Origin of the sequence: Pseudovibrio sp. Ad13 (assembly GCF_001623225.1) — a bacterium.
Lineage (GTDB): Bacteria > Pseudomonadota > Alphaproteobacteria > Rhizobiales > Stappiaceae > Pseudovibrio.
Map to the genome: position 1 here is coordinate 229,323 of NZ_LMCC01000017.1, position 57,671 is coordinate 286,993.

Here is a 57,671-nt window from a genome sequence, read left to right on the forward strand (position 1 = left end):
GAAATCAAACCATACCCCATCCCGCCAAGCGACAGCGAGCGCACCCGATCCGGCGCTTGCAGCGCACAAAACGCAGAAATGCGGGTGCCCATGGAATAGCCAAGCAAGTCCGCTTTATCGATATAAAGATGATCCAGCAGTTTCAGCGCATCTTCGGCCATAACCGGAGCGCCATAATCCTCTGCATTGTAGTACTTGTAGCTTTCACCATGACCACGATTATCAATCGCAATCACACGGCGGCCATCCTTCACCAACAAATCAACCCAGCCGGGATATACCCAGTTGACGAACTTGTTGGATGCGAATCCGTGGATCAGCAGGATCGGATCACCCTCTCCTTCATCAAGATAAGCGATAGGGTGATCATTGTTATTGAATATTGGCATATTACCTAACGTTTACGTAAAGGAAAACTATGGGATCATGGGAGGGTAAATGTAAGGGTGGAGAAAGAAAAGGCCAAAGAACTATCAATTTGGACTAGTCCATCAACTATTCACAGAGGCTGAGAGAACACCAGTTCCGCGGTAAAACCTCGGTCCTAGGTGAAAAAACGCAGTACAGTTGTGGACCGCATCGATCTCGAGGCAATCAATCAGCGAGAAAAACTGTCTTTTTAACCAGAACCAATTTAATGTCGGCGGCAAATTTTTGTTCCATGGAGCTTGGCGAAAAAATGGCCGGTAAAGTCGTACCCCACTTTCACAACACCAATGGCGTTGACGCCATTAAAATCGGCGCCAAAGAATTTATGTGCATTGGCGCACGCCCCCCACAGGACCACCCACACGTTTTCCTCGACATGGGTGCTGATGACAACATAATCTGCCCATACTGCTCAACGCTTTACCACTACGATGCTGCACTCGGTTCTGCAGAATCTAATCCGGCTGACTGCGCCTGGGCACCTGATGCGGCCTAACAACCTCATTATCTGATCGATAAAACGAATAAACCGTAATCACATTGCTTTGCCTGATCCCGATAACCTCAGGCAATGCACGGCAGGCAAGCTGCGTAATGATACCAAAAAATATTGCTATCGCAGGAGCCGGGATCGCCGGACTTACAGCTGCGTTATACCTTGCCCGTAAGGGCCACAGTGTTTTCCTGTTCGACGCGGCCCCAGAGCTTTCCGAAGTCGGCGCCGGAATTCAGCTATCTCCCAATGCAATGAGATGTTTGCAGGCTCTTGGCTTAGGCCCTGCACTCATGTCCAGAGCCGTCTCTCCGGCCAGCGTCAATATACGCTCCGGTCAGGATGGCTCACAACTTGCAACCGTTCCGCTTGGCCGCATTGCCGAAGACCGATATGGCGCTCCATACTATGTGATTCACCGGGCAGATCTGCAACAGCTGTTATTGGAAGCTGTCCAGAACACACCGGAAGTCACTCTGCGGCTGGATACTAAGGTAGAATCCGCCGAAATCAACGGTGACACTGTCACGCTCAAGGGAGCGGCTTTCTCAGAAGCTCTTGCAGGTATACCGGATCAGTTTGACCTGCTCATCGGCGCTGACGGTGTCCGTTCAAGCATCCGCCAGACCACATTGGGTGGCGCACCTGCCAAACACACCGGTTTCGTAGCCTACAGAGCAACAGCAGAACCACCCTTCAATCTGGAACCTCTCCTGAGCACCTCAGGCCTGTGGCTCGCTCGCGACGCCCATCTGGTTCAGTATCCAGTAAAGAATGGCAAGCTGCTCAACATCGTCGCCATCACGAGGGAAGACTGGGAAGAAGACAGCTGGTCCCATCCGGTTGGCAGTGATCATGTCCGCAAGCACTTTCGCAACTGGGCTCCAGAGGCCTTGCGTCTGGTCTACCTGCCGGAAACATGGACCCGTTGGTCATTATGCGAGGTCGACACCCGCCCTGCATGGACCCAGGGTCCTGTTACTCTTATTGGTGACGCCGCCCACGCGATCCTACCGTTTTCAGCTCAAGGCGCTGCAATGGCAATCGAAGATGCTGCAGTCCTGTCCAAAATGGTCGACAAACACGGCGCAACACCGCAGGCCCTGCAAGCCTATGAGACTGCTCGCCGTCCACGCATTGAGAAAATGAGCAAGCTCGTTAAGTGGAATGACTGGGTCTACCATATGGGCTTCCCTCTTCGTATTGCACGAGATCTCGTCATGCGCTCCAACACCCCAAGTCAGCTTCTTGATCGGTTTAACTGGATCTATGAATGGACGCCGGAAGACCATACCGACTAAAAACTGATACGTATTCCCGAAAAGTGGGTCCGGTTTTCGGGTAAGAATGCGCATAAGAATAAGCAGCTATAGCTTGGCGCGTGAATGCAGATGAACGCGACACGCTCTGGCCGTTAAAGCCACCCATATTTCAGGAATACAGAAAGCCATGACCAATAAGATCATCACAGCGGGATATGTCGTTATTGGCGATGAAATCCTGTCTGGCCGCACCAAAGATAAAAACATCGGCTTTCTGGCAAGCTATCTCACGGATATCGGCATCGACCTGTCTGAAGTGCGTGTCGTGCCTGACGTAGAAGAAAAGATCGTCGAAGCCGTCAACGCTCTACGCGCAGAATACACCTACGTGTTCACATCCGGCGGAATCGGCCCGACACATGATGACATCACAGCAGATGCCATCGCAAAGGCTTTTGGTGTCTCAATTGATCTGGACCCACGCGCTTACAAGCTTCTGGAAGATCACTACGGCGCTGAGAACTTTACCCCTGCCCGCAAGCGCATGGCCCGCCTTCCTGATGGCGCCGACCTGATTGAAAACAAGGTGTCTATCGCACCCGGCTTCAGAATGGAAAACGTGCACGTCATGGCAGGCGTACCAGCCATCATGCAATCCATGGTCGATGCCATCGCACCAACGCTGAAAACCAGTCAAAAGATGCTTTCTGTGACTATTGAAGCCACTCTTCCTGAGAGTCGCATTGCCACAGACCTAGGGGAAATCCAGAAAAACTTCCCCGAAACCTCAATTGGCTCCTATCCGCAGTCAAAAGATGGAGTATTTTCCACACAGGTTGTTGTGCGATCTAGGTCAAATGATGTACTGGAACAGGCCAGTGAAGCCGTCCGAGCAGCCGTAGAAGCTGCAAAGACAAAATTTCTTTGAAAGAAGACACATGGATAATCAGCAGCAATCCAAAGCATTCCCGGTCTCTTGGGACCAATTCCACCGCGATTGCCGTGCCCTCTCTTGGCGCCTCGCCGACAAAGGCGAATTTACAGCGATTGTAGCCATCACACGTGGTGGCCTTGTTCCAGCTGGCATTATTGCGCGCGAATTGGGTGTTCGCACCATCGAAACAGTTTGCATTGCATCTTACCACGACTACGACGATCAGGGCGAGTTGAAGGTCATCAAGCCAATCGACCCGAAAGTGGTCGGCTCTGAAGGCGGTGAAGGCATTCTCATCATCGACGATCTGGTCGACACCGGTAAGACTGCAAAAGTTGTTCGCGAAATGCTGCCAAAAGCACACTTTGCAACCGTATACGCCAAGCCAATGGGTCGCGATCTGGCTGATACCATTGTGACTGAAGTTTCTCAGGATACCTGGGTGTACTTCCCATGGGATCTGGGCATGCAGTTCCAGCCGCCAATCTCTAAAGATACAGCAGGCTAATCAGCCCGCCGGAATTCTGCATAAGAGTTTCAAAAGCCTCGGCCTCACCGCCGGGGCTTTTTCCGTTCATAAGCCGGTAATGATCCAACCTTCACGAATGCATTTTGGCAGCACGAGACGAGGCGATGAATAACACCGGACTAGCGGCTATCTTAGACAAACTTATCCCCCTCGCTCAAATGTGCCCCCATACTAACTTCATCCCCACGTGACGGGCAGTTGGCGGACCGTCCGTCAGCGTGTCGTGGGCTGGGTGGGGCTTTTGAGAGAGGTAACGCATCTTTCAAAGGTCCGGTGGAACCGATTTTCAGACGTGACTGCATGGTCTGAGAGGAAGGGCCCAAGCTTGAGGGGCATCACGCAGTGGCATTTGTTAGTCAGAGCAATAAATGTCAGGGACAGAGGGCCTGTTTAGGCCGGGAAACTTGCCAAAGCAAAGCCGTTGTCTTTCCAGGAAACTGGCTATCGTGTCTTTCAGGATAAGAGGCGATGTTGTCCATATCAAAATGCCCGGGCAAGGCGCGTAGCCAATGCCAAAGACTCATTTCTAACAAGTAGCGCAGGCGTTGCCTGCCGCCTTGCTCATCCCGACCTTCGGGAACTCTGGTCCAACACTGCATGGGAGGCTATGCGGTGCTTATCGTGCGGGTGTACACGCATCATCAGATACCATGCTATTCGTTAGGCTCTCGCCTGCCTCAACACCGCACCTCGATGCCCCGATCAGCTATGATCTCATCAGTATCCAGCCGGCATCCAATCGCGTAGACTTCAACACCTGCCTTTACAGCCGCATCAAAAGCCTCACCATATTTCGGGTCAATATCACGCGCCAGAACAAGCACATCGCAATCATCACGCTGGATCAGAAACACCATAGCAGAACGATGGCCTTCCCGGACCATATCAGCAAGCTCATCCAGATGCTTTGCCCCACGCGCGGTCACAGCATCCGGGAACTCGGCAATCCCACCTTCGCGGGCCAGCGTAACGTTTTTCACCTCAACATAGGTGCGCTTGTCGCCCTCACCTTCCAGCAAAATGTCGATGCGGGAGTTCTTGCCATACTTCACTTCACGGCGAAGCTTTTCATAACCGACAAGCTCAGGAATACGCCCTGCTTCAATCGCCTCTTCGACCAGGCCATTCGGACGACTGGTATTGATACCCACCATCGCACCGTCAATCTCGAGCATTTCCCAAGAGTATTTCAACTTGCGCTTCGGATCATCATTAGGCGTCAGCCAGACCTTAATGCCCGGATCTTTCAAACCCATCATGGAGCCCGAGTTGGCACAGTGCGCTGTGATTTCAGCACCGCCATCATCAAGGGCCACATCAGCCAGAAACCGTTTGTAACGCTTAATCAGCCGGCCAGTGACCAGCGGTACATCAAATCGCATAGCGACCTTCCAAATTACTCAGATTATTTGGACCAGAAATCAGGGTCCAGAAGAATAAGAACCGTGAACAGTTCCAGACGCCCCAGCAACATCGCGGCGCACAAGATCCATTTCACCGGATCAGGCAGCGCCGCAAAGTTGCCAGATGGCCCGATCATGGTGCCAAGGCCCGGGCCAACGTTACCAACGGATGTCGCGGCGGCAGACACAGCGGTCACCAGATCCAGATGGAACAGGGACAAGATCAACGTCAGAATACCAACTGTACCGATGTAAACCACAAGGAACGCAAGAACGGAGAACGTCAGTTCTGGTGTCAGGTGCGTGTTACCATAGCTCACAGAGATCACACGGTTAGGCCGCACCATCCGCCGCATATGCGCGATCACAGTTCCGAAGAACACGAGAAAACGGAAGACCTTGATGCCGCCCGTTGTCGAGCCTGTACAGCCACCAACAAACTTGAGCAGAAACGCAAGTCCAATCACCGGAGCACCCCAGGAGGTGTAATCCCCCATGGCATAGCCAGTGCCCGTCACCACAGAAATCACGTTAAACGCAGATTGCAGGATCGCACTGCCAAAACTATCAGCATTGCCAGAAGTACCGAGATAAATCGTCAGAGCAAGAGAGATCAGACCAACCAGCCACAAAAATGCCCGTACCTGCGGATCACGCCAAAGCAACAGCGGCTGCCCGCGCAACGCCTGAATGATAAGCACAAATGGCAGCGCTCCCACAATCATGAAGACGACCGCAATCCAGCCGGTCACAGGATTGGTAAAGTACCCGAAGGAATTATCATGCGTGGAATAACCACCTGTCGCAATTGTCGTGAGACCATGGTTGAACGCATCAAACATCGTCATGCCAGAGAACCAGTACAGAACAATGCAAAGGCTGGTCAGAAACAGGTACGTCAAACTGATCAGGCGGATCAACTCAATGGAACGGCTAACAATCTTCTCGCTCTGGTCGGAGCTTTCTGTCTGAAACAGCTGCATTCCACCAATGCGCAGGAACGGCAAAAGTACGATCGCCATAACGACAATCCCAACACCGCCCATCCACTGCATCAGCGAACGCCACACAAGCAGCCCTGGCGGAAGTGAATCAAGCCCCGTCAGCACAGTAGAGCCGGTGGTGGTGAATCCCGACACGGCCTCAAACGCAGCATCAACATACGCAATACCCAGCCACAAAAACGGCAGAGCCCCAAACGCAGGCAACGAGACCCAGCATAGAGTTGTCAAGATAAAGGTCTGGCGTGTGTCCAGCCCGTCACGCAGCGCACCACCCATGGCCACGATTAGCAACATGCCAACCAGACCGGTAATTAACGATGAAATAATAAAGGCTTGCCAGTCAGCATTACGCGACACAACATCCACAAATGCAGGGACAAGCATGGCAGCAGCGAGGCCGACATAAAGGTACCCAAGCACACTTAAAACCGGTCGTATGGAAACCAACATCAATCCGCCGATATAAAATCCAATTTAACCCGCCCGCTAGTCACATGTTGTCCCTTAACGGACGAGATTGGAACGGTATGCTCTCAAACATTTATGAAGCATTGGTTTTAGGCCACTTAGTGATATCTGGCAATTGAATTAATCGGGCAACTACCTATTCACACAACAAGAATGAAACCGGACAGCCCAAACATGCTCAATGCACGGAATCCCTAGTCTTTCAGGGACGTAACGTCAACGCCAGAATTGAGGATTAAACAGCACCAGCACCGTAAAGAGTTCCAATCTCCCCAGCAACATTGCCGCAGAAAGTACAATTTTCGCACTGTTGGGGATGTCGGCAAAGTTTCCAACGGGGCCAACCACATCACCAAGTCCCGGACCGACATTAGAAACCGCAGTCGTAGCTGCACTCATAGCCGTCACCAGATCCAGTCCCAGTCCACCAAGAATGACGGTAATCAACCCCACAGTGGCCATATAGACCACTAAAAACGCAAGAACCGAGAACGCCAGTTCAGGCGTGATCTTTGTATCGCCATACCGGACAGGAACCACCTGATCAGGCCGGATCATCTTATTCATGTACGCACGAACAGTGCCAAAGAACACGATAAACCGGAAAATCTTGATGCCACCACTGGTCGAGCCTGTACAGCCACCAATAAACGTCAGCATCAGGAAGAAGCCCATCATCGGCGGGCCCCACGCCGTATAATCACCAAGTCCATAGCCCGTTGTGGTGATGATTGAAATCACCACAAACAGCGCTTCAACCACAGCACGGCCAAACGTGAACTTATTTTCAATGCCAAGATACAGAGCAGTCAAACTGGAGAGGACAATGATAACAAAGATAAAGACTCGTGCCTGAGGATCCTGCAGAAGTGCTTTCGGATTCTTGGTCAAGGATTTGATCAGCACAACAAACGGCAGTCCTGAGGCCAGCATAAAGACCACAGCCACCCATTCTGCTGCAGTGCTCTCAAAATATGCAAAGGACGCATCGTGAGTAGAAAAACCGCCAGAGGATAATGTCGTCATTGCATGGTTCACTGCATCAAACAACGTCATGCCAGAAAACACATAAAGGATTGTGCAGGTCAGCGTCAGCATGATGTAGACGCCACCAATCAAGCGCGTCAGATCAGTCGCACGGGCAACAATCTTCTCTCCGCGGTCAGAACTTTCTGTCCGAAACAGCTGCATCCCGCCAATACGCAGCAAAGGCATGAGCAAGATCGCCATAACGATGATGCCAACACCGCCGATCCACTGGGTCAGGGAACGCCAGAACAACAAACCCGGAGGCATACCATCCAGACCAATCAGAACCGTGGAACCTGTGGTCGTAAACCCCGAGACGCTCTCAAAAAAAGCGTTCTCAAAGCCGATTCCAAGGCTGAGAAAGGGCAGAGCGCCGCAGACTGGCATCACAACCCACGATGCTGTGGTCAGCAAAAACGCCTGTCGAATGGTGAGGTGTTCGAGTTTGTAGTTGGCCGTAGAAACAGCAAGCAGCAGGCCAAGCAAACCAACAAACAGAGAAGAGAGTGCAAACGCAATCCAGTCTGGATTGCTGAAGTAAATGTCCAGCAATGCAGGTGCCAGCATCAAAATAGCCAGCCCAACCAGAAAATATCCAAGCACCCGTAATACGGGACCCACCAGTGCCATAATATCTCTCATTTCAAGATGGGCTTCGCCTCGGGCGAGCGCACCAACACGCTTTAATCTCAAATCCTACAGAAACTCGGTTAAACTTCTCAGCAAACAGACACAACAAATCGGTTCGATGATTTTTGAGGTTACTGGGAAGTGAAAATTTGGGGCTCATAACGAGCCCGTAGATAAGTCCGGCAGGATGGATCGCCTATCTACGCCAAAAGTAGGGGGCAGCCAAGTTTTTTCTTATCCGGAATGTTCTCACCTCGGCAAAGTGCATAGCCATCAATGTACAATTTTACCGGGCGTGAAGCCAACTTGGTGTCAACAAAGTCCAATTTAAACTCGGAAAAACACTTGTATTACAAGTTCCCACAGCGCTGCGACAATACTACCTATAAGTCATTCTACCGCGACAGGATGTGATCCATAGATCACGTTTTTCATTAGCCTTAACACCCGCTCAAAGTGAATTAATTTCATTATACTGTTGTTTTAAATAAGATATTGTAGCCTGAAATTTCACAGTACCTAAAAACAAGGCAATTCAACAAAATCAATTAGATAGCTCATATTGTCGCAGTTTTCCGTCTTATAGATTTCATCAATGACGCGATAGACTCATACGATTTTATTTAAGCTGCATCCTTCTGCAAGTTCTCGCTGAACACCGTAAGCTTCCCTACGTCATTTCAGGTAGGGGCCTTTCGGAACTGAAGAACAGGGGAAGGGTATTCATGGTCTGAATTTGTGGTTTGCACGGTCTCTTGAAAAGACCCTGGAACCCGGAAGGAAAGGTACAGCGAGTTTGAAGCCGCTGACGCAGTTGCACTTTAACACCTCCCATTAAGCTGCAACTCAAAACCCGAAAATCCTGACGGTTCCAACTCCTCCCAGCAAACCAGAAATCAAGGCCATGACGTGAGATGCCTTCATCAGCTTCGCTCACCAAGCAAGCACTGTGAAGTCACACTCTCCTTTCCTCCGTCAGTTTTATGGAGAATGGCTGTTATGCTTCAGCAGACAGACAAACACGAAGAATCCTATAACGAGGCACACAAGCCTGCGAGCGAGTTCGAACAACGGTCTGATTATCTGGACCACGAACTCCAGATCATGAAACCACGCCGTTGGGGTCTCAACCTGCCGGGCCGCGACTTCCGTTTTGAAATGGAAGATTTTGTTCCCGCAATTGCAGGAACAATCGGCATCTCCGTGATGTACTCTGCGGTTATGACAGCATGGGCAACCGGCCTCACAGCAAAATGGCCACACGTCAATCTTGGTGCTGAGTGGATCATTGAAGTGGTCCGCGTTGAGATGCTCATCCCGGCCCTACTCTTCTGCATCATCGGCTCTGGTTTCCTCAACCCACGTGCAAACCTTGCAGGCAACCACGGTCCAATGATCCCACTCATTGGCTCCATCGCTCTTGCAGGCGCACACCCTCTGGCACTGGCAGCACTCGTCTGTGCCTTCGGCCTCCTCCTCAGTTACTTCAAAGGTGGCTCTCGTCTGGTGAACCTAACCAGTCAGGGTGTTGCTGGCGGTTTGCTCGTGTTCCTTGGCTTCATGGGGGCAAAGGGGCAAATCACATCCCTCTTCAGCTGGGCTGGCGGCCTGCAGGCGAAGCATGACCTTGCTTACAGCCTCTCTTACGTCGCTCTGGCAATCTTTGCCGTCAACATCGTGCTCTACGCCTTCCTCGCAAAGGTCGGTAAGCGCTGGCTCGCAATTCCAGCTTGCTCCGTCATCGCGGTTGTTCTGGCGCTCGCACTCGGCGCGGGTGTTGACCTTCAGTTCACCACAGCTCCTGGCCTGCCAAACATGAACCCATGGTACTGGTGGGGATCTACTGAGACCGGCTGGCAGCTTGGCATCCCTAGCTTCAACCACTTCGTTGCATCTCTGCCTTGGGCAATTCTGGCAGTCGCAATGTGGTCTCCGGACTTCCTTGGTCACCGTATCTTCCAGGAACTCAACTACCCTAAGAACACCGATAAAGTTCTGATGGACGTTGATGACACCATGACCTGCTGCTCCCTGCGTCAGTTCACCGGCACATTCTTCGGCGGTGGTAACATCACCTCCTCTTGGGGCACCTACATGATCCCAGCAGCAATCGCGAAGCGTCCAATCCCTGCAGGCGCAATCCTGCTCGGCGCACTGTGCATCGTTATCGCTACCATCGGCTACCCAATGGACGTAGCAGTATGGCAGCCCGTGATGTCCTGTGCTCTTCTGGTTGGTGTGTTCCTTCCACTTCTGGAAGCTGGCCTGCAGATGGTAAAATCCAGCAACGACACCAACTCCGCTGGTATCTGCATCTTCGCAGCAATCGTGACCAACCCTGTTCTGGCATGGGCAATCACCATGTTCCTCGACAACAATGGTCTCATTGGCGACAAGGAACGTGCAGAACGTCTGAGCTTTGCAGACCGCATCATCATTCCAGCAGGTGCAGTGATCATCTGTACTCTGGCAATGGCTGCAGTTGGCATGCTCCCAGGTATTCCAGCTCTCTTGTAAGCTAAACCACACCAAATCATAAAAGCGCATCGCCCAGCGGTGCGCTTTTTTCGTTTCCTTAGGCACTGCGACAATACGCACCTGCGTAAAACCTGACGTCAGTAACGCACAGTACGGATGACAACCTCACCTTCATCTGGCAAATTCATAGGCACCAAGCAGCCCTACTCCTCTGATATTTCAAAATAAATCAGAGCGTGCAAAATTTTTCACCGCACCACTTTCTGCTTTTGGCTTTGCCCTATCCTCCACAAACCCACATTGTAATAGATTACATCTATAACGTGATAGACTCTGGCGATTTCAACTAACCATGTGTTAGATGCAGACTCAACGTATGGATGCAGGCTTCCTCCCTCTCGCCTGCCTCCTAGGCGCATTCCCGAAATGGGGCTCGATTTTCGGAAAACAGAATGTAGTCGCAACAAAAGATCGAGGCGGTTTGCCGGGCGAGGCAATGCAAACTGCTTTGATTGCTCTAGGGGTTTGCTGATGTTTAAAATACCAAGCTTTATGCTGAAAGACGCGATCGTAGCCAAGCCGGGCTTCAATCGTTGGTTCGTTCCACCGGCTTCCATTGCAATTCACCTGTGCATCGGCTCCGCCTATGCATGGAGTATCTACAATCCGGCACTTGTAAGAGAAATCGGCGGCATAGCGCCAGCAGCTGAAGATTGGTCTCTCAGTTCTGTGGTCTGGATCTTCTCAGTCGCAATTCTGTTTCTTGGCCTGTCTGCCGCTGTTGCAGGCAAATGGCTTGAGAAAGTTGGCCCGCGCTGCGTTGGCACAACAGCTGCCTTCTGCTGGGGAGGTGGTTACATCATCGGCTCAATTGGCATCATGACCCACCAGCTCTGGCTGCTGTATCTGGGATATGGCGTCATTGGCGGCTGTGGCTTGGGCCTTGGGTATGTTTCACCCGTCTCCACCCTGATCCGCTGGTATCCTGACCGCCGCGGTCTGGCAACCGGCATGGCCATCATGGGCTTTGGCGGCGGCGCAATCATCGCAGTTCCGCTGAAAAGCTGGCTTCTGGGCCTCTATGCCAAAGCACCTGACTATCTCGGCCCTCTCGCTGACGTACAAACAACCGTAGAAAACGGAGTGCGCTACGTACAGGTTGCAGGCCAGAAGCTGGAAGCCATTGTCGTCAGTGCATCTCAAGCAGAAGCTGCCTTTGACGGTGCCCAAGCAGGCGTTTACCTAGCAGGCACAGGCAACACTGGCGCAGCATCAACCTTCCTCACATTGGGTATTGTCTACTTCTTCGTGATGATCCTCGCTTCCTTCGCCTACCGCATTCCCGCACCAGGCTGGAAACCGGAAGGTTGGGAGCCACCACAGGAAGACCCTGCAAAACAAGGCCTTATCACTCGCAACCATGTGCATATTGATACAGCACTGCGGACACCACAGTTCTATCAGCTCTGGATCGTGCTCTGCTTCAACGTGACAGCTGGGATTGGCGTGATCTCCGTTTCCAAAACCATGATCTACGAGATCTTCGGCAATGGCATGCCAACCATCGTAGACGGAGCCTTCACCGCAACCTACGTTTTGATGATCTCCGTCTTCAACGCTATGGGTCGCCTCGGCTGGTCTACTCTTTCTGACTATATTGGCCGCAAGAACACCTACACCGTCTTCTTCGTGCTGGGCTCTTTCCTATACCTCTCCATTCCGCTCATCGCGGCAGAAGCAGGTGCTAGCCCCTCCGTGATGTGGCTGGTGATGTTCTACGCAGCCACCATGACCATCTTCACCATGTACGGCGGCGGTTTTGCAACAATCCCTGCGTATCTGGCAGATATCTTCGGCACCAAATTCGTCGGCGGTATCCATGGTCGCCTGCTCACCGCATGGTCTGCGGCAGGTGTTGCTGGTCCATTCCTCATCACATTCCTGCGCGAACGGTCTGTAAACACCAAAATCCATGAGCTTGCGGAAAAGGTTGATCCAGCCTTATTCCTCCAGACCTTCGGTGAAGGCAAAGAGAAACTGGCCGAGCTCATCGCAGCAAAGTCCATCTCTGTCTCAAGACTGATGGAAGTGGCTCCGGAAGGCACAGTTGATCCAACTCCGAGTCTCTACAACACCACAATGTATGTGATGGCTGGACTGCTCGTCGCAGCACTCGTCTCCAACCTCCTCATGAAGCCAGTCCACCCCAAGTATCACATGGCTGAGGACGCACTGGGCGAAGGAGAAGCCACAACAACAAAACCGGCAGCATCTGGCAAACAAACATCTGCACCAATGCCTGCTGAATAAAAAGCAAACCCAAACAACTAAGCCCGCGATCATCGCGGGCTTTTTTTATGAGCAACTCTAGAGCGCGTTCCGTTTGATTGTATTCAATCAAACGACAAGAATTCGCTCAAAATAAAGGAGTTAGAGCATGAGGTGTGAATGTAAATGAACACAACAGGCTCTAAAGCTGTACCATTTTCTAATCAGCCTGCGCTGGAATCAGCGGCTTCTTATACTGAGCCGCACAATCCGCCAAAGACGTAATAATCGCAGGCTCCAGCTCACGCTTTGTCATCACCATACCGATGCTGTGCGAAACCACTGGCTTAATCAGCGGGACGGAAACAATTCCTGCTCCAAGCGACAAGGCAGAAAATTCCGGCAAGATCGCGCAATACCCCGCACGGATGAACCCGCCAAGCGACGGGATTGTCTCTGCCTCAACCTCGGGGTCCAACTCAACACCGAGGAAGCGAAGCGTGCTATCCACCATCAACCGGTTTTGCAACTTCGGCGAAAGCGCCACCATCGCCCCGGCATTCACAGCCGTCTCCCATTCCACTGCGTCTACCCCTTGCAAGCGATGCCCTGCTGGCATGAACAGACGGTAGTCTTCCTCATAAAGCGTAAAACTGCTGTGCTTCTTTGCATCACTGAACTGAGTGTACGTGATGCCGGCGTCGATCTGATAATCCTCAAGAGCCTTATGGATTTCATCATGGCTCATCAGTTGGATCGTCGCATGTGCATGCGGATGGCTCTTCTTCAAATCCAGAATGAGAGAGGCTGTCGCAACATCAGCTGAGGGAATAACGCCGATATTGACCTTGCCGAACACCTCAGCACTCTTTCCCGCAACCTCGTTCCGCAAACTATTACAGTCCGCAAGCACCTTCTTCGCCCAAACGAGAATGCGCTCCCCTTCCGCAGTCAATCCATGAAACTTCTTGCCACGTTCAATAATGGGAACGCCCAGCTCAATTTCCAGCTGGCGAATTCGGCCTGACAACGTTGGCTGCGTCACATTACAAGCCGCAGCGGCACGGGTAAAATGCCGCTCTTGAGCCAGAGTAACGAGGTATTGTAACTGCCGAATATCCAAGGACGATCACCCTTCACACAACGCTTGATAGAAACGCTCTATAGCACAATAGAGCAATCAGATCAGAATGGGCACGGACACTATAGTGTATCGCCGAAAAGTGGAAGCCGGTTTTCGGATAAAGATACGCAAGCAAAAAATGCCAATGCAGTTCACCAGGTCCTGCCTAGATGCGAACTGCATTAGCATTTGTTTTTTCAAAGAAAAGCAAAACAAATGCGCTGCGTACTTACGCCACAGGAGTATCAGAGTGACCTTTTCACAGAGTTTCCAGTGCGAACCATGACTTGGCCACATTGCCTCTCTTATCTGCCAATCTCAGTTTCCAGTGATTTGCAATCGGACCTTCCATGGCAAAAATCATTTCTCGTCCGCTCCTTTGGGCAGTCGGCACAGCCTTTTTCGTAATGCTGGCAGTCTTCGCCACTTACTTACTCTTGCCCTATGATCTGCCCGGCTCCGCAAACCTCACAAAAGTTAAAGATGAGCGCCTGCCAGCCCTGCGCGCAGATCTGACCTTCAAAGGAATGACCTTGGGAAACCCCGTTTTCCTGCGTGTCTTTAAAGAAGAAAGTCGGCTGGAAGCATGGATCCGGTCTGGCAAAACCTATCAGCCCTACAAATCATGGGAGATTTGCAAATACTCTGGTGATCTGGGGCCAAAGCTGAAAGAAGGCGACGGTCAGTCTCCTGAGGGCTTTTACAATGTGTCAGCCAGACAATTGAACCCGAACAGCAGATATCACCTCTCCTTCAATCTCGGTTTCCCGAACGCCTTTGATCAGTCACTGGACCGCACAGGCTCTTACTTGATGGTCCACGGTAACTGCCTCTCCATCGGCTGCTACGCCATGACCAACCAACATATCGAGGAAATCTATCTGCTCGTGGAAGCTGCCCTTCAGAACGGACAAGGCGCAGTCCCAGTCCATATCTTCCCCTTTGAGATGACAGAGGAAAACCTCAGCAAGCACGCCAACTCAAACTGGCTGAACTTCTGGCGCAACCTCAAACAGGGCTACGACCTATTCGAAGAAAACCGCATACCACCAGATGTGTCGGCAGAAGGAAAACGTTACAGATTTGATGTTTAGCCTACACCCTGAAAGCAGGTAGCTAGAGCAATGCTCCAACTACCCTCATTGATTACTCATCAAGCCTAGTGGCAGTGATAGGTCCCACGTTTGCGATCATTATGGCATCCATCACTATTCGTCCCACCGCTATGCGCCGCAGCTACCCCAGCTCCTAAAGATACTGCAAACATTGCTAGGAATACACCAGCAAGAACTTTCCGCATTTTCCGCTCCATTAGTTCTCTTACAACAATGCGGAAATTACATTTTTCTTAAAATCAGCATATTCGGTAAAACAACAACATGCAGAGAACAGGTGAAAATATATAACTCATTGCATTGCCGAATCTTCTTTTGAGGACAACACAAGCAAATTGCTTCGAACCGCACTGAAAAACCATCACGCATTCTTGGCGAAAAAACTGTGCAACAGTCTCACTATTGCAAGTTTACAATATAATTTTTTGGGAGAGTAATTTGGTGCGGACGGCGGGACTCGAACCCGCAAGCCCAAGGGCGGCAGATTTTAAGTCTGCTGTGTATACCAATTCCACCACGACCGCTTGCAGGCACCTGAGTACACGAGCAAACCACTTTCGTGCAAGTGCCTCTTTTCCGTTATCCAAGAAGTTCCTATGGCTTATCCCGGATTAAGCCCCTCAAAAAATCGATAGAATCCTGACAGGAACCACGGAATGCAACGGGCTTCACAAAATGCGTGCGCAGTTAAGGATCTGACCTTCTTTTTTCGCTACACCTTTCAAAAATACCCGATATAAGTGGGGAAACACCAGATTACTCCCTAGAATGCCCCTAAAAAAATAGGAGAAGCTTCTACGGAGAAGCAGGGCTTGCGAGCAAGCATAACGGCATTTTACAGTTCCTCATGATGTAATCTGCGTTCGTCCCTGCGCGAAACGGAACAAGGAAAAAACGGGAAAATGATTGACTACGTAGACGCTGCCAACGCGCCCCTGAAAAATACCGGACAGATCAAGATCTACAGCCAGGAAGATTTTGAAGGTATGCGCAAAGCAAGCCAGATGACTGCACAGTGCCTCGACGCACTTGTGCCGCTGGTGCAACCAGGCGTCACAACGCAGGAAATTGATGACTTCGTTTTCAAGTTTGGCAAGGAGCGCGGCGGCGTTCCGGCAACACTGAACTATCGTGGCTTCAGCAAATCCTGCTGTACTTCCATCAACCGCGTCATCTGTCACGGCATCCCTGACTCGAAGAAGAAGCTGAAAGAAGGCGACATCGTCAACATCGACGTTACCTACATCGTTGATGGCTGGCACGGCGACAGCTCCCGCATGTATCCGGTTGGCAAACTCAAGCCAGCAGCCAAGCGCCTGATTGAAGTCACCCACGAATCTCTGATGCGTGCTCTGGAAGCTGCCAAGCCGGGCAACACCACAGGTGATATTGGTCATGCGATCCAGGAATACGTAGAATCAGAGCGTTGTTCCGTTGTCCGCGATTTCTGCGGTCACGGCGTAGGCAAGCTGTTCCACGACATGCCAAATATTCTGCATTACGGCCAGAAAGGTTCTGGCATCGAGCTCAAGCCGGGCATGATTTTCACAATTGAGCCAATGGTAAATCTGGGACGACCAGATGTGAAAGTGCTGAAAGACGGCTGGACGGCTGAAACCAAAGACAAAACATTGTCTGCTCAGTTTGAGCATTCCATCGGCATCACCTCAACAGGGTGCGATATCTTCACAACATCACCAGCAGGCCTGTTCAACCCAATGGAACCGGAAGCCGGAGCCGCTGCTTAGCCGCACCAAGTAAGGAGGGGGAATGAAACAAACCAGTTTCGGGTTTCATGAGGTAACTCCCTCTCCTCAGGAGCAGGCACCCACCGTGCCTGCACTCCAGAGCCATATCCCTCTGGACGAACCGGCAACTCTCCCGGTTCCGCCCTCTGCTAAACAGAGTAAATCCCCTAAGCCAGCCGCCAAACACTATCACGGTCATCGTGCACGCTTGCGTGAACGGTTTGAGGAAACAGGCCTGGACGGCCTCCAATCCTACGAGTTGCTGGAGATGCTCCTCTTCTCCTCCATCAAACAGGGCGACACCAAACCACTGGCAAAAGCACTGTTGGCTCAGTTTGGCTCCTTCGCGCAAGTTCTTGCAGCTCCAAAACAACGGCTGGAAGAGGTTCCCGGTTGCGGGCCACGCACAGCAAGTTTTATCAAAGAAATGCAGGCCGCATCTATTCTCTACGCTAAAGCGCAGGTTGTAGAGCGCGACCCCCTCTCCTCCTGGAGCAAAGTTCTGGAATACGTTCGCGCAGCTATGGCGCACAACGACAAAGAAGAATTCCGCATCCTGTTTCTGGACAAAAAGAACCGCCTCATCGCAGATGAAGTCCAGCAGACCGGAACAGTTGACCACACGCCCGTTTATCCGCGCGAAGTTACAAAACGGGCATTGGAATTGTCAGCCTGCGCGGTCATTCTGGTCCACAACCACCCTTCTGGCGACCCAACACCATCCCGCCAAGATATTGAAATGACGACGAAAATTTCAAACACATTGGAACCACTAGGGATAGTGCTGCACGATCACATCATCATAGCCGGCTCAGGTCACGTCAGTTTCAGAGGCCTTCAACTCATCTAAGCTATCCCCAGCAGCAGAACTCCATTCACATAAATTTCCCAAGCGATCGATAAAACACGTCGGTTGTACAGGCTCACTCAAGCAAAATCTCCGAACATAAGCATGGGCAAGTGCGTTTTCGCATACAATCAAGAGTTTTAAAGGCAGCATGAGTAAATTGCCGATGGCGGGACAACCGAGTTCGAAAACTCCCATGACTTCAGCAGTGTTGGGCAGTACTTTCGGCAATACGATTACACGAGGCAAAAAAATCGGAGCCCGCATGATGGCTCTGTTGATCCTGTGTGTTGTAGCTGCAGCTTTGGCTGTTGGGTATCTGGCGTTCTACTGGTCAACCCAGCGTGCGCTCGACTTTGAGGTCGATAAAGAAGTTCGCCTCGTACAGAGCAACCTCAAAGTGTTCCGCAATGGGCTCGCAAATGAAGCAGAGCGCATCGCCATCTCAAACAAGGCATACGCTTCTGTTCTTTCAGAAGAAACCAACATCCTGCTGGATGAGGATCTGACACCGACCCCAAGCACACGTGGTGATCGGGACATCTTCGTCATCCTCAACAAGGATATGAAGCCGCTTTACACCTACCGCCGCGACCTGCCATGGCACAGCGAAGTCTTTGAAGATCAGCTTCGTGGCCAGCTTGATGCCACACTGTCTGAGCTGGAAACACGGGCCAACACGAAGCAAACCCAGTTCCGTGTACCTGAACCACTGCGCAGCCACGCCCCTCTGGCATTGAGCTTGCGCGATGTTGTTCTGGTTGATGGTGCAATCGGCCTCGCCACAGTTGCAGCAATCACTCCGTCAACAGCACCGCCAAAAGGTATGCCAACAGTTGCCGGTTATCTGCTTTGGGTACGGTCACTGGACATCCGGTCCATCAGATCCTTTGAGGAATCAACGGGCTTGTCGGAAATGTTCATCACCACGAACAAGCCAAAAGCCGACTTCCAGCGTGTATCCCTGCCATTGCTCCGCCGCAACGGCGAGATCATCGCCAACCTGAGCTGGAAAACCACCGCAGCCTCTGGCGCGATCTACACCAACTCATCACCGTATTTTCTGGGAACCATCATCGCTATCTTGCTGATGACGATTCTCATTCTGCTCCGTTACATCAAGATGACAGACCGCATCTTGCAAAATGAAGCAGATGCGACACATGCAGCACTCCATGACGCCTTGTGTGGCCTGCCCAACAGAACATGGTTCGAGATTTTTGCAGCTGACGTGCTGCGACGCGACCGACAAAAACAGCGTATTACTGGCATTGTATTTCTGGATCTGGACCATTTCAAACAGATTAACGACAGCTTGGGCCACTCCATCGGCGATGAAGTCATCAAACTCGTCGCCGAACGCCTCAAAGTGTCGATCAACATGGAAGACCGGGTCGCGCGCGTCAGTGGAGATGAGTTCCTCATCGTACTGGCGCACCGCACCAGCATGGATGAGATCATCGAAACCTGCATGTACATCGAGAAGATGCTCTCGGATGCCTTCAAGGTTGAGAAACACAAGATCCTGACTACAGCCAGCATGGGCGTCGCGCTATCTCCTGAGCATGGACACGATCTGACAGCGCTTTTGCGCCGAGCAGATATTGCACTCTATCAGGCAAAGAAACTGGGCCGTGGCCGTTATGTGCTCTTTGAAAAGGAGATGGAGGACACTCTTCAGATCTCCCGCGAAATCGAAGAGGATATCAAACGCGCGCTCAATGCCAACGAATTCCAGAACTACTACCAGCCTATCATGGACAACACCGGCAAGAACATTCTGGCAGCCGAGGCTCTCATTCGCTGGAACCATCCGAAAAAAGGTCTTTTGCCACCAGCTGCATTTCTGCCGGTAGCTGAAGAATCCATGCTCATCAACCGCATTGGTGAGTGGGTGTTGGAGAACGCGATCAAGGATGGTTCAACCCTGAATGACGTCACCATGTGCGTGAACGTCTCTCCAACCCAGTTGCGGCATCCGGAATTCCCTGAGCTGGTCAACACATTGCTGGAAAAGTACCAGCTGGAACCTAACCGCCTGGAACTGGAAGTCACTGAAGACGTTCTAATCAACTACTCAGAAACAGTGGTTGAAGTCATCGAGCGTCTTCGTAATCTCGGCGTAAAAATTGCGCTGGATGATTTTGGAACTGGCTTCTCATCTCTCAGCTACCTGCGCCGCGATCTGTTCGACAAAATCAAGATCGATCGTTCCTTCATCAATGGTGCGGTGACTGATGCCAAAGCCAGAGAGATTCTGGCAAGCTCAATCACTCTGGGGCTCCGTCTTGGCATGGATGTGTGTGTTGAAGGCGTGGAAGAAGAAGAGCAGAAAGAACTGCTGCTCACCATGGATTGCCCAATGATGCAGGGTTATCTGTTCTCCCGCCCAATCCCACTTGGCAAGTTCCGTCTATGGCGTGATGACAGGGATGAAGAAGTGGAACAGAAGCCACGCAAAATCAGAGTGGGCGCAGCAGAATAATCTGCGCCCTTCGCGATCGGCTGTCATCTCAATTTAGTTCTCAGAAAAACTCTTCCAGAACGCAGCAAATGTCTCGCTGGTTTCCTGCTTGAAAGCAAAAGGCCCCTTGGCCGCTTCCTCCCAGCGCACACCGGAATTTTTCAGCACAGCAACACCCTGTTGTCCAAACTGCATCTTAAGCTGGTCAACAAGCCAGGCCTTCACCTGATCACGGCGTTGAACCGCAAGACCACCATTATCGTGCAGCACAGAGTGATGTCTGTCGCTGGCCTCAATCAGCTCACTAAGGCCCCTGTTGTCCATTGCACTCAGCATCAACACAGGAACCTTCCAGTCCCCTCTCTTCGCACTCAAGCTCATGGCACCTTCCACATCCGCACGAGCACGGCTGGCAACGTCCCCCATATCAGCCTTGGTCACGCAGATAATGTCCGGCAGCTCCATGATACCCGCCTTCATGAACTGAAGGCTGTCACCAGATCCCGGCTGAATACAAAGCACGCAGGTATCAGCCACAAGAGCCACATCTGCCTCAGATTGGCCAATACCAACACTCTCCACGATCACACGGTCCATCACAGCCCGCATCAGGATCACCGCAGCAATTGCATGCTCGGAGAGCCCGCCAAGCCGGTCTCGCGCCGCCATGGAACGCACAAAAATCTTCTGATCTTCCGGATCTGTTGAAAGTCGTGTCCGGTCACCCAGCAACGATCCACCAGTCACCTGAGAAGAGGGATCAACCGCAATCACACCAACGCTTTTATCCGCGCTGCGGTATTCCGAAATCATTGCATTTGTCAGGGTGGATTTCCCAACGCCGGGAGGTCCGGTCAGCGCGATCACATGCGCGATTGGGTTTTGCAACGCCTCATCTAGCAAAGAGATCAACTGAGGATGCCCCTCATAACTCTCGATAGCACTGAGCAAACGTGCAAGAGCTGGCTTCCCGCCAGCTCTCAGGTCTTCCAGATTGACAGGAGCCGACCGAGGCCAGCTCCTCCCCTTTTTCACAAAGCCACTCACCCCTTGTTCCGCTGAGCCAGCACTGCCTGAGCAGCAGCAAGACGCGCAACAGGAACACGGAACGGAGAACAGGACACGTAGTTCAAACCAACAGTTTCGCAGAAGGCGATGGAGGCTGGATCACCGCCATGTTCTCCGCAAATACCAAGTTTGATATCAGCTTTCGTCTTACGGCCATTCGTGGCTGCAAGCTTCACCAACTGGCCAACGCCGTCCACATCCAATGAGACGAACGGATCTTTCTCCATCACCTTCCGTTCCTGGTACTTGCCCAGGAAGGACGCGGCATCATCACGAGAAATACCAAAGGTGGTTTGCGTCAGATCGTTGGTGCCAAAAGAGAAGAACTCGGCAGACGCAGCAATCTCTTCAGAAAGCAGCGCGGCCCGTGGCAACTCAATCATGGTGCCAACAGAGTACTCAGGCTTTTCGCCCAGTTCCTTGGCCACAACTGCCGCTGTACCGTCAATGCTCTCGCGAACAATATCCAGCTCGCTCTTCAAGCCAACCAGCGGCACCATAATTTCAGGTGCCACCTTGCGGCCATGACGCTTGGAAACATCCAGCGCAGCTTCAAAGATAGCCCGTGCCTGCATCTCTGCAATTTCCGGATAGGAAATCAGCAAACGGCAACCACGATTGCCGAGCATCGGATTGAACTCTTCCAGCTCTTCCGCACGCTCACGCAGCTCTTCCGGATCAATGTCCATCTGCTTGGCAACCTCAGCAATGTCCTCTTCCGTCTTAGGAAGGAATTCATGCAGTGGCGGATCAAGCAAACGAATGGTGACCGGACGATCAACCATCAGCTCAAAGATATCGATAAAATCCTGACGCTGGATCGGAAGCAACTTCGCAAGCGCAGCTTTGCGTTCTTTCACCGTATCAGACAAGATCATTTCACGCACCGCAAGGATACGTTCGCCTTCAAAGAACATGTGCTCGGTACGGCACAAACCAATACCTTCAGCTCCAAAAGAAAGCGCAACTTTCACATCAGCAGGTGTTTCTGCATTGGTGCGAATGTTCATGCGGCGAATGTTATCAGCCCATTCCATCAGCTTTTTGAAATCACCGGAAAGCTCAGGCTCCTGCATTTGGACCTTGCCGGCAAGCACCTGGCCATTGCCGCCATCAATGGTGATTGTATCACCCTTGCCAAAGCTGCGACCGTCAACCGTCATGGTCTCATTACGGGCGTCAACACGAATGGTTCCAGCGCCAGCAACACAAGGTTTACCCATACCGCGCGCAACAACAGCCGCGTGACTGGTCATTCCGCCACGTGTTGTCAAAATGCCTTCCGCAGCATGCATGCCGTGAATGTCTTCAGGGCTGGTCTCTGTACGAACCAGAATAACAGAGCGGCCATTGGCCTTTTCTGTTTCAGCATCGTCAGAGTTGAACACGATCGCACCGCAGGCAGCACCCGGAGAAGCTGGCAGACCAACAGTCAGCTCATCCCGTTCGCTGGCAGGATCAATGGTCGGGTGCAGCAGCTGATCCAGAGAAGACGGCGCAATGCTCGCAACGGCTTCTTCTTTGGTGATCAGGCCGCTCTCAGCCATATCAACCGCAATCTTCAGCGCAGCTTTCAGCGTCCGCTTACCGTTACGGGTCTGAAGCATCCAAAGCTTGCCGTGTTCAACGGTAAACTCCAGATCCTGCATATCGCGGTAATGGGTCTCCAACCTGTCACAAACAGCCTGGAACTCCGCAAACACCTCAGGCATGGTCGCTTCAAGAGATGGTTTTTCGGAATGCGCCTCAATGCGGGCTTTCTCGGTGATATCCTGCGGCGTACGAATACCCGCAACAACATCTTCACCCTGCGCGTTGATGAGAAATTCGCCATAAAGCGCGTTTTCACCAGTGGACGGGTTACGGGTAAAGGCAACACCAGTCGCAGAGTTTTCGCCTGTGTTACCAAACACCATCGCCTGCACGTTCACTGCAGTGCCCCAGTCCTCTGGGATTTCGTGCAGGGCGCGGTAAGTCTTGGCCCGTGGGATCATCCAGCTCTTGAACACGGCGCCAACGGCACCCCAGAGCTGCTCTTCAGGATCCTCAGGGAAAGGACGACCAAGCTCTTCTTCAACCTTGTCCTTATAAGCCGCGACGATCTGTTTCCAGTCGTCGCCGGTCAGGTCAGTATCAAGGGAGTAGTCGTACTCGTCCTTGAAATCCTCCAGAATTTCTTCGAAGTGATCGTGGTCTACGTCCAACACTACATCAGAGTACATCTGGATGAAACGACGATAGCTGTCATAAGCAAACCGGTCATCGTTTGCATCTTTGGCCAGCGCTTCAACAGTCCGGTCGTTGAGACCCAGATTCAGAACCGTATCCATCATACCCGGCATGGAAACACGGGCACCGGAACGCACAGACAACAGCAACGGTTTGGACGTGCTGTTGAACTTACGCTCTGTCAGCTCTTCAACAGCCGCAATGGCAGCATGAACCTGCTCTTTGAGCTCGGAAGGATACTGCTGACCTTCATCATAATAGTGCGTGCAAACTTGCGTTGTAATGGTAAAGCCGGGAGGGACAGGCAATCCTAGTCTGCTCATCTCGGCAAGGTTTGCACCCTTACCGCCCAGCAGCTCCTTCATAGAAGCATCGCCCTCGGTTTTGTTTTCTCCAAAGATGTAGACCCACTTGGTCATAACACCCCCCTTTATTGAGTGAGACGACAACCAATCTCACTTGGAATTGCACCACTGCCCACTATCTGCAATGAACAGGGTCATTATAGCAAGAGACTCAGACCTCGACCTTAGTGTTATTGCGTAAATACTTCTGAATTCTTGAGAAATATCAATATACTTACTTATCCGCAGATACTTGAAAAAATGTAGGTTCAATTGAAAGAATGTTCGGATACACTTAACAACATGCGGTGAGTTATCCGGCTGCTATAAAAACGCCATTCTTCGCTACTAACAGATTGATGTAATATTGAGTCGCAATCGGCTCTCAATGAGAGACATATATGACCCTGACAAGCTATTTTGCGCTGTTCCGCTCCAATTCTGCTTCTGCTCAGAACAATGGCCGTATGACCTATCATTCTGTTAATAAAAACAGATTTTCAAAAAGGGCCTTAATGGCCTCTGCGCTGGCGTTTGTTCTGTTGGGCTCGCCACTTGTTCCCGCTCAAAGCGCGAAGGCAAATTCCCAGTCCTTACCGGCTGCAAGCTCTCTGTCAGGAAGTTACCTGTCAGGCAGAAGCGCCCTTCTCGCTCAGGATCTGGCCGCCGCGTCCAACTATTTCACCTCAGCTCTGCACGGTGACCCGGATAATTTTTATATTCTCGACCGCGCATTTGTCACATCACTGGCAAACGGCAATGTCGAAAAAGCGCTCCCTCTGGCAAACCGCATTCTGGAAGAAGACAACGAGCACTTCCTTGCACAGCTGGCCGTTGCCGCACAGCGCATTCATGAAGGTGACTTCACCACCGAACTGCCAGATGCCGTCACACAAAACGTCAACCCGCTGTCCCGTCTGAGCTTTGCTCTTGTTTCAGCCTGGGTCAAAGCAGGTCAGGGCAAAACAGATGAGGCCATCGCAGATCTGACAAGCACCACCGGCGCCAAGTGGTTTGACCTCTTCATCAATTTCAACGCGGGCCTGCTGGCTGAATACAACAACAACCCACATCAGGCCGCCGAGTTTTATAAAGCAGCCTACGAGATTGACCGCGGCGCCCTGCGCAACGCCATTTCCTACACCCGTATGCTCGCCGCCTCCGGCAGACAGCAAGAAGCGCTGGACATCGTTGCCGAGTACGAGCAACTCATTCCAGAACATCCGCTTCTTGTAACTCTGAGAGCGAAGATTGAGAGCGGCGAGGTTATTGAATCCGTCGCCAAATCACCAGCTGAAGGACTGGCGGAAGCCTTGCACGGTCTCGGTATCGCAGTCAGCAAAGAAGGCGAAGAGCTCTCCGCAAATTACCTGCAACTCGCCGCCTACCTCAATCCAAAGAATGATTCAGCCCTGATTGGTCTGGCCTCATTGTTTGAGCAGCTTGGCGACAACGAGCGCGCCATTGAGTACCTGTCAGCGGTATCAGACGGCTCACCAATGAAACGCGAAGCTGAAATCCAGATTGCGCTTCATTACAACATTCTGGATAATCTGGAAGAAGCCCGCGCCCATCTTGAAAAGCTGGTGGAATCCGATCCGAGTGACATAGAGGCCATCACCTCTTTGGGCAACGTGCTGCGCGGCCATTCTCTCTTTGAGGAAGCCGAGACCTCCTACAATCAGGGCTTGGATACCCTCAGCGAAATTCAGACAAACCACTGGACGATCCTGTATTTCCGCGGCATCACCCGCGAACGTCAGGACAAGTGGGACGCTGCTGAAGAAGACTTCCGCGAAGCTTTGACCCTCAAGCCTGAACAGCCAATGATCCTCAACTATCTCGGCTACTCCCTGGTAGATCGCGGTCTGAAGCTGGATGAAGCGCAGAAGATGATTGAACGCGCTGTTCGCCTGCGTCCAACTGATGGATACATCGTCGACAGCCTCGGCTGGGTTTACTATCGCCTGGGCCGTTATGAAGAAGCAGCTGAAAAGCTGGAACGCGCTGTCGCTCTGCGTCCGCATGATCCAATCATCAACGATCATTTGGGCGATGCGTACTGGCAAGTTGGTCGCAAACTGGAAGCCCGCTACAAGTGGAACCACGCCCGCGACCTTGAGCCGGAACCAGAAGACCTGAAGCGCATTCTCGATAAAATCGAAAATGGCATGGAAGACGCCGTTCCGGTCGTCGCAAGCTCTGCAGACAACAAATAACTCATAACACGATCATAGTATGATGACTTTGGAAGATACAAAGGCAGCACGGGTTGAGGAATTAGCCCGTGCCAAGGTGAACCTTGCGCTCCACATCTCCGGTCAACGGGAAGACGGCTACCACATGCTCGACAGCCTTGTGGTGTTCCCTGAAATCGGTGACCAGATCTCGGTTGAACCAGCCCCCGACCTTTCACTCCAGATCACTGGCGAGTTCTCTGCGAAGATACAGGGCGATCCTGCAGACAATCTGGTTATCAAAGCCGCAAACATGCTCGCAGAACACCTACCCTCTGCATCAGGAGTTCAGATAGAGCTCGAGAAATCGCTCCCCGTTGCAGCAGGTATCGGCGGCGGGTCCGCAGATGCAGCCGCAACTCTGCGCGCGCTCACGAGGATCTGGGGCGTGTCTCCGTCTCCAACAGACCTTGCCAAACTGGCCCTCAGCCTCGGCGCTGATGTGCCTATGTGTCTGGAAGAAAAGCCTGCCCGCATTCGCGGCATCGGGGAGATCATCGAACCGCTGACAGATCTCCCATCCGGCGCAATCGTCCTGGTCAATCCATTGATTGAGGTCTCCACCCCAGCCATTTTCCACGCACTGGAAAAGAAAAACAACACCCCGCTGCCGGAAATGCCAGAAGAGTTCGAGAGCATGAAAGCCCTCGCCAACTGGCTCAAAACCTGCCGCAACGACCTACAAAAACCAGCGATCTCACAGGCACCAGAAATCTCTGAGGTCCTCGACCTACTGGCCTCCCAGCCAAATACCCTCCTCGCCCGCATGTCCGGCTCCGGCGCCACCTGCTTTGCCCTCGTTGAAACCCTAGAAGCCGCCCAAGCCATAGCCTCCCACTTGCAGGAAGCTAAAGGAAACTGGTGGATCAAGGCGGCACGGGTTTAGGCTGAGCGTGGAAACCAAACTTATGTGCATGCAGGCTTTGCCATAAGTCTCTTTTTAAAAGTCGTCTATGCTGCCAAGCGGTTCCACGATGGGGGCTAACCTCCCCATCTTTTCACCCGGAGCAGACACGCCTTTACCCTTCACAGATTACCCCGATCATTCAGAAGCCGAGGACAGTCGGCTGTGATCTGGTTTGCCTCGCAATTTGCCTTCAATCCAAAGTTGTCCTCACATACACGCCACAACAGCTAGCTAAATTCCCAAAGGTAAACTCCTGATCTACCGTATCTTTTCAGCCGATGTTACAACATCATCAAGACAAGTTATGACTCAATAAGTTTATTTGATTTTGATTTTCTCCGCTCTGAAATCATCCTTCAGGCATAATAATATGCGGAGAGAATATGACTAATCAGCCCAAGTTGACCACTGCTTTTGGTTCCCCCGTCCCCGACAATCAGAACATTCAAACTGCAGGCCCCCGCGGTCCAGCTCTGCTGCAGGATGTTTGGTTCCTCGAAAAAATGGCCCACTTTGATCGTGAGGTTATTCCTGAGCGCAGAATGCATGCCAAAGGTTCTGGCGCTTATGGAACGTTCACAACAACCAATGACATCACCAAGTTCACTCGCGCTAAGATATTTTCCGAAGTTGGCAAAAAATCCGATTTATTTATGCGTTTCTCGACAGTGGCAGGAGAACGTGGCGCTGCTGATGCAGAACGGGACATTCGCGGCTTCGCCATAAAGTTCTACACTGAGGAAGGCAATTGGGATCTGGTGGGCAACAACACACCAGTCTTCTTTCTCCGCGATCCGCTAAAGTTTCCAGATCTGAACCATGCAGTAAAACGAGATCCGCGCACCAACATGCGCAGTGCGGATAACAACTGGGATTTCTGGACGAACCTGCCTGAAGCTCTGCATCAGGTCACAATCGTCATGTCAGACCGCGGCATCCCAGCGACTTATCGCCATATGCATGGATTTGGCAGTCATACCTACAGTTTCATCAACGCAGACAACGAGCGTTATTGGGTTAAGTTCCACTTTGAAACCCAACAAGGTATCAAAAACCTGACAGATCAAGAAGCCGCTCAAATCGTTGCAAATGATCGCGAAAGCCACCAGCGAGATCTTTATGACAGCATTGAGAATGGCGAATTTCCGAAATGGACACTGTCAGTCCAGATTATGCCAGAAAAAGAGGCCGGCAATTATCACATCAACCCGTTTGATCTAACCAAAGTCTGGCCCAAGTCCGACTATCCGCTGATCGAAGTTGGCGTGCTTGAACTGAACCGAAATCCTGAGAACTACTACGCTGAAGTTGAGCAGGCTTCATTTGCGCCGTCCACAATTGTGCCCGGCGTCAGTTTCTCTCCCGACAAAATGCTTCAGGGCCGCCTGTTCTCTTATGGGGATGCTGCGCGGTATCGTCTTGGAGTTAATCACTCGCAAATCCCGGTCAATGCACCGCGCTGCCCATTCCATTCCTATCACCGCGACGGAGCCATGAGAGTTGATGGCAACAACGGTTCACGTATCGGATATGAGCCGAACATGTTTGGCGAATGGCAACAGCAACCAGATTTCTCCGAGCCACCACTTTCCATAGAAGGAGCTGCGGGTCATTGGGACCATCGGGAGGATGAAGATTACTATTCTCAGCCTGGCGCTCTTTTCCGCTCAATGAATGCAGATCAGAAAGAAGCTCTGTTTGCAAACACAGCCCGCTCGCTTAGCCCCGCACGTATCGAAATCCAACACCGTCATGTCCGCAACTGTTACCGCGCGGACCCTGCTTACGGCACAGGTGTTGCAGCCGCGCTCAACATCAGTATTGCAGATGTAAAAGACATCTAAGTTACATTGATAGCCAAAGATCAGGGGCTCTGCCCAAGCCGACCAACCAACCAATAAAGGCCCCTGATCCACAATTGCCGAAGTACATTCTAAGGGGAAAATTCAATGGATTTCAAAGGTAACGATACCCATATCAATCGACGCATGCTTTTAACGCGCGGTTCCACTATGGCTGTCGCCACAGGAGCATCTGTCGTTGCGAGCAATGCCTGGAGCGCGAGTCAAAATGAGGAAGACTTAAGCGCCAAAATCCTTCAGGTCATATCGGAGCTTGAAGCAGAAACAAATTCTGAGCTCGCAGCTATTACCTGGTCCAGACAACATATCGCGAACAGATTGCGGGCATCACTTAATTTGCCTATTGAACAGGAAGAGTACAACAAGAATTATCGGGATTATTACGACCACAAGCTACAAAAGGCATGATTTAAAGTAGCTTTTTCAATGCACTGCTGCACTTTAACTTAAAACAGGCAGCAGTGCCAACCGCTATATAATTTAGATTTTTTGCTCAAAACACTTTTTCAACATCCACCATCAAAACCAGTATGTGCTTTGCTGCGTATCATTTCTTTGGGATCATTACCTGTACCCGGAGTATGCGGGCCATGAACCTTAGGCTGCGCAGTCTTCTTTGCACTCCTTACTTTCAAAAAGATGACAAGTGCGAGCACAAAAATCACCACAGGAACTATAGTCAGCACAATCTGATTTGCAGTCATGTGGTCTCTCCATGCTCTATCAGTTGCTCCACGGTACACAAGTCTCACTCCCAGTACAGCCAACAAAAAAGCGCCGGGCATTTCTGCTGCGGCGCTTTTCAATTTCTTCGAACTGCTCTCTGATTAGCTCACACGGGCAATACAGAAGTCGACGGCTTCTTTCAGCGCCTGCTTGGCAGGACCGTCTGGCAGGCTGGTCAGAGCTTCAATTGCAGATGCACCATAATCACGCGCTTTTTGAACCGTATCAGCCAGAGCGCCAGTGTCGTTCAGCAGCTTGATGGCATGATCCAGATCGCCGTCTTTGATGTCTCCATCTTCCAGACAACGTTTCCAGAACACCTTGTCCTCATCGCTGCCACGCTCCATCGCGTAGATGACAGGCAGTGTGATCTTGCCTTCGTGGAAGTCATCACCAACGTCCTTGCCAAGATCAACAGTCGCCCCGCCATAATCCAGCGCATCATCAACAAGCTGGAAGGCATAACCAAGCTCAAGGCCGAACTTGCGTGCAGCTGCACGCATCTCGTCACCTTTATCGGCAATCTCCGGGCTCACTTCGCACGCAGCTGCAAACAAAGCGGCTGTTTTAGCCTCAATCACCCGCAGGTACATCTCAAAGGTCGTGGTGGTATCCTGAGCGGCGCCCAGCTGAAGCACTTCACCTTCAGCAATGATTGCGGAGGCCTCAGACAGAATGCGCAGCGCTTCCAGAGAGTGCACATCAACCATCATCTTGAAAGCCTGACCAAGCAGATAGTCACCCACCAGCACGCTGGCCTGGTTGCCCCAAAGCTTGCGAGCAGCCAGCTTACCGCGGCGCATATCGCTTTCGTCGACAACATCATCATGCAGCAGAGTTGCCGTATGCATAAACTCTACAGATGCTGCAAGGATGACATGTCCCTCGCCTTCATAGCCAAACATCTGTGCAAACGCCAGTGTCAGCATCGGGCGCAAACGCTTCCCACCTGAATCGATCAGATGGCGCGCAATTTCCGGGATCAGCTCAACATTAGAACCGGCTTTGGAGAGGATCAGCTCGTTCACCTTCTCCATGTCACCTGAAACGAGCTCTACGAGCCCCTGAATTCCAGCTGGTTTGGCTGTCTGAGATTGAAGACCAACAACGCCCACGGGATACCTCTATTTTGATTCCAACGGGACAATAGGTTGGTAGATAGTCTCGAGCAAGCTTTAGTAAGAATTTGCTGCCAATAAAGTAGTGTCGAAGGGATAATTTACCAATCACAATTAGTTTTTTTCACAATACCAACCCTAACCTGCATACTTTCTGGCAAAATAGGCAACTCTCTTCAAGAGGACATCATCGTGGAAGAACTCATCAGAACAACAGATCCCGTCCTCATCTCGCATCTTGAAGCCCTGCTGGGAGATGCCGAGATCATCTACTTCGTCGCCGACACCAACATGAGCATACTGGACGGCTCCCTTGGCTTTTTGCCGCGCCGGATCATGGTGGAAGCAGACCGTATGGATGAAGCTTGTCAACTTATGCGTGATGCCGACCTGGGGCACTACCTAAAAGACGCGTGAAAACTTCTCTTTAGATAAACAATAGGGATTGCATGAATACCGGCAGCCTGTATCAGTGCGTTATTGCGACTTTTCTTGATCCGGCGCCGCCATGACCAACCCTGAAACACCTCAATCTCAGCAGCAAACCACCAGGGACAAGTTCCTCGGCGGTAAAGTCATGGTTGAGCAACCTGCAAAAGGCCGTCATAGAGCGGGGCTTGATGCCGTCTATCTGGCCGCATCCCTTCCGCAAAGCACCACAGGCACGCTTTACGATCTGGGCACTGGCGTCGGCACTGCAGCTTTTTGCGCCGCCCACCGCCTGCCAAACATCAAAGCCGTCGGCGTGGAGGTTGATCCCGTCACCGCAGCGCTGGCCCGCAAAGGCCTGTCTCTGCCGGAAAACGGAGGTTTTGCTGACCGCGTCTCCATTCTGGAATCCAACCTCACCGCAAAGGGCAGCATTCGCCACCAAAGCGGCCTTGGGTCTTCCATCGCGGATCATGTGATCATGAACCCGCCCTATTACGACAGCGCCCGCTTTCGCGTCACACCAAAGTCAGACCGTGCCCCAGCCCATGCGCTGGACGAACGTGGCATTGAGCCGTGGATCAAAACCGCGAAAGATCTGCTGAAGGACGGTGGAACGCTCTCCATCATCTTCAGAGCAGATGGCTTGCAAGATCTCCTCGACCCCATGCAACGCCGTTTCGGTGCCATCGATATCATCCCGATCCGGCCAACAGCCGACGCACCAGCCACCCGCATCATTGTCCGCGCAGTGGCCGCCAGCAAAGCCCCGCTCCAGATCCTGCCGGGCTTCACCCTGCATGAAGAAGCAGGCGGCACCTTCACCCGGCAAGCCACCACCGTCATGCGCGACGGCATGGGCCTTGGCCTCACAAACCGTTGAGCAACACGGCTAACCTGCCGATAACAATCCGCTTTCAATATACGTTTTTCTCCCTATTATGATCGCAAGGCGCAAATCAAAGCGCAGCAGATGACAGGGCGGGAGCAGACTATTTATGAGCAGCAAGGTTGACCTACCAAACTCCATTGAGGAAACCCTCACGCTCTTAAGTTCTGGCGGGTATCTGGCAGATCGCGCACTCGCAACCGTGCTGCACCTGTCTCTGCGCATGAAACGGCCCCTCTTCCTCGAAGGCGAGGCTGGCGTTGGCAAAACCGAGATCGCCAAAGTCCTCTCGGCCACGCTCAACCGCCCGCTGGTCCGCTTACAGTGTTATGAAGGGTTGGACGTCTCCTCCGCCGTTTACGAGTGGAACTATGCGGCCCAGATGGTCGAAATCCGCATGGCTGAAGCATCCGGCAGCGTGAACCGTGAGAACCTCAATACAGCGCTCTACAGCCCTCGCTTCCTGATCAAACGCCCGGTGCTACAGGCGCTGGAAACCACAGAGCTGGGGGCGCCTATCTTCCTGATCGACGAACTGGACCGCACCGATGAAGCCTTTGAGGCCTTCCTGCTGGAAGTGCTGGCGGACAGTCAGGTGACCATCCCGGAGCTGGGCACCATCACCTCCGAAGAACCTCCGATCACCATCATCACCACCAACCGCACCCGCGAAATTCACGACGCTCTGAAGCGCCGCTGTCTCTACCACTGGGTGGATTACCCGACAGCAGAGCGCGAGCTGCAAATCGTGCAGACCAAACTGCCAACAGCCGCCGCAGCTCTCTCCGCTCAGGTCGTCGCCTTCGTGCAAAAACTGCGAGAGGATGACGCGCTCTTCAAAAAGCCAGGCGTCGCTGAAACGCTGGATTGGGCAAACGCCCTCACAGAGCTGCAAGAGGTCGCGCTTGATCCGGAAATGGTGTCAGACACGCTCGGCGTCCTGCTCAAGTATCAGGAGGACATCGACCGCATCAAAGGCTCCAGAACCCGTGCGATCCTCGATGAAATCCGCATGGAAGCCAACTCGCAGGCCACCATTGCTGGCAGCATGCCTGCCCCAACAGCATAGCCTTGCCTGATGCAGGACACCCTCGCCCCCGCACCATCTCCGCGCCCACCGCATGGGCGCATTACGGAAAACATCGTCCACTTTGCCAGAACCCTGCGCAAAGCGGGCTTGCCTGCGGGGCCGTCTTCTGTGGTGGATGCAGTGAGCGCGGTCACCATCAACGGTATTGAGAACAAGCAGGACCTCTACTGGACCCTACATTCCGTCTTCGTCCATAAGCGCGACCAGCAACCCGTTTTCGACGAAGCCTTCCGCCTTTACTGGCAAAGCAAAGGCCTCGTTGAAAAGATGCTGGCACTGCTGTCTCCCGTTGCCCCAGCAGGGCAACGCGAACCAGAAAAGCCACGCGCCGCTCAATCCCGTGTCGCCAATGCCTTTGAGGCCAACAAGCAGCGCGAGGCCAAAGAAACCAAACCACTGATAGAGGTAGACGCCCGCTTCACCGTCTCGGAAAAAGAAGTCCTGCAAAAGAAGGACTTCGCACAGATGACCGCCGAGGAGATTGCCGAAGCCCGCAGATCCCTCGCCCGCCTCACCATGCCAGCAGATCAGGTCCGTTCCCGTCGCTTCAAGCCCGTCCATTCGCACACTCTGGGCAAACAGGTGGATGCGAGAAGAACCATGCGCGCCACACTCAAGGCTGGTGGTTCCATCATCGATCTCAAGCACAAAGCGCCCGCGCAGGTTCATCCACCCGTGGTCGCGCTCTGCGATATCTCGGGCAGCATGAGCCAGTATTCACGCATCATGCTGCACTTCCTGCACGCTCTGTCAGAAAAGCGCAAAACCCACACCTTCCTGTTTGGCACACGGCTCACCAACATCACCCGCGCCCTGCGCATGAAAGACCCTGATGAAGCCCTCGCTGCCTGTACGGATGAGGTGGAAGACTGGTCTGGCGGCACCCGCATTGCCAGCTCGCTGCAAACCTTCAACCGTACCTGGCTCAGACGTGTCTGCCACGGCGGACCAATCGTCCTGCTCATCACGGATGGGCTGGAACGGGAAGCTTATGATGAATTGTCCGTTGAGATGGACCGTCTCCACAGATCTTGCAGACGGCTCATCTGGCTCAATCCGCTGCTGCGCTACGACAAGTTTGAGGCCAAAGCACGCGGAATTCAGGCAATACTGCCGCATACCGATGAGTTTCGGGCAATCCATTCATTGGATGCGGTCAAAGATCTTTGTCTGGCGCTGAATGACAAGCGCATAAATAGTTCATATGATGCCACCAAGAGATTCCTCTAGCACACATCCTGCTCAAACCTTCGGCTCGCCTGCGTGAGACCACGCAGAAAGCCCAACCTTTCTGTCAGATCCGATGACATTCAAAGTACTTCTGCACATTGTAAAAACAGTATCAGCAATCTACGCCAAACGGTTCAACATCAACCGTGACGAGATCTGGTATCTTGCGAAACTTCAGGAAGAGCTCGGAGAGCTGACGGCAGCCCATTTGAAGGCCACCCGCCGCGGCCGTTCCGGTTCAGCAACTCCAAAAGAACTGCATATGCAAAAGGAAGATGAAGCAGCAGACCTGCTGGCCCACCTTCTGCTTTATGCAGACCGCAATGATCTCGATCTGGAAAAAGCAATCCGCCGCAAATGGATGGCCCACCTTCCAGCAGAAATCATGGACAAGCAGGTCTGATACACCCACGTATCAGACGCCTCTCAGCGTTGTCACCTCCTTCATTGGCTTTCAAATTCACCATGAAAGGCAATGGTGTCACGCGTATTGAGCAATGCCGTTGCCAAGCGACCAGTTCTCCTTTTCCACCTCAATCAAATTTATAAAGACATCCTCTGACCGGATTTGAGGCTTATCTCCAAGCAGCTCGGCAATGCGTTGAAACAGAGCCTTCTTCTGCGCGGAGCTGCGGGTGTTGTTGAGCGTAATCTGGATAAAAACCAGATCCTCACTGCGGGCAATATCAAGATATGAGCCGCCAAACCGAAAATTGGCACTGGTATGCTCTGTAATCGCCATAAACTGGTTGTCCTCTGGCGTCTCAAGCGCATCACGCATGGCATGATAAACACCATCAAAAATCGCCTGCCGGTAAACATCAGATTTTCCTGACTGCAATGAGATATGAACAAGTGGCATCAGCGTTTCCTCCTCTGGTTCGCTGAGGCAACTCTAGACGCGACTTTAATATTTGAATATACAATGACTAACTATATCAGAAATTGAAGTTTTAAATGACTGATCGCCCGCTTGATCTCGACGCAGTGCGCACATTTGTTAAAATTGCAGAACTTGGCAGCTTCACTCAGGCTGCTGAGGCCATGCAGACGACCCAATCAACTGCAAGCCTGAAGCTGAAACGGCTGGAGAAGCGGTTAGGTTGCCAGCTCATAGAGCGAACCCCTCGCTACGTGCAGCTGTCTGCACAAGGCGTGACGTTTCTGGAACATGCGCGGGAACTTTTAAAACAACACGACCATGCACTGGCCGCCCTCACCAATGCCCGTCAGCGATTGACCATCGGCATCAGTGATCATGTTGCAGGGCCAGAACTTCCAATGCTGATCGCCCGCATGAACGTACAGGATCCAGAACTCCTGATTGAAATACGGATTGGCTCCTCAGGCGACCTGCTAAAAAGCTTTGACCGGCAGGAACTCGACACAGTGATTGTGCGCCAGCACGAAAGCAGAGAAGATGGCAAGCTGATCGCAAATGAGAAGTTCGGCTGGTTTGCGTCGCAAGACTGGCAGCCTCGCGCCAACGAGCCCCTACCCGTTGCCACCATGCCGGAACCCTGCGGCGTGCGCATCATGGCCGGACAGCTGCTCGATCAGGCCGATATTCCATGGAGAGAGGTCTTCGTTGGCGGCGGCGTCACTGCTGTATCAGCCGCCGTGATGGCCGGGTTGGGCGTAGCAGCTCTCGCTCGCCGTATGCTGCCAATTGGCGCAATTGATGTGGGAGAAAAGCTCGGCCTGCCTGACCTGCCCGCCTTGCCAATCATGCTGCATACAAGAGTTCGCAGCGGAAAACCGAACGAAGCGGTCACCGCACTCACCACTGCCCTCAAAAGCGCAATGCCGGGTTAAGCCTCGCTCATCTATCGCGCGATGGTGATTGGTTTGCTGTTGCTTGCCAGTTGGCCTTCCCAGCGGTTCCATTCTGTCATGCGCATACTGCCTTTGGCGCGGGAGAAGTTGTCAAACAAAACAAGCTCTTGCCCTTTCATGCGCCAGTTGGACACAAAGAACAGATCCCCATCCATGCAGTGATTGAAACTGGCAGAGTAGCCATTATCCTTAGGTTCTGTACCGAGTGTCAGTTCACAGACACGCTCATCAGAGGTCAGATAAACGGTCCAGCCGCCAACCATATCCTTCACCTGCACAATAGGCTGCGAACTGCGTTCCTCTTTCTTTCCAAGAGCTGCGGCTGCAACCACACCAGCCAGAAACGCCGTCGCAGTACCTGGATCAACAGTCGCCTGAGCTGAACTGCTTGTCGTCTTTGTGACAACAGTACCATCTGCCTTAGTTTCCATATTACTTTGTGTGGTCTGTTCCTGCGCGACAACACTCTGGTTGGAAGCAGCATTGGCAGGCGGTTGCGCAGCAGGCGTAGGCGCAGCATAGGGTCCAGCACCTCCCCCGGCACTTTGGCAACCTGCAAGCGCTAGCAGACTCCCGACAACAATAAACCTCTTCATTTCATTCCCCCCAAAGAATACGCCCCAAATCTCTGTAATCTATCGTCTTGTCAGTTTCCCAGGCGAACAAGACCAAGCGCAGGGGCCCCACCCTCTTGCGCTTCCTCCCAGCGGCCATTCCCGCTTTCATGAAAGGATGCGATCACTTCATTTCTGTGATCGAACAGAACCAGAGCGTCCTGCCTCACATTCCACGCCCATACATTTGGCGTACCGGAACACACAGAACTTGCTGCATAATTTCCACCAAACTGTGCTGTTTTCAGTTGGAGTGCGCACGGGTTTTGCCCCTCACCGCGCATCACAGACCATTTGCCTGCTAGCACTACAACAGTCACCAGCTCTTCAGCCGTTTTCTGAGCACTCACAACGGTTGGTTTTGCGTTAGAATTTTTAACCGCCGCCTCGGTGAGATCAGGAGTTTCGCCGACATAGTTCGGCACACAGCCTGCCACTGCAAAACCTATTGAAATAATGAAGGTTTTGAACCGCATGAATACCCCTGATCATGCACAGACAAGCACTCAAACGCCCCACACTTGCTGCCTGCACCCACTCCACCAATTTTCCCAATATAGAAAAATTGAATTAAATTGATAATTTAACCTAGTAAATCTGAAGGTGATTTGAACAGGGCTAACTCTGAAGTATTCACTATTAAAGTGAGTTCCTCATACGCATCACAGCAGTCAACACTATGAATACATACTGCATTTCAGATAATTACAAAGAGGGTACAGCACTATACTGCGAACAGGCGTCACCCTTCGTTGGCAGGGCCACAGAAAACATCTTCCTGAGGCAATCACGCCTCCGAGTTTTCGCGCTTTGAGCTCTCCAGATACCCCGCCAGCTGAGCCAGAGAAGCCTGCCATCCTCCGCGCGTTGCTTCAATCATATCCGCGCCGACCATCGACGTCACCTGTATGGTCACGCGAAGCTCGGTAGCACCTCCTTGTTCTTCCATGACAACAGCGATCAAAGAGACGCTCAACAGCATATCACTGGTTGAAACCAGCTCTGTAAACAGCAAGCAATCCGGAGCTCTGATATCATGATAGCGTGTCTCAACGCGAAACCGTAAATCGCCCTTTTGACCGCACTGATGAATATCTAGGCCACCAACACGAAAATCATTTTCAAGAAACTCAATGGCTTCGTCATCGGAAGGCACTCCCCACACCATCCGGGCCTTCGGCTCTTCCCATGCTGAGAACACATCCGCAGCAGATGCCTCCAGCACAGCACTGATCTCTATCGTGTCATGGGTAATCATCTGGCTCACAGCCCCTTTATGCCCTTGCGTAAGCAATAACCAATCCTACTCGCTTTTCTCAAAAGGGAAACCCGGTTCACGAGTAAAAATAGGCGAAAATGGGCTCCGATAAACGCAAGTACGCTTTAGGGAAGTTGCACAGGACTGAAAGGCGGATCACCCTTCCTGAACAGGGCGACAAAAGGATCCGGATTCCTGGATTGCCTCAAGAGGCACCAGATTCAGCATGTATTGGTCGGCTTCTACACCTGAGTGGCCAAGCGCAACAAATTGATAGACACCATCCAGCCAGCATCCATCCTGCACAAACTCAGGCAGCTCGTAAAAGTCCAGAGAGCGCACTGCGTCCTGCGGGCCATTGTCATCAACCAACCATTCGATAACCAGTGGTGTAGACTGCCCGGTACTGGTCTTGATCTGGGTAAGCTCCTCGCGCAAAGCAGAACAATACTGTTCATCCAGATTGCCCAGCTTCACCCTTAGATGCCCCATCAGACCATGATAGGCAGGTGGTGGAGCGGTGACACTGTAAGCAAACGGCCTCGCCTCTTCGCCGGCAGGCACGTCAACAGGCATTGCAGTCACCTCCCAACGCGGGACAGGCGTCTTGCCATCCCCTGCTTTACAAAGCGGCAGGTCAACCTGCTGGGCCGCCTCTACGGAGCCAACCCCAAAAACTGAAAAGACAATCACACATACCCATAATCTCATATGGTCCTAGTTCCCTAATGGTGTCGCAAATTCAGAAAGCTGTAGCGCCCAAAGCGCGGTTAAACGGTTGTAGCATTCCATGCCCAGAACGGGAGCAAGTGTTCCCTTCGGGTTCATGGCATACGGAATATTGCAGGTGTTGTTGCGAAAGGCCTTCCAGTTCCGACCAGCTTCAACAAGCGCGGTCTTGGTGGGCTTGTTCTCATTCCGCCTCAACTCCTTCTCAGAATTCAAAATCATCTTTTCCCAAAGGGCTGTTTCGCGCGAGTAGCATTCCCGCATACCCATGCTGGTCTGGTCCTGCAACTTCATGGCGCAATGTTCAAAGACCTTTCCAATGCACTGAACTCTGTCGTTAAACACAAGCCCCCCTTTTCGCAGGCACTCATGAAACTCCTTGATTTCTTCAGGTCGCGGCGTGTTAGGCCCCTGCGCGGCAGCAGCGCCAGAAGAACAAAGAAATCCAATCAACACCAAACATCGAATGATCATTGGGCACCTTCAATAAACAAGGCGCCAGTGTACGCGTGGAACCTTAAGCCCAACGTAGCCAATAAGAACAGAGCGCATTCAACCTTAATAGCGCTCTTCCAACCTCCCTAAACTCCAACAAAAAAGGGTCCCGGAGCATCGCCCCGGAACCCTCACAAAACCTGAATAAACTCAGGCTTTAAATCTTAGCGGTAACCGTAGGAACCGTCTTTCCACTCGTACCAAACGTAACCTGGCAGAGACACATCGCCCTTCTCGTTGAAGGACAGCTCACCAAGAACGGTGTCGAACTTGCCAGCGTTCAGCTTCTCTACAACTGCATCATAGTCGGTAGAACCAGCTTCAGCCGCAGCTTTCGCCCATGTCTGGATCGCAGCATAGGTGTAAAGTGCGTAACCTTCAGTGGTTTTGCCAGCAGCCTCAAGAGCAGCCACAACAGCAGCAGCTTCAGCGTTGTTACGTGGGTCCGGCGGGAAGGTCATCAGTGTGCCTTCACCAGCTGGGCCAGTGATAGACCAATACTCATCAGTCACAAGAGCATCACCGGAAACCAGAATGGTGTCCATGCCCTGATCAACCATCTGACGCTTCATCAGACCAGCTTCAGTGTGGTAACCACCAACGTAAAGAACGTCGACTTTTTCAGACTTCAACTTGGAAACCAGCGCGGTGTAATCTTTTTCACCAGCGGTATAAGCTTCATAAAGCGCTTCCTGCTTACCAGCAGCGTTCATCACAGCCTTAGTCGCGTCAGCAAGACCTTTACCGTAAGCAGTCTTGTCGTGGATCACAGCAATGTTCTGACCGCCGAACTCAGTCGCAAGCGTCGTGCCGGCAACTCTGCCCTGCTGGTCATCACGACCACACACACGGTAGGTACCAGGACCTGGACGCTCGTCAGTGTACTTCGGGTTGGTGGATGCTGGAGTGATCTGGATGATACCCTCTTCAGCATATACCTGAGAAGCTGGGATGGAAGAACCGGAGCAGAAGTGACCAGCCATGAAGGCTACGTTCTTACCAACCATCTGGTTGGCAACAGCAACAGCCTGCTTAGGGTCACATGCATCATCGCCAACTTCCAAAACAAGCATCTCGCCGTTCACACCGCCAGCAGCATTGATGTCAGCAACAGCCTGTTCAGCACCAGCTTTCATCTGTGCACCAAACGATGCGTACTGACCAGTCATTGGGCCTGCAGTAGCAATAGTGATTTCAGCCATAGCCGCGCCAGAGATTGCCATAGCAGCAACACCGGCAACGCTTGCCAAAAGATACTTTTTCATAAAAAACTCCCCGAGTCAGGTGCATTTCTCAATTGAAATTGAGCGGGAAACGCAATCGTCTCCCACCAGAGCAGGCAAACCCCTCGCCTGCTCAATGCTTCCGACAATGAGACCTCTCCGTACTCATCATCTGGATGCCTAGCCAGTCACCAGTGTGACCCAGAACTGACCGAATGCGCAACAATTATCTAAGTAATTTTGCGAATTAGTAATTATCTTGCTGGCCCGGCTTCAGCTTCCAGCCAAAGGGACCTGTTTTGTCATAAAGCCAGCTGTACTGCGTCACCATCTGCTTAGTCCGTGTCATGCGATAACTCGCCAGCGCAATGCCGATGAGAATGGCGTAATCCACCACCAGGTACTGAATGGAAAGCAGAGGCTCTTCAAACAACGCAAACGACAAGAATCGCATGGCCAATGACAACAGGAAGATGAACCAGAACAGGATCGGCAATGGCCGCCACGTGGTCGCAATAGAGCGCCCCGTCGCAGCAGCAGCCAGACCGCCTAACACAACAACCAGCATGATAAAGGCAGGCATCGAGCTGCCGTAAAGAATACCCATCTCTTCGCCTCCTTAGTGCGCGCCGCCTTCAAGATAAGCTGCCTTCACCTCTTCACGAGACAAAAGCTCCTTACCAGTGCCGGTCATGGTGATTGTGCCGTTGACCATCACGTAGCCCCGATGAGCCAGCTTGAGTGCGTGATACGCATTCTGCTCAACAAGGAACACGGTCAGACCATCGGCCCGGTTCAGCTCACGGATCGCATCAAAAATCTGCGACACGATGATCGGAGCAAGCCCCAGAGACGGTTCATCCAGCAACAAAAGACGCGGACGGCTCATCAAGGCACGGGCAATCGCCAGCATCTGCTGTTCACCGCCCGACAAAGTCCCGCCGCGCTGCTGCTGACGTTCTTTCAAACGCGGAAACAGCTCAAACGCACGGCGCAGGTCTTCCTCAAAATGCTCATTCCCGGCAACCATACCGCCCATCATCAGGTTCTCTAAAACCGTCATACGTGGGAAGATACGGCGACCTTCTGGTGACTGAGCAATACCGGTGCGCATAATCTCGTAGGTTGGCTTGTAGGTGATGTCCTCACCGCAATACGTCACAGACCCGTTACGAGCCTGCGGCGTGCCGCAAACGGTCATCATCAAGGTAGACTTCCCTGCACCGTTCGCACCAATCAGCGTCACGATCTCACCTTCATATACATCAAGATCAACACCATGCAGTGCCTGAATCTTGCCGTAGAAGGTTTTAACTCCGCGAATGCTCAGGAGTGGTTGTTGAGCGTTCATGCTATGCCCACCTCCTCTTCAACCTGATCGACTTCATCATCCTCAACCCCCAGATACGCCGCGATCACATGCGGATCGTTTTTGACGAACTCAGGAGAGCCATCAGAAATCTTCACGCCGTAATCCAGCACCACAACGTGGTCAGAGATTTCCATAACAACAGACATGTCGTGCTCGATCAGAACAACCGAAGTGTCATGCTCTTTGCGGATGTATTGAAGCAGATTGTTCAGCTCCAGACTTTCTTTCGGGTTCAAACCAGCAGCTGGTTCGTCCAGACAAAGAAGTTCAGGGCCGGTACACATGGCACGGGCAATCTCCAACCGGCGCTGATCGCCGTAGGAAAGATCAGCCGCAGGCGCATCTGCACGATCAATCAGATCAATGCGCTCCAGCCAGTACTTGGCAGTTTCAATCGCGTCCACATTGGACTTTTTGTAACCACCAAGCCCCAGCAGACCACCAATGGTCCAGTTGGAAGCAACCATCAGCGGATTGTGCTGTGCCACCATCAGGTTTTCCAGAATAGTCATACCGCCAAACAGACGGATGTTCTGGAACGTACGGGCAACTTTCGCGTCCGCCGTAATTTTGAAGTCTGCCATCCGTTCCAAAAGATGCTTTTCACCATTGGAGCGGTTCATGACAAGACGGCCTTCAGTCGGCTTATAAAAACCGGTGATGCAGTTAAACACTGTGGTTTTACCCGCACCGTTCGGCCCGATCAGCGCAGTGATGTCACCACGCCCAATGTTGAAGCTCAGGTCGTTGATCGCCGTCAATCCGCCGAAGCGCATGGTCAGGTGCTCAACCTTCAGAACAGGGTTGTTGTCCCAGGTGCTCATCCGTGGCCCTCCTGAACGAGATCGGCAGAGATGCCCTTAGCGTTTCTGGAAAGCGCCACACTTGGCGTTCTGCTTGAGATCAATCCACGCGGTTTCCAAACCATGATAACCACCATGATCATACCGAAGACAAGCATGCGGTATTCTTCAAACTCGCGGAAGAATTCAAAGCCACCGATCATCACAATCGCTGCAATCACCACGCCAATCTGTGAGCCAAGACCACCCAAAACCACAATCGCAAGAATGATCGCGGATTCAAGGAAGGTGAAACTCTCAGGAGAGATGAAGCCCTGACGCGTTGCAAAGAAAGACCCTGCAAAGCCAGCGAACATCGCACCAAGAGCAAAGGCTGTCAGTTTGGTATTCGTTGTGTTGATACCCAGTGCCCGACAAGCAATCTCATCTTCACGCAAAGCTTCCCATGCACGACCAATCGGCATCCGGCGCAAGCGCATGGTCACGAAGTTCGTGAACAAGGCCATTGCGAAGATGAGGTAGTACAGGAAGATGATGCGATGAATACTGCTGTAATCCAGACCAAAGAAGCTTGCAAAACCATCTTCACCACGGGTAAATTCCAACCCGAAAAAGCTTGGTCGCGGAATACCGGAAAGACCATCTGGCCCGCCTGTAAACTGATACCAGTTCAGCAGCACAACACGAATAATCTCACCAAACGCAAGCGTCACAATGGCAAGATAGTCCCCTCGAAGCCTCAGAACCGGGAAACCGAGAATGACACCCCAGAACGCTGCCAGAATACCGGCGAGTGGCAGACAGAGCCAGAAGGAGAAACCGAAGTAATGCGCGAGCAATGCATAGGAGTAAGCTCCAACCGCATAAAACGCCACATAGCCCAGATCCAGCAATCCAGCCAGACCAACCACAATGTTCAGGCCCCAGCCCAACATCACATAGGTCATCACCAGAATGGCCAGGTCAATATACTGACGCGACCCACGGGCACCAAGCCAGAACATCAACGCAAATGGAAGCGCAACAGCCAAAACGACCAGGCCATATTTAAGCACATTAGAGGACCCCCCCCCCATTCCACCCTTTGGCAATAGGCCAGAAAGGTTGAGAGACGGCGGGTCTTCCCGTTTCCAGAAGAAGATGTTCATGGCGAGACGGCCAGCGAACACAACGAGCACTGCAACTGCAACCGCTAACCAGCGGTGTTCCAGAAACAGCTCCGCACCGCGGCCAGACGCCACATCAACGCGCAAACCAACCATGACACAGGCAAGGGCGAACGTAATAACCGCAGCACCCAAACTGTCTTTTACACTTGCAACAAGCAAGCTGTCTTTTTTTCTTGCTTGCATCAGACCTTCTCCACCTCAGGTTGGCCGAGAAGTCCTTCCGGCATAAAGATCAGAACAATCGCCAGGATCGAAAACGCGGCAACATCTTTGTACTCAACGGAGAAGTAGCCAGACCAGAACGTCTCGATAAGCCCGATCAGCAATCCACCCAGCATTGCACCCGGCAGCGATCCGATTCCTCCCAGAACCGCAGCGGTAAAGGCCTTCACACCAGCCAGGAAGCCGATGTAAAAATCTACCACACCGTAATACAGCAGGAACATCAGACCTGCGACCGAAGCCAGAGACGCACCCATCACAAAGGTAAGAGAGATTGTGCGGTCAACATTCACACCCAGCAAGGACGCCATCTTCCGGTCCTGCTCACAAGCACGCTGAGAGCGGCCCAGATTGGTGTTGTTGATGAGATAAGTGAAGCCACCCATCAAAATGACCGTCGTCACAACAATCAGAATCTGGATGTAAGACAGGTTTACGATAAAGCCAGAACCATCTGCACCACCATCAGTCAGCTGAAAGCTGCCGGAAAAGAGAGGTTGCAATGGCTTGTTCTTGGCGCCTTGAGAAACCTGCACGAAGTTCTGAAGAGCAATTGATGCACCAATTGCAGTAATCAGCGGTGCAAGACGGAATGATCCGCGCAAAGGCCGATAGGCAATGCGCTCTACTGTCCACCCCCAAACAGCAGTCAAAGCCATGGCCACAACAAGAACGAGGGCCAGAGCCAAAATCAAAAGAAGCACCGGTGTAGCGGCTGTAATGCCAAGTGCAACAATTAGAATAAGGGCTACGAAAGATCCGACCATGAAGATATCGCCATGGGCGAAGTTAATCATGCCGATAATGCCATAGACCATTGTATAGCCAATGGCGATGAGACCATAAATGGACCCAAGCGTCACACCATTGATAAGTTGTTGGAGAAAGTAATCCATGTTTTATTTTGTTCCCCGCATGAGATCAGCTTTTAGTTGCTGTCCAGTCTGAATGCCTCCGAATTCAGACCCCGAATATTTTATGGTAAGCTGACCTGTAAGTATATTACCCATACTTATAAGTCCGTATTTTGGAATTTTCCTATTCTTTATACGCGTCAGGCGCATTTTTATTTCATACAATCCAAAATCTAGACTTATTCCTACTCCCGACAATCCACTAGGACAGACTCTGAGACCAGAGCACCACAACCCATACGTGAATTTTGCTCATCCGTAGAAAGCCTCTTTCTTGTTCTGTAATATATCACAGATAATGTATACTGACCATATCCAGACAAAAACTGCAAGATGGTACCCAGGATTTTTTGAAGATTTCCCATTCGCCCGCGCGTGGAGACTCTGCTGAGCCTTCTATTTTTAATGAAAATTCCAGAACAGCAAAACGCACCCTTAAAACCAGAACATAGCCTCTGGTATATTAATCAGTTTTTCGCAGTAGAACTAGCTTTTCTCAGCAAATGGCTATAACTACTCTATTTCAAATACCTGTCGTTATTGTGCGACTGAAAAGTACTAATGAATATTGTACAGTGTGAAACACAGATCATACCTGTGGGAATATCTTGGAACGAACTGGATGACGACAGCTTTAACCATGGCGCCAACTGAAAATACGAATAAAAGTCTCGCCTCGCATGAATTTAGAGAGGCAATGAGTCGTTTAGGCGCTTCCGTTCATTTGCTGGCCAGTGCTGGCCCTGCTGGGCGCATTGGCGCAACCGTTTCATCTGTGTGTTCCGTCTCTGACGATCCCGCCACCTTGCTTGTCTGCCTCAACCGCAGCGCAAAGGTGAATCAGGTAGTCAAAGACAACGGCGTTTTCTGTATCAACACACTCATTCATGATCATACAGACTTGTCGAACGTCTTCGCTGGCCAGGGCGACTTGCCAATGGAAGAGCGCTTCGCAAAAGGAAGCTGGGGCACCCTGGCAACAGGAAGTCCAGTTCTGGAAAGTGCACGTGTCAGTTTCGATTGTCATATCAAAGAAGTAACAGAAGTCGGCACCCATTCAGTTCTATTTGGTGAAGTGGTCGCTGCACGTCTGGGTGAATTTGCACCCGCTCTGATCTACCTCGACCGAAATTACCATTCAGTCTAAGGGTGTTCCCTATTTCAGTTTTTGGAATAGATTTATCTTGAAACAGGGACTTCGGACATATCTTTGCCCGAAAGGGCCTACAGATTTTCAAACCAAGATATGCATAAAGACAATTAGTTAGAGTGTCCCTGCGATTTTTTCATCGCTAAGGCACTTCCTGTACGTTTTGATAATAAATTAGGGAAACACCATGTCCCCAACACCGCGCAACCTGATCACCGATGTTCCGGGATTGAAGGTCGGCAATGCTCATTGCGAAAAGACCAAATCAGGTGTCACCGTTCTCATTCCCGACGAACAAGCCGTTGCCTCCGTCGCCATCATGGGCGGCGCCCCCGGCACACGCGACGTTGCCTTGCTGGAGCCGGAGCAAACCGTCAATGCCATTGATGCGCTCGTTTTGTCAGGCGGCTCTGCATTCGGGCTGGATGCAGGCAGCGGTGCGCAGGTTCGACTGGCAGAACTCGGCAAAGGTTTCAGTGTTGGCAGTGCTGTCATTCCAATTACCCCCACAGCCATTCTATTCGATCTTCTCAACGGAGGGGATAAATCGTGGGGCAGAAATCCAGTCTATCGTGAAATGGGCATTGAGGCCGTCGACAATGCAGCCGACGAATTCGAACTCGGCACCGCAGGCGCAGGCTTCGGAGCAACCACCGCTGATCTGAAAGGCGGACTGGGCTCAGCCTCCCTCGCCCTCCCTCGCGGCGGCACCGTCGGCGCGCTGATCGCCGTCAACGCACTGGGCCGCACCACAATTGGCGACACGCCCTACTTCTGGGCAGCTCCAAGCGAACAGAACGAAGAATTCGGCGGACTGGGCTGGCCAACCGAAATGTCAGGTATGGACCGCACCGTGCAAACCAAGTTCACGCTCGGCACAATCGACTTATCCCCGAACACAAACACCACCATCGGCGTTGTCGCAACTGACCTGATATTAACCAAATCAGAAGCCAAACGGATTGCCACAGCCGCCCACGACGGCTACGCCCGCGCCCTATGGCCAGCACACACACCAATGGACGGCGATCTGCTCTTCGTGATTTCTACCGGCAAACGAAAAATGCAGGAGCCGATGGTCGAGCTGCTGGAACTGGGTGCATACGCTGCTCAGACAGTCTCCCGTGCCATCGCGCGCGGCGTGTACTGCGCACAAGAGTACCCGGGTGATACTGTACCAACATGGAAAAACCAGCATCGATCACGGTAGATTTGAATTCCCTATTCCGCTATTTCCGTTAAGGTAACGATCCACATAGCAACGCGAACCAACGTACAAAAACGTTAAATTGCGCAAAACAACGCAAATTCGCGCAAAGTGCCTGATCAAGTTGTTGTGGGGAGTGCCGTAAAGGCAAAAAAGATGCGCCGCCTCTGGTGTTGGGGGCAGAGGCGACGCGGGGGAGCAAAGGACGGAGTGTGCGGTAAATATACGCCGTCCCTTGCTTATCTCATGGGCCTTCCCGGTTTTAGGTAACCGGGAAGGCCTTTTTCTTAAGCCGGTTCCGGCTCAGCCTTCTGATCAACCGAAGGTTTTTCTTTTAGCTCTTTCAAAGACTTCTCTGCCTTACCTTTCCCTGCACCCTCACCTGGATGGATGCGGTAGAAGATGATGAACAGCAGCGGAACAGCCAGCAATGTCAGCAGCGTCGCAAACGTCAGACCACCCATAATGGTCACAGACATACTCGCGAACATCGGATCAACAATCAGCGGAGCCATACCAAGGATCGTTGTGATCGCTGCCATAGACACCGGACGCAAACGAGAAACACTTGCGCTGACAACAGCTTCAAACCGGTCTCCACCATGCTCCAACTGCAGGTCGATCTCTTCCAGAAGCACGATCGCATTCTTGATCAACATACCTGACAGCGACAACACACCAAGGATCGCCATGAAGTCGAGCGGCATACCTGTCCCAAGCAAACCAATCACAACACCGTTGATAGACATCGGTACGATCAGCCAGATGATGAGTGGTTCTCGCACCTTAGAGAACAACAGGATGGAGATAACAATCATCACGAGGAAGGTAACAGGCACCTTACTGCCCAGCGACGCATTCGCATCCTGAGAGTTCTCGTACTCACCACCCCACTCCATGGAATACCCATCAGGAAGCGGAACACTCTCAATCGCACCCCGAATTCGAGCATGAGCAACCGACGCCAACTCATCCGGAGCACTCGCCCCAAGCACACTCAACGTCTTCACACGATCCCGACGACGGATCAAAGTATCTTCAGCTTCAGTAGAGATGCCGGAAGTCACCTGATCAATCGGCACATACTTGCGCTGCTGAGAGCTCCAAACCAGTGTGTTTATAAGGGCTTCGGACGCAGTCTCACCTTCGCCGCGCTTACGTTTCACGATGATCGGAATGTCTTCATCCAGATCACGATAGTCGCCTGCACGGATACCATCAGAGGTAAACTGAACCGCAGTAGAAAGGTCCTGTCTCGTGATGCCAGCAATACGAGCCCGCTGCTCATCAAACTTCGGATGCATCACCAGCTCACGTTCACGCCAATCGGTACGAACATCACTCAAGCGATACTGAGGATCCTTGAAGATCTGGATCATCTCTTCAGAGATAGCACGCAGAATATCAGCATCAGGACCAGTGATACGAGCCTGAACATCAGCACCAGATGGCGGACCGAACACCAGACGCTCGGTATACACCTGTCCCTGAGGCAACTCAGCAACACCGAATGCACGGATCTTCAGTGCAAGATCATTAATGATATCAGTGTTTTCAGTCCGAACAATCACCTGACCATAGTTGGAGCTACCGTCTTGAGCTGAGTAAGTCAGCATAAAGCGGGTCGCACCCTGCCCGATGAAGGAGTTGGTCGAAACAACACCTGGCAAAGACAAGATCTCGTTTTCCAGCTTCTCCATATCACGCGCAGTCGCATGAATGTCAGTACCATGCGGCAACCAGTAGTTCACGTAGAACAGCGGCGTCGCAGAGTTCGGGAAGAAGGAGTTTGCAACAAACTGGAAGGACCAGAAGCAAACCACAGTCACGCCGATCAAAGCTGCCAAAGACAACCAACGCAGTTTCAGCGTCAGCACTAGGATCTTACGGAACATGGTGTACATGAAGCCGCGGTAAGGATCATGCTCATCACCGGAGATGGCAGTCATCTTGAAGAAGTACTTACCAAACAACGGCGTAACAAGGATCGCAAACAACCAGGACATCAGCAGGGAGATGCCAACCACAGCGAACAGCGAGAACATGAACTCACCAGTACTGTCACTGGAAAGACCAATACCAGAGAACGCCATAATGCCGATAACGGTTGCACCCAGAAGTGGCCATTTGGTCTGCTCAACAACGGTCGACGCAGCTTTGATAGGCCGCATACCGCGTTGCATGTTGATCATCATCCCTTCGGCAACAACAATCGCATTGTCCACCAACATACCCATGGCGATAACAAGCGCACCAAGCGAAATACGCTCAAGCTCAATACTGCCCAGCTTCATCAGCAAGATCGTAGAAAGAACGGTCAGCAACAGCACCGAGCCAACCACCACAGCAGCACGCCAGCCCATGAAGATGCCGAGCACCACAATCACGATGGAAACAGACATCACAAGGTTCCAAACAAAGGAACCAACGGCCTGATCAACCACTTTGTGCTGTTCGTAGATAGGGATGACTTCCATGCCAATAGGCAGGTTCGCACGCAAGTCATTCAGATGCGCTTCAACGTTTTGCCCAACGGCCACAACGTTTGTGTCTTCAACAGCAGCAACACCAAGGGTAACCGCGCGCTGGCCGTTATGACGAACCAAAACCTTCGGATTTTCAGGCTCTTGCACAGAAAGCGTCGCCACATCAGACAAACGAACCATCGCTGTAGAACCCGGATTACCGATCACGAGATCCTGAATACTACGGTAGCTGTCAAAGGCAGAAACTGTCGAGATACGAATGCGCAGATCACCGGAAACAGTCGTACCGTTCGCCTGAATAGCGTTTTCCGCATTCAGCACATTCTGTACGTCCGCAATGGTAATTCCCAGCTGTGCCAGACGGTCCTGATCCATCGCAATGATGATCTCGTCCTCAGGCTCACCAAGAATAGAAACCTTAGCAACATTATCGACAGTCAGCAGCTCACGACGCAGCTCTTTCACGGTCTTACGGATATCCCGGTTGGAGTATCCATCAGCCGTCAGAGCATAGTACATGCCGAACACATCACCGAAGCTGTCATAAACAATCGGAGTACGGACACCATTTGGCAGGTTTGGCACTTCGTCGTTCACTTTGCGACGCAGCTCATCCCACACCTGAGGCAGCTCAGTGCCATCATAGGTGTCTTTCATTTCCACCTGAATACGGGAGAGACCCGGTTCAGAGGTACTGCGAACTTCTTTCAGCTGAGGCATCTGCTGAATGGCACTTTCCAGCCGTTCAGTAACTTCTTCTTCAACTTCCGCAGCGCTGGCACCCGGATAGGAGGTGATCACCTGCGCTTCTTTAATGGTAAATGCCGGATCTTCCAGTCGTCCAATGCCGCCCAGAGCCCAAATGCCCCCAAGCAGAGCAATCAGAACAACCATCCAGACATTGACCGGCTTCTCGATCGAGTAGCGTGCAATATCCATATCAATAACTCCTAGACGCTACTCTTACAGCTTAGGCACGATCAGCTGATTTTCGCTCAGGTGGCTCACACCAGCCGTTACGATCATCTCGCCGTCTTTCAAGCCGGAAAGCACCGGAATGAAGCTGCCAAGCACAGTTCCAAGCAAAACTTTACGACGACCAACACGCTTTTCGCTTTCATCAACAACCCACACATACGGGCTCTTGTCAGGAGAAGAGCCAACTGCAGATGTCGGCACGAAGAAGGCGGTGGTCTGAGACTTATCAAGACCATTGAGCTTAACTTTTACGCTCGCAGTCATGCCAGGAATGATGTTGTAACCATCATCGTTATTCATAGCCAAAGTCACACGATAGGTCTGAGCAACCTTATCTGCTTCTGTGCTGTGCTCACGATATTCCAATGGGAATACCTTACCCGGATGGGAAGGGAACTCAGCAGTCATCTTTAGAACAGAAGATTCAGTCGCCTGAGCAAACAGAGTTTCAGGCACGTTGATATCGATGCGAACTTCACTCACATCCTGCAACCGGGCAATGCTGGTACCAGCACTGATGATCGCATAATTATCAAGCGAACGAGAGGTCACGATTGCATCGTAAGGCGCAACAATCTTCGTATAACCAAGGTTTTGCTTGGCTTTATCAAGGGTTACTTCAGCAAGATCAAATGCAGTCTTTGCATTGTCGTACTGACCTTCAGAAATAACCTGCTTGTCTTTCAGCGTTTCAAAGCGCTTCAGATCTTTCTTCTTTTGTTCAAAATTGACCTGAGCTTCACGAACAGTGTTTTCGTAGTCAGTTGGATCAAGCGCCGCAATCAGATCGCCTTTTGCAATACGCTGCCCTTCAATGATTGGCATTTCAACAAGCTGACCAGACACACGAAACGCCAGATCGACGGTCTGAACCGCATCGACACGACCAGTGAAGTTACGCGTAAAGAGATCATCAATCTCAGAAACGACCATGACACGAGCAGGACGAGGAGCAACCGTTTTCGGTGCTTCAACAACTTCCTGCTCCTGACAACTTGCAAGCAGCAGAGCAAGTGCCCCAACAAAAACAGGAGCACTCAGGCGTCCTATTCTACTTTTTCCGCTTATTTTCTGCATTTTACCTTAGTTTCCAGCTTCAGCGTTCAGTTCGGCGTACCGGTCATTCTGGGAGGTGATTTCCAACACGCGATCAATAAGTTCATCAATTTCACCAGTGCTGTTTTGTTCAATACCCAGCGCTTGGCGATAATAAAGCCCGTCTATTATGAGCAAACACATATGCCCCGTAACCGGGTCACTAACCTCACAGTTGATTGCTCTTCCAAATTCAGCACTCATCTCCTGAAATTCAGCAATCAACTCAGGTTCTTGAGCAGCAAGAGCAAACAACGCTTTCGGAGCGGTCTTCTCTCTGTATTCTTTGTAGATCTGGAAGCTGGCCCGCAAAATGGGACAGGCCACTCCCTGCTCTGTCAACTTGTCGCTCAGCGTGTAAGTCCGTTCACGAACCTCAGAAACAACTCTGCGGATCACACCCAGCAACAGCTCATGCTTGCTTCGGAAATTGTAAAGCACCCCGCCTTTGGACATGCCGGCCTCAGCCGCCACGGCATCAATGGTCAGCTTACGAGTTCCTTCAGTGCAAACCAGACGCTCGACTGCATCCAGAATATGTTCAGCTGTTGTTTCCACGCTGGTATCCCTCTCCTCTAACCGGAGCCTGTACCGTCTGGTCGGTTTCTGTACCGTCCAGTCGGTTTTTGTACCGTCTGGTCGGTTTTAGAGGAAGACCTAAAAAAAGACAAGTTCGAATTTTGAGAAAATTGAGATAGCTGCCCGTAGGAGAACGCATATCAAGAATGAAATCACGTAACTGTGATTTGAAACACAAAATGCCGACCCTAATCAGGGCCGGCATCCTTTGTTTTCCGCCAATAACGAAGGCTTATTCAGCAGCTTCTTTAAAAGTGACCGTTGTCGGGTCTTCCTCAAGTCTGCCAAGCAGCTCCTCACGTCTGAGTTGTGCAAGCTTCAAGTTCTCGTCCTTGATAGGACCATACCCGCGAATAGAATCAGGCAAGTTGAGAAACTCGCGAAGCAATCCATAGTTCGCTGTACCGAGTTTTCCGCCAACCAATGAAAGATCATCCCGGTACTGCTTCACCAAAGCCCGCTCTTCTTTACGCTCCCGCGCATATCCGAACGGGTCGAGTGCAGTGCCACGCAAACCACGAAGAGGTACAAGCATCTCAAAAGCCTTGAAGATCCAGGGACCAAAGGCCCGTTTTTGCGGACGACCCGTCTTTGGATCCGGCTTACCGGGCAGGAATGGAGGAGCCAACATCAACTGCAACTCACCTGGGTCTGCAAACTGAGCCTCAAGATTCTTGCGGAACTCTGGCTCACTATAAAGGCGCGCAACTTCGTACTCGTCTTTATAAGCCATCACCTTGTAAAGCATCTCAACTGCAGTGTGCGTCACCTCAAGAGAGCCCGGACCAAACTCTTCATCCCGCGCCCTGATCTCGGAGATCTTGTCGAGATACTTATTGGCGTAGGGCATATTCTGGTAAGTGGTAAGCTCTTTCGCGAAGAAGGCGATCTTCTCATCCAGCGTCATCACCTTCACAGCTTCCTGACGTGGAAGAGCTGCAAAAATTGCATCAGGATTGGAGTAAAGAACACGCCCTGCATGGAATGCATTGATGTTCTTCTCAACCGCTGCGCCATTCAATGAGATCGCATTCTCAATGGCTTGTGCTGAGATCGGCAGAGTACCAGCCTGATAAGACAATCCGATGAGCATCATGTTGGTGTAAATCGCATCACCCAACAGCTTCTCAGCAATGTTCGCCAGATCATGAGCTCTCAGATCAAGCGTCCCCTGCTCCAGCGTCCGCTTCATCTTATGCTCATCAAAAGAAAGCTGCTGCTTCATCACAAACTCAGAGGTCGGCGTGACGTTTGTATTCACAAAGCCATGCGTTCTGCTCTTGTGATAAAGAGAAAGCTGCTCAGCTTTACTTGCAACCAGCATATCACTTGCAATCAGCACATCCAGCTGTGCAGGCGGTACACGTGGCCCTTCAATTGTGTCACTCGCCGCAGCAAAGCGCACATGAGAGGTCACAGGTCCCCCCTTCTGAGCCAGACCAGTCATATCGAGCGTAGACGCTTTGATCCCGTCAATATGTGCCGCCATTGCGATAATCGCGGAAATGGTCGTAACACCCATACCACCGATACCGGCGACCAACAGGTTGTGAGTGTTCTCCAGTGATGGCAGTTGAACGTCTGGCAGCTGCTTCACAAACTCATCAAGCGCGAAATCAGCAGGCTTTGCCTGACGCAGCTTCGAACCCTTTACATAAACAAAGGATGGGCAGAACCCCTTCACACAAGAGAAGTCCTTGTTACAGGAAGACTGATTGATACGGCGCTTTTCACCAAACACCGTCTCAACTGGCTCAACAGAAAGACAGTTGGACTGCACAGAACAATCACCACACCCTTCACAGACACGGTCGTTGATGAACAAACGCAGATCCGGATCAGGGTACAACCCTCTCTTCCGGCGGCGGCGCTTCTCGGCAGCACAGGTCTGATCAAATACGATTGCAGAAACACCTTTGAACTCTTTGAGTTCGTTCTGTACCTTCATCAAATCATCACGGTGATGCACAGGCTCGGTAACGGCAAGATCCTGACGGCCAGAGTAGTCCTCTGGGTTCTCGCTAAGCAGAACAACCTTCTCAACCCCCTCAGCATGAAGCTGGTTGAGGAGCTGTGGCACGGTAAGAGACCCATCGATCTCCTGACCACCTGTCATAGCGACAGCATCGTTGTAAAGGAGCTTGAAGGTGATCGGCACACGCGCAGCAACTGCTTGACGGATCGACAGAATACCGGAGTGGAAATAGGTTCCATCTCCCATATTGGCAAACACATGCTCATCACGCGCAAAGTTCGCCTGTCCCACCCAGAGAGAGCCTTCACCGCCCATGGCAATCTGGCCATCAGTGGTCCGGCCATTAATCTCGGTCATGGCATGACAGCCGATACCCGGCATCGAGCGTGACCCTTCAGGCACCACAGTCGATGTGTTGTGCGGGCAACCAGAACAGAAGTAAGGGGAACGCGCTGCAAGTTCGCCATTTCCCTGAGCCCACATCTGCTGACGCATCATGGAATCAGCAACAGAACGCATCTCGTCATTTACGTATTCCTGAGGCAGGAAATTCATGATCACACGGATCATTTCATCAATGGAAAGCTCCAGAACATCAGAGAGCAGAGGCTCTCCTTGCGCATCTTTCTTACCCAGAATCTTCGGCTGCTGATCACTCGGCCAGTTATAAGCAATTTCTTTGATTTGTGGCTCGATGAACGCACGCTTGTGCTCCACAATCAGAATCTTTTCGACACCGCGCGCAAAGCTAGAAAATGCTGTTGGCTCAAGCGGATAAGGCATTCCAACCTTATAAACCGCCAACCCGATCTCCTTGGCCCGCTGATCTGTGATCCCCATCAGACGAAGAGCCTGACACAAATCACGGAACGCTTTGCCTGTCGCAACCATGCCGATACGCGGCTTTTGCGCACCATAGGCAACATGGTCGAGACGATTCGCCTTTGCATACGCCAATACCGCAGGCATGCGGATGTCACGCAATAGACGTTCTGTCTCCAGCCGGTTACCAAGCAAAAGCACTCGGTTCAACTCAGCATTCTTGCGCGGATCAAACGCAGCAGGGCGTGAGAATGACATACGCCTTGGATCAACAGAAACAACACCAGATGCATCCATCGTATCTGCAAGGCAAATCAATGCACTCCACAGACCGGTGTAACGGGACATCTCAAACCCATGTAAGCCGAAATCCAGAACTTCCTGAATGTCAGCCGGGTTGAGAACCGGAATTTCTGCGTGCTGGAAAAAAAACTCGCTTTGAGCAGGCAAAATGGAAGATTTTGCCAGATGGTCATCGCCCGCAAGTGCCACAACTCCGCCATTTGGGTCGGTTCCAGAAGCACTTGCCTGATGCAGCACATCACCTGCTCTATCAACACCTGGCGCCTTCCCGTACCAGATACCGTAGACGCCATCAAAGGCTGAGCCCTTACCGTGCTGTCTGACTTTTTGAGATCCCCACACCGCTGTGGCGCCCAGTTCCTCATTCACTCCCGGCTGAAACTGAATATCCAGCGGGTCGAGATATTGACGTGATCTTTGAAGCTCCGTATCGTAACCAGCAATTGGAGACCCGCGGTATCCTGAGATAAAACCGCCTGTTTTCAACCCCTTAGCACGATCTAATCGACCGCGATCCAACGCCAGTCGTACCAGTGCCTGAATACCGTTTAGGTAAACATTGCCTGTTTCAGCTGTGTATTTGTCATGTAAGCTGATCGGTGGCACACTTACGTTCATTCAATGAGCTCCTCTCCCATCATGGCTGTGGACGGTCCCCCCCGCCAAAACCAATTCTTTCGTCCTAGCCCATAGTGATCCTTTTTTTGCGTGCTTTCTGTGCTATCCTACCGACAAATACGTACTCAGTCGAAAAATTATTCCTAAGAGGGCACATGAGCGAAAATTCCTTATTGGACCCATCCGACATCCGAGTTCTGCGGATTCTGCAAAAAGATGCATCCCAATCCATCGCAGATATCGCCAAAGAAGCCGGTATGAGCCAAACTCCTTGCTGGAGGCGAATTAAGAAACTCAAGGAGTCTGGCGTTATCAAACAGACGGCAGCGCTGGTTGATCGCGAAGCCGTCGGTCTTGGCTTTCTCGCATATGCATTTGTTAAGCTCACTGTACCCAGCCGCGAGAACATGGAAACATTCGACAGGCTAATTGGGGTATGGCCCGAAGTTGTTACATGCGAACGCATCACCGGCGCAGTGGATTACCTCATCAAAGTGGTCGCCACAGATATAAAGTCTTATGACGATTTCCTTCGTTTGAAACTTCTGGACAATGCTCTTGTTTCAGATGTTCAGTCACGCATTGTAGTTTCGACAATTAAGGAAACAGTTGCGTTACCTCTTAAAGAGTTTGTCAGTTAACGTTTCTGTACCAGCCTAATCGCAGTTAGTTTACGCGTGGTCGCTGAAACACTGAAATGTTTGCTCAAACTCGACTGATATGGTTTAGTCGCGCGATCTCTTGCACTTAAGTTTTCGCGTGGACTAAACATTGCCTTCCCCCACATTCGTTATAAGCGGCCTCAAGCTGATCAACTCACTCCTGCGTTCTTTGGGGCGAAACGGTACCAATGCAGTCGCTATCTCAATCTTCCTTGGCCTTTTCCTACCCGGAATTGCTGAAGCCCTGCGTATCCTTCTGACGCCCGCAATCTTTATTCTGCTAACCCTGAGCTTTATTCGGGTAGACAACGCAGCCATTGCCAATCAGCTCAGACGCCCACTGCCAGCGTTTGCGGCAATGCTCTGGCAAATGCTCATTCTCCCCCTACTCGCAACAGTGACCTGCCTGATTATCGGGTTGGATCAGATCGACTTGGGAGTATTGACGGCCTTGTTCATGGTGTCTGCTGCACCGCCCGTTATGTCCACGCCAATCTTTATCTGGATGTTTGGTCTCAACGGAGCCCTTGCCCTCACCATTTCAACCTTATCGTTGATCGTCGCCCCTTTCAGTACGGCTTTGTTCGCCTACCTGTTGCTACCAGAAACCCTTCAGGTCTCTCCGCTGTCTCTGGCGACCAATCTGGCCATGTTCCTTATCGGCTCTGCAGGGTTGGGAAGACTGCTTTATTATCTAATTGGTGCAAAACGGATCAATGAAGCGACAGACCACATCAACGGCCTAAACTGTATCGTGCTCTTTATCTTTGCCGTTGCAGCGATGGATGGTGTGACTGGTTTTGCAATA

At 51.8% G+C, this 57,671-nt stretch carries 49 protein-coding genes and 1 tRNA gene (2 of these 50 cut by a window edge); 24 read left to right on the plus strand and 26 right to left on the minus strand.

What is annotated here, in order from left to right; genetic code table 11:
• Positions 1–389 carry the 5' portion of an alpha/beta hydrolase gene (locus PsAD13_RS20705; protein ID WP_063297991.1) on the minus strand. The gene continues 364 nt to the left of window position 1, outside the view, so the window shows 389 of its 753 coding nt (coding positions 1–389); it begins with the start codon at positions 387–389; its stop codon lies off the left edge, out of view.
• 290 nt (positions 390–679) lie between these two features.
• Here PsAD13_RS20705 and PsAD13_RS20710 point away from each other — a divergent pair, with 290 nt between their 5' ends.
• The 4 genes from PsAD13_RS20710 to gpt all read left to right on the plus strand — a co-directional run bounded on the left by PsAD13_RS20710 (position 680) and on the right by gpt (position 3,626).
• A complete protein-coding gene (locus PsAD13_RS20710; RefSeq protein ID WP_063292823.1) occupies positions 680–925 on the plus strand; it encodes a zinc-finger domain-containing protein in 246 nt (81 codons plus the stop codon).
• 98 nt (positions 926–1,023) lie between these two features.
• Positions 1,024–2,223, plus strand: coding sequence for an FAD-dependent oxidoreductase (locus PsAD13_RS20715; RefSeq protein WP_063319340.1), 1,200 nt, complete (start codon positions 1,024–1,026; stop codon positions 2,221–2,223).
• Between the two features lie 148 nt (positions 2,224–2,371).
• Positions 2,372–3,112 (plus strand): competence/damage-inducible protein A, encoded by a 741-nt coding sequence (locus PsAD13_RS20720; RefSeq protein WP_063289540.1) that lies wholly within the window; start codon positions 2,372–2,374, stop codon positions 3,110–3,112.
• A gap of 10 nt (positions 3,113–3,122) precedes the next feature.
• Positions 3,123–3,626, plus strand: coding sequence for a xanthine phosphoribosyltransferase (gpt, locus tag PsAD13_RS20725; RefSeq protein WP_057462537.1), 504 nt, complete (start codon positions 3,123–3,125; stop codon positions 3,624–3,626).
• A 698-nt stretch (positions 3,627–4,324) separates the two neighbouring features.
• Here the strand turns inward: gpt and sfsA are convergent.
• From sfsA to PsAD13_RS20740, 3 genes are all read right to left on the minus strand, one after another.
• The gene (sfsA, locus tag PsAD13_RS20730) at positions 4,325–5,029 is read right to left on the minus strand and encodes a DNA/RNA nuclease SfsA (protein ID WP_063319341.1); all 705 of its coding nucleotides are present in this window, start codon (positions 5,027–5,029) and stop codon (positions 4,325–4,327) included.
• A gap of 23 nt (positions 5,030–5,052) precedes the next feature.
• On the minus strand, positions 5,053–6,504 hold the full coding sequence (locus PsAD13_RS20735) for a TrkH family potassium uptake protein (protein WP_063307918.1): 1,452 nt from the start codon (positions 6,502–6,504) through the stop codon (positions 5,053–5,055).
• A 234-nt stretch (positions 6,505–6,738) separates the two neighbouring features.
• Positions 6,739–8,154: a TrkH family potassium uptake protein gene (locus PsAD13_RS20740; RefSeq protein ID WP_082831075.1), complete on the minus strand. Its 1,416-nt coding sequence runs from the start codon at positions 8,152–8,154 to the stop codon at positions 6,739–6,741.
• A gap of 1,026 nt (positions 8,155–9,180) precedes the next feature.
• Between PsAD13_RS20740 and PsAD13_RS20745 the strand changes: the two genes are divergently transcribed.
• Together PsAD13_RS20745 and PsAD13_RS20750 are read left to right on the plus strand one after the other, a co-directional pair.
• Positions 9,181–10,698, plus strand: a complete 1,518-nt coding sequence (locus tag PsAD13_RS20745) for a DUF3360 family protein (protein WP_208986840.1) — start codon at positions 9,181–9,183, stop codon at positions 10,696–10,698.
• 492 nt (positions 10,699–11,190) lie between these two features.
• Positions 11,191–12,969, plus strand: coding sequence for an OFA family MFS transporter (locus PsAD13_RS20750; RefSeq protein WP_063319343.1), 1,779 nt, complete (start codon positions 11,191–11,193; stop codon positions 12,967–12,969).
• Positions 12,970–13,147: 178 nt separating this feature from the next.
• Here PsAD13_RS20750 and PsAD13_RS20755 read toward each other — a convergent pair whose 3' ends face one another.
• Positions 13,148–14,050 (minus strand): LysR family transcriptional regulator, encoded by a 903-nt coding sequence (locus PsAD13_RS20755; RefSeq protein ID WP_063319344.1) that lies wholly within the window; start codon positions 14,048–14,050, stop codon positions 13,148–13,150.
• A 350-nt stretch (positions 14,051–14,400) separates the two neighbouring features.
• Between PsAD13_RS20755 and PsAD13_RS20760 the strand changes: the two genes are divergently transcribed.
• Positions 14,401–15,144, plus strand: coding sequence for a murein L,D-transpeptidase family protein (locus tag PsAD13_RS20760; protein ID WP_084404790.1), 744 nt, complete (start codon positions 14,401–14,403; stop codon positions 15,142–15,144).
• 460 nt (positions 15,145–15,604) lie between these two features.
• On the opposite strand, the gene PsAD13_RS20765 is transcribed toward PsAD13_RS20760, so the two are convergent.
• Positions 15,605–15,689, minus strand: a tRNA-Leu gene (locus tag PsAD13_RS20765).
• A gap of 378 nt (positions 15,690–16,067) precedes the next feature.
• On the opposite strand from PsAD13_RS20765, the gene map reads away from it, so the two are divergent.
• The 3 genes from map to PsAD13_RS20780 all read left to right on the plus strand — a co-directional run bounded on the left by map (position 16,068) and on the right by PsAD13_RS20780 (position 20,245).
• Positions 16,068–16,913, plus strand: a complete 846-nt coding sequence (gene map, locus PsAD13_RS20770) for a type I methionyl aminopeptidase (protein WP_063292731.1) — start codon at positions 16,068–16,070, stop codon at positions 16,911–16,913.
• 22 nt (positions 16,914–16,935) lie between these two features.
• Positions 16,936–17,763 (plus strand): DNA repair protein RadC, encoded by an 828-nt coding sequence (radC, locus tag PsAD13_RS20775; RefSeq protein ID WP_063292732.1) that lies wholly within the window; start codon positions 16,936–16,938, stop codon positions 17,761–17,763.
• Between the two features lie 193 nt (positions 17,764–17,956).
• Positions 17,957–20,245 (plus strand): bifunctional diguanylate cyclase/phosphodiesterase, encoded by a 2,289-nt coding sequence (locus tag PsAD13_RS20780; protein ID WP_208980701.1) that lies wholly within the window; start codon positions 17,957–17,959, stop codon positions 20,243–20,245.
• A gap of 33 nt (positions 20,246–20,278) precedes the next feature.
• Here the strand turns inward: PsAD13_RS20780 and PsAD13_RS20785 are convergent, their stop codons facing one another.
• Complete coding sequence (locus PsAD13_RS20785) at positions 20,279–21,259, minus strand: methylmalonyl Co-A mutase-associated GTPase MeaB (RefSeq protein WP_208986841.1); 981 nt, start codon at positions 21,257–21,259, stop codon at positions 20,279–20,281.
• 8 nt (positions 21,260–21,267) lie between these two features.
• Positions 21,268–23,940: a pyruvate, phosphate dikinase gene (gene ppdK, locus PsAD13_RS20790; RefSeq protein ID WP_063319345.1), complete on the minus strand. Its 2,673-nt coding sequence runs from the start codon at positions 23,938–23,940 to the stop codon at positions 21,268–21,270.
• Positions 23,941–24,266: 326 nt separating this feature from the next.
• On the opposite strand from ppdK, the gene PsAD13_RS20795 reads away from it, so the two are divergent.
• From PsAD13_RS20795 to PsAD13_RS20810, 4 genes are all read left to right on the plus strand, one after another.
• Positions 24,267–26,084, plus strand: a complete 1,818-nt coding sequence (locus PsAD13_RS20795) for a tetratricopeptide repeat protein (protein WP_063319346.1) — start codon at positions 24,267–24,269, stop codon at positions 26,082–26,084.
• A 22-nt stretch (positions 26,085–26,106) separates the two neighbouring features.
• Positions 26,107–26,988 (plus strand): 4-(cytidine 5'-diphospho)-2-C-methyl-D-erythritol kinase, encoded by an 882-nt coding sequence (locus tag PsAD13_RS20800; protein WP_063319429.1) that lies wholly within the window; start codon positions 26,107–26,109, stop codon positions 26,986–26,988.
• 404 nt (positions 26,989–27,392) lie between these two features.
• Positions 27,393–28,853, plus strand: a complete 1,461-nt coding sequence (locus PsAD13_RS20805; protein WP_063307923.1) for a catalase — start codon at positions 27,393–27,395, stop codon at positions 28,851–28,853.
• 105 nt (positions 28,854–28,958) lie between these two features.
• On the plus strand, positions 28,959–29,279 hold the full coding sequence (locus PsAD13_RS20810) for a hypothetical protein (RefSeq protein WP_208986843.1): 321 nt from the start codon (positions 28,959–28,961) through the stop codon (positions 29,277–29,279).
• 98 nt (positions 29,280–29,377) lie between these two features.
• Here the strand turns inward: PsAD13_RS20810 and PsAD13_RS20815 are convergent, their stop codons facing one another.
• The gene (locus tag PsAD13_RS20815) at positions 29,378–29,575 is read right to left on the minus strand and encodes a hypothetical protein (protein ID WP_063319347.1); all 198 of its coding nucleotides are present in this window, start codon (positions 29,573–29,575) and stop codon (positions 29,378–29,380) included.
• Between the two features lie 123 nt (positions 29,576–29,698).
• Positions 29,699–30,712, minus strand: coding sequence for a polyprenyl synthetase family protein (locus PsAD13_RS20820; protein ID WP_063319348.1), 1,014 nt, complete (start codon positions 30,710–30,712; stop codon positions 29,699–29,701).
• A 195-nt stretch (positions 30,713–30,907) separates the two neighbouring features.
• Between PsAD13_RS20820 and PsAD13_RS20825 the strand changes: the two genes are divergently transcribed.
• From PsAD13_RS20825 to PsAD13_RS20845, 5 genes are all read left to right on the plus strand, one after another.
• The gene (locus PsAD13_RS20825) at positions 30,908–31,132 is read left to right on the plus strand and encodes a DUF2007 domain-containing protein (protein WP_057462549.1); all 225 of its coding nucleotides are present in this window, start codon (positions 30,908–30,910) and stop codon (positions 31,130–31,132) included.
• Positions 31,133–31,223: 91 nt separating this feature from the next.
• A complete protein-coding gene (locus PsAD13_RS20830) occupies positions 31,224–32,027 on the plus strand; it encodes a methyltransferase (protein WP_063319349.1) in 804 nt (267 codons plus the stop codon).
• A gap of 115 nt (positions 32,028–32,142) precedes the next feature.
• Positions 32,143–33,102: a MoxR family ATPase gene (locus tag PsAD13_RS20835; protein ID WP_057462550.1), complete on the plus strand. Its 960-nt coding sequence runs from the start codon at positions 32,143–32,145 to the stop codon at positions 33,100–33,102.
• Between the two features lie 9 nt (positions 33,103–33,111).
• A complete protein-coding gene (locus PsAD13_RS20840; protein ID WP_063319350.1) occupies positions 33,112–34,353 on the plus strand; it encodes a VWA domain-containing protein in 1,242 nt (413 codons plus the stop codon).
• 73 nt (positions 34,354–34,426) lie between these two features.
• Positions 34,427–34,756: a hypothetical protein gene (locus tag PsAD13_RS20845; protein ID WP_057462552.1), complete on the plus strand. Its 330-nt coding sequence runs from the start codon at positions 34,427–34,429 to the stop codon at positions 34,754–34,756.
• 78 nt (positions 34,757–34,834) lie between these two features.
• Here PsAD13_RS20845 and PsAD13_RS20850 read toward each other — a convergent pair whose 3' ends face one another.
• On the minus strand, positions 34,835–35,215 hold the full coding sequence (locus PsAD13_RS20850) for a tautomerase family protein (RefSeq protein ID WP_063319351.1): 381 nt from the start codon (positions 35,213–35,215) through the stop codon (positions 34,835–34,837).
• 95 nt (positions 35,216–35,310) lie between these two features.
• Between PsAD13_RS20850 and PsAD13_RS20855 the strand changes: the two genes are divergently transcribed.
• On the plus strand, positions 35,311–36,168 hold the full coding sequence (locus PsAD13_RS20855; protein WP_063319352.1) for a LysR family transcriptional regulator: 858 nt from the start codon (positions 35,311–35,313) through the stop codon (positions 36,166–36,168).
• 11 nt (positions 36,169–36,179) lie between these two features.
• On the opposite strand, the gene PsAD13_RS20860 is transcribed toward PsAD13_RS20855, so the two are convergent.
• The 11 genes from PsAD13_RS20860 to PsAD13_RS20910 all read right to left on the minus strand — a co-directional run bounded on the left by PsAD13_RS20860 (position 36,180) and on the right by PsAD13_RS20910 (position 44,970).
• Positions 36,180–36,785 (minus strand): AprI/Inh family metalloprotease inhibitor, encoded by a 606-nt coding sequence (locus PsAD13_RS20860; protein WP_063319353.1) that lies wholly within the window; start codon positions 36,783–36,785, stop codon positions 36,180–36,182.
• A 50-nt stretch (positions 36,786–36,835) separates the two neighbouring features.
• On the minus strand, positions 36,836–37,279 hold the full coding sequence (locus tag PsAD13_RS20865) for an AprI/Inh family metalloprotease inhibitor (RefSeq protein WP_063319354.1): 444 nt from the start codon (positions 37,277–37,279) through the stop codon (positions 36,836–36,838).
• A gap of 311 nt (positions 37,280–37,590) precedes the next feature.
• Positions 37,591–38,061, minus strand: coding sequence for an SRPBCC family protein (locus tag PsAD13_RS20870; RefSeq protein WP_208986844.1), 471 nt, complete (start codon positions 38,059–38,061; stop codon positions 37,591–37,593).
• Positions 38,062–38,217: 156 nt separating this feature from the next.
• Positions 38,218–38,772, minus strand: coding sequence for a hypothetical protein (locus PsAD13_RS20875; RefSeq protein ID WP_063289560.1), 555 nt, complete (start codon positions 38,770–38,772; stop codon positions 38,218–38,220).
• Positions 38,773–38,778: 6 nt separating this feature from the next.
• The gene (locus PsAD13_RS20880; protein WP_063303493.1) at positions 38,779–39,264 is read right to left on the minus strand and encodes a lysozyme inhibitor LprI family protein; all 486 of its coding nucleotides are present in this window, start codon (positions 39,262–39,264) and stop codon (positions 38,779–38,781) included.
• Positions 39,265–39,449: 185 nt separating this feature from the next.
• Positions 39,450–40,550 (minus strand): branched-chain amino acid ABC transporter substrate-binding protein, encoded by a 1,101-nt coding sequence (locus tag PsAD13_RS20885; RefSeq protein WP_057462558.1) that lies wholly within the window; start codon positions 40,548–40,550, stop codon positions 39,450–39,452.
• Positions 40,551–40,755: 205 nt separating this feature from the next.
• Positions 40,756–41,115 (minus strand): DUF6867 family protein, encoded by a 360-nt coding sequence (locus tag PsAD13_RS20890; RefSeq protein WP_057462559.1) that lies wholly within the window; start codon positions 41,113–41,115, stop codon positions 40,756–40,758.
• Between the two features lie 12 nt (positions 41,116–41,127).
• A complete protein-coding gene (locus PsAD13_RS20895) occupies positions 41,128–41,859 on the minus strand; it encodes an ABC transporter ATP-binding protein (RefSeq protein ID WP_057462560.1) in 732 nt (243 codons plus the stop codon).
• Positions 41,856–42,704 carry an ABC transporter ATP-binding protein gene (locus PsAD13_RS20900; protein ID WP_057462561.1) on the minus strand — a complete coding sequence of 283 codons (849 nt, stop codon included), beginning with the start codon at positions 42,702–42,704 and terminating at the stop codon, positions 41,856–41,858. The genes PsAD13_RS20895 and PsAD13_RS20900 overlap by 4 nt, the downstream gene beginning before the upstream one ends.
• Positions 42,701–44,035, minus strand: coding sequence for a high-affinity branched-chain amino acid ABC transporter permease LivM (gene livM, locus PsAD13_RS20905; protein WP_063298015.1), 1,335 nt, complete (start codon positions 44,033–44,035; stop codon positions 42,701–42,703). The genes PsAD13_RS20900 and livM overlap by 4 nt, the downstream gene beginning before the upstream one ends.
• Complete coding sequence (locus PsAD13_RS20910) at positions 44,035–44,970, minus strand: branched-chain amino acid ABC transporter permease (RefSeq protein WP_057462563.1); 936 nt, start codon at positions 44,968–44,970, stop codon at positions 44,035–44,037. Before PsAD13_RS20910 ends, livM begins: the two co-directional genes overlap by 1 nt.
• 715 nt (positions 44,971–45,685) lie before the next feature.
• Between PsAD13_RS20910 and PsAD13_RS20915 the strand changes: the two genes are divergently transcribed.
• Both PsAD13_RS20915 and PsAD13_RS20920 read left to right on the plus strand, forming a co-directional pair.
• Positions 45,686–46,135, plus strand: coding sequence for a flavin reductase (locus PsAD13_RS20915; RefSeq protein WP_244272559.1), 450 nt, complete (start codon positions 45,686–45,688; stop codon positions 46,133–46,135).
• A gap of 190 nt (positions 46,136–46,325) precedes the next feature.
• Complete coding sequence (locus PsAD13_RS20920) at positions 46,326–47,348, plus strand: P1 family peptidase (RefSeq protein ID WP_063312152.1); 1,023 nt, start codon at positions 46,326–46,328, stop codon at positions 47,346–47,348.
• A gap of 284 nt (positions 47,349–47,632) precedes the next feature.
• Here PsAD13_RS20920 and PsAD13_RS20925 read toward each other — a convergent pair whose 3' ends face one another.
• From PsAD13_RS20925 to PsAD13_RS20940, 4 genes are all read right to left on the minus strand, one after another.
• The gene (locus PsAD13_RS20925) at positions 47,633–50,770 is read right to left on the minus strand and encodes an efflux RND transporter permease subunit (protein ID WP_063319355.1); all 3,138 of its coding nucleotides are present in this window, start codon (positions 50,768–50,770) and stop codon (positions 47,633–47,635) included.
• Positions 50,771–50,794: 24 nt separating this feature from the next.
• Entirely contained in the window at positions 50,795–51,886 is a 1,092-nt protein-coding gene (locus PsAD13_RS20930) for an efflux RND transporter periplasmic adaptor subunit (RefSeq protein ID WP_063292752.1), read from the minus strand.
• Between the two features lie 6 nt (positions 51,887–51,892).
• Positions 51,893–52,462 carry a TetR/AcrR family transcriptional regulator gene (locus PsAD13_RS20935; RefSeq protein ID WP_063319356.1) on the minus strand — a complete coding sequence of 190 codons (570 nt, stop codon included), beginning with the start codon at positions 52,460–52,462 and terminating at the stop codon, positions 51,893–51,895.
• 253 nt (positions 52,463–52,715) lie between these two features.
• Positions 52,716–56,201 carry an indolepyruvate ferredoxin oxidoreductase family protein gene (locus PsAD13_RS20940; protein WP_063319357.1) on the minus strand — a complete coding sequence of 1,162 codons (3,486 nt, stop codon included), beginning with the start codon at positions 56,199–56,201 and terminating at the stop codon, positions 52,716–52,718.
• A 155-nt stretch (positions 56,202–56,356) separates the two neighbouring features.
• Here PsAD13_RS20940 and PsAD13_RS20945 point away from each other — a divergent pair, with 155 nt between their 5' ends.
• Positions 56,357–56,842, plus strand: coding sequence for an Lrp/AsnC family transcriptional regulator (locus tag PsAD13_RS20945; RefSeq protein ID WP_063298021.1), 486 nt, complete (start codon positions 56,357–56,359; stop codon positions 56,840–56,842).
• A gap of 130 nt (positions 56,843–56,972) precedes the next feature.
• Positions 56,973–57,671: the 5' portion of a hypothetical protein gene (locus PsAD13_RS20950; protein ID WP_063319358.1), read on the plus strand. It continues 291 nt past the right edge of the window; only the first 699 of its 990 coding nucleotides appear in the window; it begins with the start codon at positions 56,973–56,975; the stop codon falls past the right edge of the window.

Excerpts from the sequence above, each read along its gene's own strand:
- PsAD13_RS20710 (WP_063292823.1), top strand. The coding sequence starts at position 680 with ATGGCCGGTAAAGTCGTACCCCACTTTCACAACACCAATGGCGTTGAC.
- PsAD13_RS20715 (WP_063319340.1), top strand. The coding sequence starts at position 1,024 with ATGATACCAAAAAATATTGCTATCGCAGGAGCCGGGATCGCCGGACTT.
- PsAD13_RS20720 (WP_063289540.1), top strand. The coding sequence starts at position 2,372 with ATGACCAATAAGATCATCACAGCGGGATATGTCGTTATTGGCGATGAA.
- gpt (WP_057462537.1), top strand. The coding sequence starts at position 3,123 with ATGGATAATCAGCAGCAATCCAAAGCATTCCCGGTCTCTTGGGACCAA.
- sfsA (WP_063319341.1), bottom strand. The coding sequence starts at position 5,029 with ATGCGATTTGATGTACCGCTGGTCACTGGCCGGCTGATTAAGCGTTAC.
- PsAD13_RS20735 (WP_063307918.1), bottom strand. The coding sequence starts at position 6,504 with ATGTTGGTTTCCATACGACCGGTTTTAAGTGTGCTTGGGTACCTTTAT.
- PsAD13_RS20745 (WP_208986840.1), top strand. The coding sequence starts at position 9,181 with ATGCTTCAGCAGACAGACAAACACGAAGAATCCTATAACGAGGCACAC.
- PsAD13_RS20750 (WP_063319343.1), top strand. The coding sequence starts at position 11,191 with ATGTTTAAAATACCAAGCTTTATGCTGAAAGACGCGATCGTAGCCAAG.
- PsAD13_RS20760 (WP_084404790.1), top strand. The coding sequence starts at position 14,401 with ATGGCAAAAATCATTTCTCGTCCGCTCCTTTGGGCAGTCGGCACAGCC.
- map (WP_063292731.1), top strand. The coding sequence starts at position 16,068 with ATGATTGACTACGTAGACGCTGCCAACGCGCCCCTGAAAAATACCGGA.
- radC (WP_063292732.1), top strand. The coding sequence starts at position 16,936 with ATGAAACAAACCAGTTTCGGGTTTCATGAGGTAACTCCCTCTCCTCAG.
- PsAD13_RS20780 (WP_208980701.1), top strand. The coding sequence starts at position 17,957 with ATGACTTCAGCAGTGTTGGGCAGTACTTTCGGCAATACGATTACACGA.
- ppdK (WP_063319345.1), bottom strand. The coding sequence starts at position 23,940 with ATGACCAAGTGGGTCTACATCTTTGGAGAAAACAAAACCGAGGGCGAT.
- PsAD13_RS20795 (WP_063319346.1), top strand. The coding sequence starts at position 24,267 with ATGACCCTGACAAGCTATTTTGCGCTGTTCCGCTCCAATTCTGCTTCT.
- PsAD13_RS20800 (WP_063319429.1), top strand. The coding sequence starts at position 26,107 with ATGACTTTGGAAGATACAAAGGCAGCACGGGTTGAGGAATTAGCCCGT.
- PsAD13_RS20805 (WP_063307923.1), top strand. The coding sequence starts at position 27,393 with ATGACTAATCAGCCCAAGTTGACCACTGCTTTTGGTTCCCCCGTCCCC.
- PsAD13_RS20810 (WP_208986843.1), top strand. The coding sequence starts at position 28,959 with ATGGATTTCAAAGGTAACGATACCCATATCAATCGACGCATGCTTTTA.
- PsAD13_RS20815 (WP_063319347.1), bottom strand. The coding sequence starts at position 29,575 with ATGACTGCAAATCAGATTGTGCTGACTATAGTTCCTGTGGTGATTTTT.
- PsAD13_RS20830 (WP_063319349.1), top strand. The coding sequence starts at position 31,224 with ATGACCAACCCTGAAACACCTCAATCTCAGCAGCAAACCACCAGGGAC.
- PsAD13_RS20835 (WP_057462550.1), top strand. The coding sequence starts at position 32,143 with ATGAGCAGCAAGGTTGACCTACCAAACTCCATTGAGGAAACCCTCACG.
- PsAD13_RS20840 (WP_063319350.1), top strand. The coding sequence starts at position 33,112 with ATGCAGGACACCCTCGCCCCCGCACCATCTCCGCGCCCACCGCATGGG.
- PsAD13_RS20845 (WP_057462552.1), top strand. The coding sequence starts at position 34,427 with ATGACATTCAAAGTACTTCTGCACATTGTAAAAACAGTATCAGCAATC.
- PsAD13_RS20850 (WP_063319351.1), bottom strand. The coding sequence starts at position 35,215 with ATGCCACTTGTTCATATCTCATTGCAGTCAGGAAAATCTGATGTTTAC.
- PsAD13_RS20855 (WP_063319352.1), top strand. The coding sequence starts at position 35,311 with ATGACTGATCGCCCGCTTGATCTCGACGCAGTGCGCACATTTGTTAAA.
- PsAD13_RS20860 (WP_063319353.1), bottom strand. The coding sequence starts at position 36,785 with ATGAAGAGGTTTATTGTTGTCGGGAGTCTGCTAGCGCTTGCAGGTTGC.
- PsAD13_RS20865 (WP_063319354.1), bottom strand. The coding sequence starts at position 37,279 with ATGCGGTTCAAAACCTTCATTATTTCAATAGGTTTTGCAGTGGCAGGC.
- PsAD13_RS20870 (WP_208986844.1), bottom strand. The coding sequence starts at position 38,061 with ATGATTACCCATGACACGATAGAGATCAGTGCTGTGCTGGAGGCATCT.
- PsAD13_RS20875 (WP_063289560.1), bottom strand. The coding sequence starts at position 38,772 with ATGAGATTATGGGTATGTGTGATTGTCTTTTCAGTTTTTGGGGTTGGC.
- PsAD13_RS20880 (WP_063303493.1), bottom strand. The coding sequence starts at position 39,264 with ATGATCATTCGATGTTTGGTGTTGATTGGATTTCTTTGTTCTTCTGGC.
- PsAD13_RS20885 (WP_057462558.1), bottom strand. The coding sequence starts at position 40,550 with ATGAAAAAGTATCTTTTGGCAAGCGTTGCCGGTGTTGCTGCTATGGCA.
- PsAD13_RS20890 (WP_057462559.1), bottom strand. The coding sequence starts at position 41,115 with ATGGGTATTCTTTACGGCAGCTCGATGCCTGCCTTTATCATGCTGGTT.
- PsAD13_RS20895 (WP_057462560.1), bottom strand. The coding sequence starts at position 41,859 with ATGAACGCTCAACAACCACTCCTGAGCATTCGCGGAGTTAAAACCTTC.
- PsAD13_RS20900 (WP_057462561.1), bottom strand. The coding sequence starts at position 42,704 with ATGAGCACCTGGGACAACAACCCTGTTCTGAAGGTTGAGCACCTGACC.
- livM (WP_063298015.1), bottom strand. The coding sequence starts at position 44,035 with ATGCAAGCAAGAAAAAAAGACAGCTTGCTTGTTGCAAGTGTAAAAGAC.
- PsAD13_RS20910 (WP_057462563.1), bottom strand. The coding sequence starts at position 44,970 with ATGGATTACTTTCTCCAACAACTTATCAATGGTGTGACGCTTGGGTCC.
- PsAD13_RS20915 (WP_244272559.1), top strand. The coding sequence starts at position 45,686 with ATGAGTCGTTTAGGCGCTTCCGTTCATTTGCTGGCCAGTGCTGGCCCT.
- PsAD13_RS20920 (WP_063312152.1), top strand. The coding sequence starts at position 46,326 with ATGTCCCCAACACCGCGCAACCTGATCACCGATGTTCCGGGATTGAAG.
- PsAD13_RS20925 (WP_063319355.1), bottom strand. The coding sequence starts at position 50,770 with ATGGATATTGCACGCTACTCGATCGAGAAGCCGGTCAATGTCTGGATG.
- PsAD13_RS20930 (WP_063292752.1), bottom strand. The coding sequence starts at position 51,886 with ATGCAGAAAATAAGCGGAAAAAGTAGAATAGGACGCCTGAGTGCTCCT.
- PsAD13_RS20940 (WP_063319357.1), bottom strand. The coding sequence starts at position 56,201 with ATGAACGTAAGTGTGCCACCGATCAGCTTACATGACAAATACACAGCT.
- PsAD13_RS20945 (WP_063298021.1), top strand. The coding sequence starts at position 56,357 with ATGAGCGAAAATTCCTTATTGGACCCATCCGACATCCGAGTTCTGCGG.